At 71.8% G+C, this 57,118-nt stretch carries 46 protein-coding genes and 1 pseudogene (2 of these 47 only partly in view); 21 read left to right on the top strand and 26 right to left on the bottom strand.

Annotation, left to right across the window (positions count from 1 at the left end; all coding sequences use genetic code 11):
* The 3 genes in view from ACFS27_RS28685 to ACFS27_RS28695 are tightly spaced (at most 49 nt apart) and all read right to left on the bottom strand, a layout consistent with a single transcriptional unit that may run on beyond the window.
* Window positions 1-848, bottom strand: partial view of an ABC transporter substrate-binding protein gene (locus tag ACFS27_RS28685; RefSeq protein ID WP_377190688.1) — the 5' portion only. The gene continues 499 nt to the left of window position 1, outside the view; only the first 848 of its 1,347 coding nucleotides appear in the window; its start codon is at window positions 846-848; its stop codon lies off the left edge, out of view.
* 49 nt (window positions 849-897) lie between these two features.
* Window positions 898-1,851 carry a carbohydrate ABC transporter permease gene (locus ACFS27_RS28690; protein ID WP_377190690.1) on the bottom strand — a complete coding sequence of 318 codons (954 nt, stop codon included), beginning with the start codon at window positions 1,849-1,851 and terminating at the stop codon, window positions 898-900.
* The gene (locus ACFS27_RS28695) at window positions 1,844-2,767 is read right to left on the bottom strand and encodes a carbohydrate ABC transporter permease (protein WP_377190692.1); all 924 of its coding nucleotides are present in this window, start codon (window positions 2,765-2,767) and stop codon (window positions 1,844-1,846) included. Before ACFS27_RS28695 ends, ACFS27_RS28690 begins: the two co-directional genes overlap by 8 nt.
* A 270-nt stretch (window positions 2,768-3,037) precedes the next feature.
* On the opposite strand from ACFS27_RS28695, the gene ACFS27_RS28700 reads away from it, so the two are divergent.
* The 4 genes from ACFS27_RS28700 to ACFS27_RS28715 all read left to right on the top strand — a co-directional run bounded on the left by ACFS27_RS28700 (window position 3,038) and on the right by ACFS27_RS28715 (window position 9,081).
* Window positions 3,038-5,104, top strand: coding sequence for a DUF6807 family protein (locus ACFS27_RS28700; RefSeq protein ID WP_377190694.1), 2,067 nt, complete (start codon window positions 3,038-3,040; stop codon window positions 5,102-5,104).
* Window positions 5,101-6,288, top strand: a complete 1,188-nt coding sequence (locus ACFS27_RS28705; RefSeq protein WP_377190696.1) for a Gfo/Idh/MocA family protein — start codon at window positions 5,101-5,103, stop codon at window positions 6,286-6,288. Before ACFS27_RS28700 ends, ACFS27_RS28705 begins: the two co-directional genes overlap by 4 nt.
* A gap of 57 nt (window positions 6,289-6,345) precedes the next feature.
* Window positions 6,346-7,413: an AEC family transporter gene (locus tag ACFS27_RS28710; RefSeq protein WP_377190698.1), complete on the top strand. Its 1,068-nt coding sequence runs from the start codon at window positions 6,346-6,348 to the stop codon at window positions 7,411-7,413.
* Between the two features lie 108 nt (window positions 7,414-7,521).
* A complete protein-coding gene (locus tag ACFS27_RS28715) occupies window positions 7,522-9,081 on the top strand; it encodes a pectate lyase family protein (protein ID WP_377190700.1) in 1,560 nt (519 codons plus the stop codon).
* A 163-nt stretch (window positions 9,082-9,244) separates the two neighbouring features.
* Here ACFS27_RS28715 and ACFS27_RS28720 read toward each other — a convergent pair whose 3' ends face one another.
* The 3 genes from ACFS27_RS28720 to ACFS27_RS28730 form a co-directional block, all read right to left on the bottom strand.
* Window positions 9,245-10,657: a Gfo/Idh/MocA family protein gene (locus tag ACFS27_RS28720; RefSeq protein WP_377190702.1), complete on the bottom strand. Its 1,413-nt coding sequence runs from the start codon at window positions 10,655-10,657 to the stop codon at window positions 9,245-9,247.
* A 145-nt stretch (window positions 10,658-10,802) separates the two neighbouring features.
* The gene (locus ACFS27_RS28725) at window positions 10,803-11,843 is read right to left on the bottom strand and encodes a 3-oxoacyl-[acyl-carrier-protein] synthase III C-terminal domain-containing protein (protein WP_377190704.1); all 1,041 of its coding nucleotides are present in this window, start codon (window positions 11,841-11,843) and stop codon (window positions 10,803-10,805) included.
* Between the two features lie 4 nt (window positions 11,844-11,847).
* Window positions 11,848-12,462 (bottom strand): SprT-like domain-containing protein, encoded by a 615-nt coding sequence (locus ACFS27_RS28730; protein WP_377190706.1) that lies wholly within the window; start codon window positions 12,460-12,462, stop codon window positions 11,848-11,850.
* 144 nt (window positions 12,463-12,606) lie between these two features.
* Between ACFS27_RS28730 and ACFS27_RS28735 the strand changes: the two genes are divergently transcribed.
* Window positions 12,607-13,479, top strand: coding sequence for a DUF1963 domain-containing protein (locus ACFS27_RS28735; protein ID WP_377190708.1), 873 nt, complete (start codon window positions 12,607-12,609; stop codon window positions 13,477-13,479).
* 53 nt (window positions 13,480-13,532) lie between these two features.
* Here the strand turns inward: ACFS27_RS28735 and ACFS27_RS28740 are convergent, their stop codons facing one another.
* Window positions 13,533-15,824 carry an LLM class flavin-dependent oxidoreductase gene (locus ACFS27_RS28740; RefSeq protein WP_377190709.1) on the bottom strand — a complete coding sequence of 764 codons (2,292 nt, stop codon included), beginning with the start codon at window positions 15,822-15,824 and terminating at the stop codon, window positions 13,533-13,535.
* 102 nt (window positions 15,825-15,926) lie between these two features.
* Here ACFS27_RS28740 and ACFS27_RS28745 point away from each other — a divergent pair, with 102 nt between their 5' ends.
* Window positions 15,927-16,427 (top strand): MarR family winged helix-turn-helix transcriptional regulator, encoded by a 501-nt coding sequence (locus tag ACFS27_RS28745; protein ID WP_377190711.1) that lies wholly within the window; start codon window positions 15,927-15,929, stop codon window positions 16,425-16,427.
* Between the two features lie 126 nt (window positions 16,428-16,553).
* On the opposite strand, the gene ACFS27_RS28750 is transcribed toward ACFS27_RS28745, so the two are convergent.
* Complete coding sequence (locus tag ACFS27_RS28750; RefSeq protein ID WP_377190713.1) at window positions 16,554-17,261, bottom strand: FadR/GntR family transcriptional regulator; 708 nt, start codon at window positions 17,259-17,261, stop codon at window positions 16,554-16,556.
* A 62-nt stretch (window positions 17,262-17,323) separates the two neighbouring features.
* Here ACFS27_RS28750 and ACFS27_RS28755 point away from each other — a divergent pair, with 62 nt between their 5' ends.
* Genes ACFS27_RS28755 through ACFS27_RS28765 form a run of 3 tightly spaced genes read left to right on the top strand, consistent with a single transcriptional unit; the run spans window position 17,324 to window position 20,390 of the window.
* The gene (locus ACFS27_RS28755; protein ID WP_377190715.1) at window positions 17,324-18,148 is read left to right on the top strand and encodes a (Fe-S)-binding protein; all 825 of its coding nucleotides are present in this window, start codon (window positions 17,324-17,326) and stop codon (window positions 18,146-18,148) included.
* Window positions 18,145-19,665, top strand: coding sequence for a LutB/LldF family L-lactate oxidation iron-sulfur protein (locus ACFS27_RS28760; protein ID WP_377190717.1), 1,521 nt, complete (start codon window positions 18,145-18,147; stop codon window positions 19,663-19,665). The genes ACFS27_RS28755 and ACFS27_RS28760 overlap by 4 nt, the downstream gene beginning before the upstream one ends.
* Entirely contained in the window at window positions 19,662-20,390 is a 729-nt protein-coding gene (locus tag ACFS27_RS28765) for a LutC/YkgG family protein (protein ID WP_377190719.1), read from the top strand. The genes ACFS27_RS28760 and ACFS27_RS28765 overlap by 4 nt, the downstream gene beginning before the upstream one ends.
* A gap of 4 nt (window positions 20,391-20,394) precedes the next feature.
* Here ACFS27_RS28765 and ACFS27_RS28770 read toward each other — a convergent pair whose 3' ends face one another.
* Window positions 20,395-20,808, bottom strand: coding sequence for a DUF2000 family protein (locus ACFS27_RS28770; protein ID WP_377190721.1), 414 nt, complete (start codon window positions 20,806-20,808; stop codon window positions 20,395-20,397).
* A 50-nt stretch (window positions 20,809-20,858) separates the two neighbouring features.
* On the opposite strand from ACFS27_RS28770, the gene ACFS27_RS28775 reads away from it, so the two are divergent.
* From ACFS27_RS28775 to ACFS27_RS28805, 7 genes are all read left to right on the top strand, one after another.
* Window positions 20,859-21,707 carry a helix-turn-helix domain-containing protein gene (locus ACFS27_RS28775; RefSeq protein WP_377190723.1) on the top strand — a complete coding sequence of 283 codons (849 nt, stop codon included), beginning with the start codon at window positions 20,859-20,861 and terminating at the stop codon, window positions 21,705-21,707.
* A 40-nt stretch (window positions 21,708-21,747) separates the two neighbouring features.
* Window positions 21,748-22,404, top strand: coding sequence for a uridine kinase family protein (locus tag ACFS27_RS28780; protein ID WP_377190725.1), 657 nt, complete (start codon window positions 21,748-21,750; stop codon window positions 22,402-22,404).
* Window positions 22,405-22,474: 70 nt separating this feature from the next.
* The gene (locus tag ACFS27_RS28785; protein WP_377190727.1) at window positions 22,475-23,680 is read left to right on the top strand and encodes a glycosyltransferase; all 1,206 of its coding nucleotides are present in this window, start codon (window positions 22,475-22,477) and stop codon (window positions 23,678-23,680) included.
* Window positions 23,681-23,811: 131 nt separating this feature from the next.
* Window positions 23,812-24,921: a LacI family DNA-binding transcriptional regulator gene (locus tag ACFS27_RS28790; RefSeq protein ID WP_377190729.1), complete on the top strand. Its 1,110-nt coding sequence runs from the start codon at window positions 23,812-23,814 to the stop codon at window positions 24,919-24,921.
* A gap of 160 nt (window positions 24,922-25,081) precedes the next feature.
* Complete coding sequence (locus ACFS27_RS28795) at window positions 25,082-26,212, top strand: Gfo/Idh/MocA family protein (protein WP_377191219.1); 1,131 nt, start codon at window positions 25,082-25,084, stop codon at window positions 26,210-26,212.
* On the top strand, window positions 26,209-27,438 hold the full coding sequence (locus ACFS27_RS28800; protein WP_377190731.1) for a dihydrodipicolinate synthase family protein: 1,230 nt from the start codon (window positions 26,209-26,211) through the stop codon (window positions 27,436-27,438). The genes ACFS27_RS28795 and ACFS27_RS28800 overlap by 4 nt, the downstream gene beginning before the upstream one ends.
* Window positions 27,435-28,295, top strand: coding sequence for a sugar phosphate isomerase/epimerase family protein (locus tag ACFS27_RS28805; protein ID WP_377190733.1), 861 nt, complete (start codon window positions 27,435-27,437; stop codon window positions 28,293-28,295). Before ACFS27_RS28800 ends, ACFS27_RS28805 begins: the two co-directional genes overlap by 4 nt.
* A gap of 114 nt (window positions 28,296-28,409) precedes the next feature.
* On the opposite strand, the gene ACFS27_RS28810 is transcribed toward ACFS27_RS28805, so the two are convergent.
* The 6 genes from ACFS27_RS28810 to ACFS27_RS28835 all read right to left on the bottom strand — a co-directional run bounded on the left by ACFS27_RS28810 (window position 28,410) and on the right by ACFS27_RS28835 (window position 35,327).
* Entirely contained in the window at window positions 28,410-29,129 is a 720-nt protein-coding gene (locus tag ACFS27_RS28810; protein ID WP_377190735.1) for a ferredoxin-NADPH reductase, read from the bottom strand.
* Window positions 29,126-29,965: a carbohydrate ABC transporter permease gene (locus ACFS27_RS28815; RefSeq protein ID WP_377190737.1), complete on the bottom strand. Its 840-nt coding sequence runs from the start codon at window positions 29,963-29,965 to the stop codon at window positions 29,126-29,128. The genes ACFS27_RS28810 and ACFS27_RS28815 overlap by 4 nt, the downstream gene beginning before the upstream one ends.
* Window positions 29,965-30,918 carry a carbohydrate ABC transporter permease gene (locus ACFS27_RS28820; RefSeq protein WP_377190739.1) on the bottom strand — a complete coding sequence of 318 codons (954 nt, stop codon included), beginning with the start codon at window positions 30,916-30,918 and terminating at the stop codon, window positions 29,965-29,967. Before ACFS27_RS28820 ends, ACFS27_RS28815 begins: the two co-directional genes overlap by 1 nt.
* A gap of 124 nt (window positions 30,919-31,042) precedes the next feature.
* On the bottom strand, window positions 31,043-32,338 hold the full coding sequence (locus ACFS27_RS28825) for an ABC transporter substrate-binding protein (protein ID WP_377190741.1): 1,296 nt from the start codon (window positions 32,336-32,338) through the stop codon (window positions 31,043-31,045).
* 68 nt (window positions 32,339-32,406) lie between these two features.
* A complete protein-coding gene (locus tag ACFS27_RS28830; RefSeq protein ID WP_377190743.1) occupies window positions 32,407-34,308 on the bottom strand; it encodes a DUF2264 domain-containing protein in 1,902 nt (633 codons plus the stop codon).
* On the bottom strand, window positions 34,305-35,327 hold the full coding sequence (locus ACFS27_RS28835) for a hydroxyacid dehydrogenase (protein ID WP_377190745.1): 1,023 nt from the start codon (window positions 35,325-35,327) through the stop codon (window positions 34,305-34,307). The genes ACFS27_RS28830 and ACFS27_RS28835 overlap by 4 nt, the downstream gene beginning before the upstream one ends.
* Window positions 35,328-35,501: 174 nt before the next feature.
* Here ACFS27_RS28835 and ACFS27_RS28840 point away from each other — a divergent pair, with 174 nt between their 5' ends.
* Both ACFS27_RS28840 and ACFS27_RS28845 read left to right on the top strand, forming a co-directional pair.
* Window positions 35,502-37,385 (top strand): heparinase II/III domain-containing protein, encoded by a 1,884-nt coding sequence (locus ACFS27_RS28840; RefSeq protein WP_377190747.1) that lies wholly within the window; start codon window positions 35,502-35,504, stop codon window positions 37,383-37,385.
* Window positions 37,382-38,371, top strand: a pseudogene (locus ACFS27_RS28845) (substrate-binding domain-containing protein); the annotation flags it as partial. The gene ACFS27_RS28840 and the pseudogene ACFS27_RS28845, both read left to right, overlap by 4 nt.
* 175 nt (window positions 38,372-38,546) lie before the next feature.
* On the opposite strand, the gene ACFS27_RS28850 reads toward ACFS27_RS28845, so the two are convergent.
* From ACFS27_RS28850 to ACFS27_RS28890, 9 genes are all read right to left on the bottom strand, one after another.
* Window positions 38,547-40,019: a rhamnulokinase gene (locus ACFS27_RS28850; RefSeq protein ID WP_377190749.1), complete on the bottom strand. Its 1,473-nt coding sequence runs from the start codon at window positions 40,017-40,019 to the stop codon at window positions 38,547-38,549.
* On the bottom strand, window positions 40,016-42,112 hold the full coding sequence (locus tag ACFS27_RS28855; protein ID WP_377190751.1) for a bifunctional aldolase/short-chain dehydrogenase: 2,097 nt from the start codon (window positions 42,110-42,112) through the stop codon (window positions 40,016-40,018). The genes ACFS27_RS28850 and ACFS27_RS28855 overlap by 4 nt, the downstream gene beginning before the upstream one ends.
* Window positions 42,109-43,008, bottom strand: coding sequence for an alpha/beta hydrolase (locus tag ACFS27_RS28860; protein WP_377190753.1), 900 nt, complete (start codon window positions 43,006-43,008; stop codon window positions 42,109-42,111). Before ACFS27_RS28860 ends, ACFS27_RS28855 begins: the two co-directional genes overlap by 4 nt.
* Window positions 43,005-44,180: an L-rhamnose isomerase gene (gene rhaI, locus ACFS27_RS28865; protein ID WP_377190755.1), complete on the bottom strand. Its 1,176-nt coding sequence runs from the start codon at window positions 44,178-44,180 to the stop codon at window positions 43,005-43,007. Before rhaI ends, ACFS27_RS28860 begins: the two co-directional genes overlap by 4 nt.
* A 193-nt stretch (window positions 44,181-44,373) precedes the next feature.
* A complete protein-coding gene (locus tag ACFS27_RS28870; protein WP_377190757.1) occupies window positions 44,374-46,341 on the bottom strand; it encodes an N-acetylmuramoyl-L-alanine amidase in 1,968 nt (655 codons plus the stop codon).
* Window positions 46,342-46,619: 278 nt separating this feature from the next.
* Window positions 46,620-47,639 (bottom strand): rhamnose ABC transporter substrate-binding protein, encoded by a 1,020-nt coding sequence (gene rhaS / locus ACFS27_RS28875; RefSeq protein ID WP_377190759.1) that lies wholly within the window; start codon window positions 47,637-47,639, stop codon window positions 46,620-46,622.
* Window positions 47,640-47,650: 11 nt separating this feature from the next.
* A complete protein-coding gene (locus ACFS27_RS28880) occupies window positions 47,651-48,646 on the bottom strand; it encodes an ABC transporter permease (RefSeq protein ID WP_377190761.1) in 996 nt (331 codons plus the stop codon).
* Window positions 48,643-49,716 (bottom strand): ABC transporter permease, encoded by a 1,074-nt coding sequence (locus ACFS27_RS28885; protein ID WP_377190763.1) that lies wholly within the window; start codon window positions 49,714-49,716, stop codon window positions 48,643-48,645. The genes ACFS27_RS28880 and ACFS27_RS28885 overlap by 4 nt, the downstream gene beginning before the upstream one ends.
* Complete coding sequence (locus ACFS27_RS28890) at window positions 49,713-51,242, bottom strand: sugar ABC transporter ATP-binding protein (RefSeq protein WP_377190765.1); 1,530 nt, start codon at window positions 51,240-51,242, stop codon at window positions 49,713-49,715. The genes ACFS27_RS28885 and ACFS27_RS28890 overlap by 4 nt, the downstream gene beginning before the upstream one ends.
* A gap of 242 nt (window positions 51,243-51,484) precedes the next feature.
* On the opposite strand from ACFS27_RS28890, the gene ACFS27_RS28895 reads away from it, so the two are divergent.
* Window positions 51,485-52,924: an APC family permease gene (locus ACFS27_RS28895; protein WP_377190767.1), complete on the top strand. Its 1,440-nt coding sequence runs from the start codon at window positions 51,485-51,487 to the stop codon at window positions 52,922-52,924.
* Between the two features lie 133 nt (window positions 52,925-53,057).
* On the opposite strand, the gene ACFS27_RS28900 is transcribed toward ACFS27_RS28895, so the two are convergent.
* Window positions 53,058-53,420 carry an L-rhamnose mutarotase gene (locus ACFS27_RS28900; RefSeq protein ID WP_377190769.1) on the bottom strand — a complete coding sequence of 121 codons (363 nt, stop codon included), beginning with the start codon at window positions 53,418-53,420 and terminating at the stop codon, window positions 53,058-53,060.
* 87 nt (window positions 53,421-53,507) lie between these two features.
* On the opposite strand from ACFS27_RS28900, the gene ACFS27_RS28905 reads away from it, so the two are divergent.
* The gene (locus ACFS27_RS28905; protein ID WP_377190771.1) at window positions 53,508-54,533 is read left to right on the top strand and encodes a LacI family DNA-binding transcriptional regulator; all 1,026 of its coding nucleotides are present in this window, start codon (window positions 53,508-53,510) and stop codon (window positions 54,531-54,533) included.
* 147 nt (window positions 54,534-54,680) lie between these two features.
* Complete coding sequence (locus ACFS27_RS28910) at window positions 54,681-55,940, top strand: glucuronyl esterase domain-containing protein (protein ID WP_377190773.1); 1,260 nt, start codon at window positions 54,681-54,683, stop codon at window positions 55,938-55,940.
* A gap of 57 nt (window positions 55,941-55,997) precedes the next feature.
* Here ACFS27_RS28910 and ACFS27_RS28915 read toward each other — a convergent pair whose 3' ends face one another.
* On the bottom strand, window positions 55,998-57,118 hold the 3' end of the coding sequence (locus ACFS27_RS28915) for a rhamnogalacturonan lyase (RefSeq protein WP_377190775.1). 1,252 nt of this gene lie beyond the right edge of the window; only the last 1,121 of its 2,373 coding nucleotides appear in the window; the start codon falls outside the window, past its right edge; its stop codon occupies window positions 55,998-56,000.

A 57,118-nucleotide genomic window follows, 5' to 3' on the forward strand; every position in this document is an offset into this window, starting at 1 on the left:
CCGAGCAGTCCACCCTCCGGGCCGGCGGCCTGGTACTCGACGGTACGGGCGGCGTCAGGCTGCCCGCCACCCTCCATCAGGTCGAGCGAGATCTGGAAGAAGTCCGCGACGGTCTGCTCGGAGACCCCGAGCTCTCCTTCCGGCGTGAACAGCGTCTCGCCGCGCTGGCGCGCCATCACGTTGAGGCCCGCCTCGTTGAAGCCGTAGTCCTGCGTGCCCCACACGCCGTCGCCGGCGCCCTCCGAGACGGCGTTCGCCGTGGTGACGTAGTCGTCCCACGTCCAGGTGGTGTCGTCAGGCAGCTCGACACCGGCGTCGGCGAAGAGCGCCGGGTCGGCGACGAACGCGTAGGCGTTGATGCCGGTCGGGATGCCGTACTGCGCGCCTTCGATCTGACCGCCGGCCAGGACGCCGTCGTCGACCTTTGACGTGTCGACGTCGAGCTGGCTCAGGTCCGCGAGCACGTTCTTCGTGGCGTAGTCGGAGATGTAGCGCTCCTCCTGGGTGATGACGTCAGGCGTGTCGCCTGCGGCCACCGAGGTGGCGAGCTTGTCCCAGTAGCCGTCCCAGTCGGTGAAGTCGGGGACCACGGTGATGTCGGGGTTCTCCGCCTGGAACGCGTCGATGATCTGCTGCGTGGACTCGTGGCGGGTGTCGGATCCCCACCACGAGAACCGGATCTCGCAGGGGCACTCCTCTGCGGCAGCGGGCTCGTCGCCGCCTCCGCCGACGCCCGAGTCGCCGCCCCCGCACCCTGCGAGGGTCAGTGCCACGGCTGCGATGCCCGCGGCCGAGGCGGCGAGCCGCTTGCCGCGCCTCGTAGGTAGTCCGTTGCCGGTGGTGCTCATGTGTTTCTCCTTCGGTGACGTTGACGTCGTTGTCGCAGCGCGGGTGGAGCTATTTGATTCCAGTGGTCGCGATTCCCTTGACCAGGTACTTCTGCCCGAACAGGAAGGCGATGAAGACGGGGATCAGGGACACGATCGACATGGCGAACAGCGAGCCCCACGAGCTCTCGCCCGTGGAGTCGACAAACGTGCGCAGTGCGATCGGCACGGTGTACATCTCCGGCCGGGTCAGGAAGATCAGCTGGCTGAAGAAGTCGTTCCAGGTCCAGATGAACGTGAAGATCGCCGTGGTGGCGAGGGCCGGCATCGACAGCGGCAGCATGATCTGCAGGTAGATGCGCAGGTGGTTGGCGCCGTCGAGGGTCGCTGCCTCGTCCAGCTCGCGCGGGATCCCGCGGAAGAACTGGACCATGAGGAAGATGAAGAACGCGTCGGTGGCAAGAAGCTTCGGCACGATCAACGGCAGGAACGTGTTGATCCATTCGAGCTGGGAGAACAGCACGTACTGGGGCACGATCACCACGTGGATCGGCAGCATGATCGACATCAGCATGACCGCGAACCACAGCCGCTTGCCCTTGAACTCGAGCCGCGCGAACGCGTAGGCCGCGAGGGAGCAGGAGAGCAGGTTGCCGAGCAGCGACCCGAGCACGACGATCGCCGAGTTGATCAGGTAGTGGCTGAACGGGTGCAGCAGCGCGTTCCACCCGTCCGTGTAGTTGGACAGGTCGATGTCTGTGGGGATGAGCCCCGGCTCGCGGAAGATCAGCGCGTTCGGCTTGAACGAGCTGGCCAGCATCCAGAGCAGCGGGTACAGCATCACGAAGCCGAAGGCGATCAGGCCAGCGTGCTTGAGCACGCTGCTCACCCGTGCGCGCAGCTGTCGGCCCCGGGGCCGGACGGTCGGACGGCGGTCCTCGGTGCCGGGCGGTATGGCGCCGTCGGACGGCGGCAGCACGGCCGTCGCCGTAGCGGTCTGTGTGGGCGTGGAGGCGTCAGTCATCGTAGAAGACCCAGTACTTGGAGGCGAGGAAGTTGACTGCGGTCATGCCGCCGATGATCAGCAGCAGGAACCAGGCCATCGCCGACGCGTAGCCCATGTCGAGGGATCCGAACCCCTTGAGGTAGAGGTACAGCGTGTAGAGCAGCGTCGAGTCGGACGGGCCGCCGTTGCCACCGCTCACCACGAACGCCCTCGTGAAGGACTGGAACGCCTCGATGAGCTGCAGCACGAGGTTGAAGAAGATGATCGGCGTCAGCAGCGGCAGCGTGACCGACCGGAACTGGCGGAACTTGCTCGCCCCGTCGATCGAGGCGGCCTCGTAGTACATCTGCGGGATCTGCCGCAGGCCGGCCAGGAAGATCACCATGGGAGCGCCGAACGTCCAGACGTTGAGCGCCATGAGGGTGCCGAGCGCGTAGTCCGGGTGCGAGACCCAGCCCTGACCCTGTATGCCGAAGATCGCCAGCACCTGGTTGACCAGGCCGTCCGCGCCGAAGATCTGGCGCCACAGGATCGCGATGGCGACCGAGCCGCCGAGCAGGGAGGGCAGGTAGTACACGGAGCGGTACAGGGCGAGCCCGCGCATCCCCCGGTCGAGCAGCAGCGCCAGGCCGAGGGCCGCGGCGAGCTGCAGCGGCACCGAGACGAACACGTACATGAACGTGACGCCGAGGGAGTTGAGGAACCGTGGGTCCTCGAACATCCGCGTGAAGTTCTCGACGCCCACCCACTGCGGCGGCGAGAGCAGGTCGTAGTCCGTGAAGGACAGGTACAGCGAGGCGCCCATGGGCCCGGCTGTGATGAGCACGAGCCCGACGAACCAGGGCGCGAGGAAGAAGAGCGCCCAGCGTCCGTCGCCCTTCTTTCGTGGGCTGACGCTCTGTTTGCTGCGGGAGAGCTCCTGGATCACTGACATGGGTTCACCCCCGCACTGGCAGGCGGGGGCTCGGACCGCCAAGGTCCGGGCTCGCGGTTCAGGTGGCGCATCGCGTTGTCCTCCGGATCGTCGTCGATCCCCGGTCGCATCGGTGAGAAACCGGTCTCTGGTGGAGGAACGTACCACACGAGCAACCGGTTTCCCATGGTGTACCGTCACATCGGGAAACCGGCAGCGAGGGGGCCGCGCCAAGGATGGCTCGGAGCTCCCCCGCCCGCCGGTCGGACGACGTTGACGGACGGAGAGCAGATGGTCAGCGACAGCGCACGGGGCGCAGGTCAGCGCGCAGGTCAGCGCCGTGTCATGGCCACGATCGGGGATGTCGCGACGGCGGCCGGGGTGTCGCGGGCGACCGTCTCCCGCGTCATGAACGGGCGGAGCACCGTCGACGCAACCATCGCGGAACGGGTGCGGGAGGCCGCCGCAGGGCTGAGCTACCGGCCCAGCAACGCCGCGCGGAGCCTCGCGCTCGGCCGCACCCAGACCGTGGCGCTCGTGGTGCCCGACCTGGGCAATCCCGTGTTCCAGCAGATCCTGCGCGGCGTCATGGACGGCGCGGCGGAAGACGGCTACCGCGTGCTCGTCGCGGACACGGTGGAGGACGACCAGCAGGAGGGCGCGATCGCGCTCGAGGCGCGGATGCGCTGTGACGCCCTGGTCCTCGTGTCGCCGCGGATCGGGGACGCAGAGCTCAGCGCGCTCATCGCCGACGTCGAGCCGGTGGTCCTGGTCAACCGGGAGACCGGCGGAGCAGCGCCCAGCCTGGTCGTGGACTACGAGGACGCCGCGCTCCAGGTGGTCGAGCACCTCGTCTCGCTCGGCCATCGCCGCATGGTCTACCTCGGTGGTCCCGTACGCAGCGCGTCCGACGAGCTGCGCCGTGCCGGCCTCGCCACCGCCCGGAAGCGGCACGCCGACCTGGAGATCCTCGACCTGCCCGCCGGACCCGACATCCAGGCAGGTCACGCCGCAGCACCCGCCGTGCTCGCCACCCGCGCCACGGCAGCGGTCGCCTTCAACGACCTGGTCGCGTTCGGCCTGCTCGCCGGTTTGAACGAGGCCGGAGTGGCCGTGCCCGCCGACATCTCGGTGGCCGGCTTCGACGACATCGAGCTGTCCCGTTACGCCACACCCGCGCTGACGACTGTCGCGGTACCGCAGGCCGAGCTCGGCCGCCACGCCTGGAGGGAGCTGCACGCCGTGATCGACGACGACGCCCACCCCGCAAGCTCTGCTCGATTCACGCCGAGCCTGGAGGTGCGCGGCAGTACCGGGCCCGTACCCCAGGGTCCGGAACGCGTGCACGTCACCGACGACGACGGCGTCGTCGTCGCCGTGCAGCACGAGGAGATCCCGACCGTGCCGCCCACGGCAGCACCCACCTGGTCCGTACCCGCGGACCCCGACACCGAAGCCGTGGTGCTGACGTGCGGCGACGGGCTGGAGCTGGTGCGCAGGGACGCGGGCGGCCGCATGCCCAAGGTCCACGCGCGGCGCCCGTACCTGCACCCGGTGCACACCCTGGGGGGCGTGCCGCTCACCGACGTGAGCCCGGTCGACCACCGCCATCACTACGGCGTCGGCATCGCGGTTCCCGACGTGAACGGCACCAGCCACTGGGGTGGCCGCACCTTCATCGAGGACGTCGGACCGACGCTCCTGAAGAACCACGGCCGGCAGACGTCGGAAGACGTCCGCGTCGAGGCCGCGCCCACCACGCGGGCGGCCGGCGCAGGAGCCGAAGCGGGCGAGGCCCTGGTCGAGGAGGTGCTGTGGTCCGACGAGCACGGCGACCCGCAGCTCCGCGAGGAGCGCCGCATCACGGCCCGCCTGCTGCCCCAGCCCCCCGGCTCTGCCGCCGCGCCCGGGTGGGTGCTCGACTGGCGCTCGACGCTGCACGCCGACCACGGCCCCCTGGAGATCCGTTCGCCCGCGACCAACGGTCGTCCGGGCGCCGGCTACGGCGGCCTGTTCTGGCGCCTGCCGATCGCCGAGAGCACCAAGGTCCTGTCGGCGGCGGGCACGGGCGAGAACCGGGCGCACGGCAGCACGTCACCGTGGGTGGCGTTCGTGCAGCAGCAGGGTGGCCGGTCCACGACGCTCGTGCTGGTGCAGCCGAGCCAGGTCCGCCCGTGGTTCCTGCGCTCGGCGGAGTACCCGGGGGCCTGCCCGGCGCTCGCGTGGGACGCGCCGCTGCTCGTGCCGGAGGGCGGCTCCGTACAGCTCGACCTCGTCGCAGTGCTGCTCGACACCGCGCTCACGAGCCCTGCCGCCGCTGCACTCGCCGCCGACCTCACCGACGGCGGCCGGCGGTGAGCCTGCCGAAGGTCGCGGTCGTCGGCGTCCACGGCCACGGCGGCTCGCACCTGCGGACGGTCGCGGACCTCGAGACCAGGGGCCTGGCGCGGCTGAGTGCCGTCGTCGACCCGCGGGAGCCCGACGACGCCCCCGCGCCGTGGTTCGCGAGCCTGGGTGACCTGCTGTCGGCGGACACCGGCACGCTGCCCGACGTCGTGGTGCTCTCCACCCCCATCCACACCCACCTGCCGCTCGCGCGCGCCGCGATGGAGGCGGGCATCGACGTGCTGCTCGAGAAGCCGACCACCGCGTCGCTCGCCGAGCATGCCGAGCTCGTCGCCGTCGCCGACCGGACGGGGCGCCTGTGCCAGGTCGGGTTCCAGACCTTCGGCTCCCACGCGCTGCCCGCCGTCGCCGACATGATCGCGCGCGGCGAGGTGGGGCAGGTGACCGGGATCGGCGCCGTCGGCACCTGGGTACGGACCGCCGCATACTGGGCCCGCTCGCCGTGGGCGGGCCGGCGGCGCATGGGCGACCGGGCCGTCGTGGACGGCGCGGTGACCAACCCGCTCGCGCACGCCGTGGCGACCGCCCTGTGGGTCGGCGGCGCCAGGGCCAGCACCGACCTCGCCTACGTGAACACCGACCTGTGGCGCGCCAACCCGATCGAGGCCGACGACACGTCGTCCCTGCGGGCCGTCGGCACGGACGGGACGCGCTACGGGTTCGGGCTCACGCTGTGCGCGGCCGAACGCACACCCGCGCGGGTGATCGTGCAGGGCACCGCCGGCGAGATCGAGCTCGAGTACGAGCACGACCTGGTCCGGCTGCGCACCGGACGCGTCGTCGCGGAAAAGCAGTACGGGCGGACCGGCCTGCTGGAGAACCTGCTCCGCGCCCGCACCGGCGAACGGCTCCTGTGCGACGCGCGGGAGACCGGTGCGTTCATGCAGGTGCTCGAGGCCGTTCGGACCGCCGCCGACCCGACGCCGATCGGGGACGCCTTCGTGGACTGGGTGGACGGTATCGACACGGGCCTCCCCAGCGGTGGCGCGTCGGGGAGGATCAGCGGCACGCAGGGCAACCCGGAGGGCGACCCCCGGCACCCGGTGGTGCGCGACGTTGCTGAGTGGTGCGAGCGGGCCGCGCGCGAGCAGCGCACGTTCACGGAGCTGGGCGCCCCATGGACGGTCGAGAAGTAGCGCGACCGACCGTGGGAGGCTGCTCGGGTGTTGTCGGTACTCACTGCCATCGGGTCCATGGCCTGCATCGTCGCGCTGGGCTGGGTGATCCAGCGGCGCGGCCTGCTCGCCGGTAGCGCCCTCCCCCGCGGCGCCGCACGATCGGGCGCTGCGGCGGGCTCCGACAGCGGCGCCGGAGCCCGCCACGTGCTCGCGACGCTCTCGTTCACCATCTGCGCGCCAGCGCTGATGTTCAGCACGCTGGCGGCGACCGACCTCGCGCACGTCGTCTCGCGGGGTGCAGCGGTCACCTGGATCACGACCGCCGCGCTCGCCCTGGTCAGCGCGGCGGTGGCGCGGTGGGTGCTGCGGCTGTCGGCGGGCCCGGTCGCCGTGACGACGCTCGCCGCCGTCTATGTCAACGGCGGCAACATCGGGATCCCGCTCGCCGTCTACCTGTTCGACGACGCCCTCGCCGTGGTGCCGACCCTGCTCTTCCAGCTGCTCGTGCTGGCACCGCTGGCGCTTGCGGTGCTCGACCGGTCCGCGTCGGCGACCGGGACCCCTCGGACGGCCGCCCGGTCGGGCTGGACCTCGGTGGTCCGCGTCCCGCTCGCCGCCGTCCGCAACCCGATCACCGTCGGCACGCTCGCCGGCCTGCTGGTCGCGGTGGTCAGCGAGCTGACCGGCCTGCGGCTGCCCGAGGTCGCCCTGCTGCCCTTCGACCTGATCGGTGCCGCCGCGCCACCGCTCGGCCTGCTGACGTTCGGGATGACCCTCGCGGTGCCGATGCCTGCCCTCACCTCGCAGGCCCCCGCGAGCGAGCCGTCACCGGGCTCGGAAGACGCTCGGTCGCCGTGGTGGGCGGGCCGGGACCGGCTGCTCGTGCGGGCGGTGGTCACGCTCGCCGTCCTGGTGCGCAACGTGCTCCATCCGCTCGCGGCGTGGGGGGTCGGAGCGGCCATGGGCCTCGACGGGCCTGCCCTGACCCTCGTCGTCACGATGGCTGCGCTGCCCACCGCGGTGAACGTCACCACGTACGCGACCCGGTACGGCGTGTTCGATGGAGTCGCGGCGCGCGCGACCGTCTGGACGACGGCGCTCTGCGTGCCCGTCCTGGTCGCCGTCGGCGCCCTCGGGGGTTAGAAGCCCGACCCGGTCGCCAGGGACTTGTGGTGGAGCGGCTGGACTGGCATCGTTGCGAGAAACCGGTTTCCCAGCGTCGGGACGGCCGGTCATGGACAAGGGAGTCACATGCGAACACCACCAGTCCCCCGCCCGCGCCGAGCCATCGGCCCGACGCCCGCGAGCGCCCTCACGCTTCCCGGCGCGCGCCCTGGCACGCGTTCTCTCGCCCTGCCCATAGCGCTTGCCGTCGGCATGGCCGGCGTGCTGGTCGCCGTCGGGCCGACGGCCGTGGCGCGCTCTGCCGAAGGGCCAGCGGCCGCCGTCGGGCACTCGCCGGGCGGGCACTCGCCGGGCGGGCACCGCGGCGACCTCGGCCGCGAGACCATCTCGCCGGACGACGGCTGGGCCGCGTGGTCCGGCCCCACGTTCCCGGAGGGTGTGGAGCGGCAGGCGCGGCCCACCACGGGCGGAGCCGCGGCCACCCGGTCGGAGGTCTACGAGGTCGACACCTGGCACGAGCTCCGCGACGCGCTCGCCGGCCGCGAGGGCGGGAGCCAGAACGACGCCCGGTACAACGACACCCCGCGGATCGTGTACGTCACGGGGGCGATCGATGCGTTCACCGCATCGGACGGGACCCCGCTGACCTGCGAAGACTTCGCCTCCCAGGTGACGGTGGAGGGTACGGGCGAGCCGTTCTCGATGGACGACTACATCGCGCACTACGACCCGGCAGGACCGTGGGGCCGGGCCGACCCGTCCGGTCCGCTGGAGCAGGCGCGCGATGCGGCGGCGCGCCTGCAGGCAGCCCAGACCCAACAGCACGTCGGTTCCAACGTGACGATCGTGGGTGTCGGTGACGACGCCCAGATCTCCGGCGCGAACCTCCGCGTCCGGGACGCGCACAACGTCATCCTGCGAAACCTGCGGTTCTCGGACGGCTACGACTGCTTCCCGCAGTGGGACCCGGGTGACGGCGACGCCGGGAACTGGAACTCCGCCTACGACAACGTCTCCCTGTGGACGTCCACCAGCGTGTGGGTGGACCACTCCACCTTCGACGACGGAGCGCACCCCGCCGACTCCCTCCCCGTCGTCTACGGGCGGCCGTTCGAGGTGCACGACGGCCTGCTCGACATCACCCACGGCTCGGACCTGGTGACCGTGTCGTACAACGAGTTCCTCAGCCACGACAAGACGATGCTGATCGGCTCGTCCGACTCCCGCACCCAGGACCGTGGGCAGCACCGCGTGACCCTGCACCACAACTACTGGGAGGACATCGGCCAGCGCGCACCGCGCGTCCGGTACGGCGACGTCCACGCCTACAACAACTACTACCGGCAGACCGGGACGGGCTCGTTCCAGTACTACTGGGGCTCCGGCAGGGAGTCGAGCCTCGTGGTGGAGAACAACGCGGTCCGGCTGGCCCGCGGGTCCGACCCGGCGAACGTGGTCGGCGCGTACGGCGGCACGATGCTCAGCGAGTCGGGCACCACGCTGAACGGCCGGCGGGCCGACCTCGTGGCGGCCTACAACGCGACGGCGTCGACGCCGCTGGCCGACGAGGCCCGCTGGGCGCCGTCGGACGCGTACCGGTACCGGCTGCTGCCCACGGCGGCGGTCCCGTGGGTAGTCATGGCCCGCGCGGGTACGGGCGAGCTGAGGTCGGTGCTGCCGAGGTAGCTGCGATCGCGTCGAGGTCCCTGGCGACGCGGGCACGGGCCAGCGCGGTTCAGGGAGAACCACGCGGCGACCTCGGCCGGCTCAGGCCGGCCGAGGAACGCAGGCCGCGCCGATCTCCAGGTGGCCGGTGAAGTCGAGCTCGTCGATCGTCGGACCACCCGGGTCAGATACCGAGGGCGAGGTCCTCGATCCGGACCGGGTCTCCCGTCTCCAGCGAGCGGTTGCCCGCGTAGCCGACAGAGGAGGCGCGGACGCCGTCGACGTAGCCGGCCGCGCGGCCGAGCGGGTCCGGCTCGCCCGTCGGCGCGAACACGCTGGCCAGCAGCAGGGCGTCACCACCGCCGTGCCCGCCGCCGCCGCGCACGATGGTCCGCTCCTCGGCGCGCTCCCAGTGCCGCTGCACCACGAGCCGCTCCCCGACGGGCCGCACCGGGTCCGCGGCGAACACCTCGGTGGCGCTCGGGTCGAGGATCGCCGCGCCGTCCTCACCGAACTCGACCGAGCCGCGCTCCGTGACCTCCAGCTCCGCGCGACCGCGCGTACCGTTCACCACCACGCGGTAGCCCTCCCACGGCGCGTGCGCGGTGAGCGAGTAGGTCAGCAGCGCGCCGCCCTCGTACTCGACGACGAGCCCCAGCGTGTCCTCCGTGGTGATCCCCTCGTCGAACACCGACCGGTTGCGCACGTAGCCGTCCACCGCCTGGGCCTCGGGCCCGTAGAGCGTGGACAGCCACGCGTTCTTCTCGACGGAGAGCTGCCACGGGTCGACACCGCGCTCGTTCAGCGCACGCTCGGTCTCGGTGGGCTCGTAGCCGGACTCGTGGGCGCCGTCGTCGCCGTAGAAGCGTCGGCCGCCGGTGGCGAAGACGCGCTGTGGCACGCCGTCGATCCACCAGTTGACCAGGTCGAAGTGGTGGCTCGACTTGTGGACCAGCAGACCGCCGTTGTTCACCTTCTCGCGGTGCCAGCGACGGAAGTAGTCGGCCCCGTGCACGGTGTCGAGGGCCCAGTCGAAGTGGACCGACAGCACGCGGCCGATCTCGCCGCCAGCGATCACCTCGCGCAGCGCGCTGTTGCGCGGCGAGTAGCGGTAGTTGAACGTCGTGACGAGGTCGCGCCCGGTCTCCGCGACCGCGTCCACGATCTCCCGTGCCTGGTCGGCGTGCGCGGCGATGGGCTTCTCGACGACGACGTCGGCGCCGGCCCGCAGCGCGCGAGCGACGAGGTCACCGTGGGTGCGGTCGACCGAGGTGACGATCACGCGGTCCACGGACTGCTCCGCGATCGCCTTCTCGAGGTCGTCCGGCTCGTACACGGGGCGGATACCCCCGAGCGCGGCCGCCACCCGCGCCTCGTACGCAGCCGCGCGCACCGGGTTGGGCTCGACCCACGCGACGATCTCGCCGTCCGGCGCGTGCGTGCCGATCAGGGCGTCGATGTACATGGACGCGCGGTGCCCGGTGCCGACCACCGCGTAGCGGCGGCGGCCCTCGGGCAGCGGGCCCGACGGCGGCGCGGGGTCTCGGGTCGGACCGGTGATCGGCTCGGTGGTCGGCTCGGGGGTCGGCTCAGGCATCGGTGGAGAGCTCCTTCGGTCGTCGTCGACGTCGGGTGGATGGGACTGAAACGATACGGGGGTTGGAAAGCGCTGTCCATGATCGGCGTGCGAGAGGGCGGTGTGCCGGCCCGGCGGTACCGGCCCGAGATCGCCGCCCCTCGGCTCACCGCTCGGGCGTGATGACCACCTGGCCGGCCCAGGCGAACCCGCCACCGAACCCGAACAGGAGCGCCGGCACACCCGCCGGGATCTTGCCGGCGTGCCACCACTTGGACAGCCCCATGGGGATCGACGCCGCCGACGTGTTGCCCGACTCCGTGATGTCCGTGACCACCACCTTGCCCTCCAGCCCGAGAGCCTTGGCGAGCGGCTCGATGATCCGCAGGTTCGCCTGGTGCGCGACGAGCACCTCGATGTCGTCGATGCCCAGCCCGGCCCGCGCCACGACGTCGCGCGCCCGGTCGGCGGCCCGGGTGATGGCCCACTTGAACACCGCCCGGCCGTCCTGCTGGAACTTCACCTCTGGCACCTCGATCCGCACCGCCGGCGTGAGCTCGGGCTCCGTACCCCAGACCACCGGCCCGACGGCGGGGACGTCCGCTGCCTGCAGCACCGCAGCACCGGCGCCGTCGGCCGTGAGGATGCAGGTCGAGCGGTCGGTCCAGTCGGTGAACGCGGTGAGCTTCTCCGCACCGATCACCAGGGCCGTGCGCGCCGACCCGGTGCGGATCGCCTGGTCGGCCAGCCCGACCGCGTGCGCGAACCCCGAGCACGCCACATTGAGGTCCATCGCCGCCGGGCCCACCACGTTGCGCAGGTCCGGCGCCTCCTCGCCCTCGGGTGTCGAGGCGCCGGGCTGGACGCCGGTGCGCAGCGCGTACGCGACGCGCCCGGCCGTGTTCGGCGAGCGGTCGTCGTTGGTGGCGGTCGCGACGATCACCAGGTCGACGGCGTCAGCGGCCACGCGCGCGTCGGCGAGCGCGTGCTCGGAAGCGGCGGTCGCCATGTCGGCCACCGTGATGTCGTCGGCCGCTACGTGGCGGGTGACGATGCCGGTGCGCGACCGGATCCACTCGTCGTTGGTCTCGACGAGCTCGGCGATGTCCTCGTTGGAGAGGGTCTTCGGCGGCTGGTGGTGCCCCAGGCCGATGATGCGGGAGCCGGCAGCGCCGGGCGGGAGCTCGAGTGCGGGCGACGTAGCCATGAGGTCAACGTAGCGCGCTCAGGTCGAACGGCTCGACGGTCAGGCCGGGGACCCGCTCCTTGGCAGCCCGCACGATGCGCTCCTCCGCCCCCGGCCCGGTTTCCGGCACCTCGCCCACCTCACGGAGCGCCCCGCGTACCTGAGCGTCGTACCGCTCCCCCATCGCCGCGTTGCGACCCTTGTACGTCCACGCGACGAGGTTGGCCAGGTCGAACCGCTGCCCGCACGAACGGCAGGACATGATGCCCGGTGGCCGCCGGAACCGCGTGGTCCGGTGGCCCACCGGGCACGCCCCGACCCACGGCCCGTCGATCGACGGCGCGGACGGGTCGACGCACCGCTGGCCCGAGCACCCGATCCGCACCGCCACCTCACGCCACGCCGGCCCGTGCTTGGCCTTCGGGCCGGCGAGCGCGTGCGCCACCTCGTGCAGGATCGTGTCCCGCACCTCCCGCTCCTCGTGGATCCGGGTGAGCGGCGCGGAGAGGCTGATGCGCCTCTTGCCGTAGCTGCACATCCCGGCGCGCCGGACGGCGTCGTCGAACTCGAACGTCCAGGCCTTCAGGCCGTGCTGGTCCATCAGCTCGCGCGCCAGGCGCGATGCGGCGACAAGGTTCATGCGTACCCCTGCGGTGATCGTGAGCGAAGCGTCCGGCCCTCCCGGACGCGATCGAACCTACGGGGCTCCACTGACACCCGCGCAAGGTTATCCACAGCCTCGTACCGCACACCGTCGACATGAACCGTGGCACCATTCCGGCCCATGGGTTATCGGGAGCAGTTTCGTCGCGCGGCGCTCGGCCTGGACGTCCCGGAAGACGAGGTCAGCAGGTTCATCGGGCACCTCCGGTGGGCGATCAGGCTGGAAGGCGCCGCCGGCTCCGGTGGGGTTCCCGTCGGACGGTTCGGCGGGTCGCCCCGGCTACCGGTGGGGACGAGCTGGCCGGACAACGGGCAAGGGGACCTGCCGTTCGTCTTCTCGGTCGACTGTGCGGCGCTGCCACGGGTCGACGGATTCGACCTGCCCCTGGACGGCTCGCTCCTGTTCTTCCTGGACCACCGGTACGACCATGAGGAGTGCCATGCCGAGCACCGGGGGTACGCGCGGGTCATGCACGTACCGGCAGGCGCTGAGACCGCGGTAGCAGAACCTCCGCACTCCGAACTGGTCGCCGACGAGCAGTACGACGTCAGCGCCGCGGTCGTCGCGTGGCTGCCCGACTGCCTCGACATGGACGAGGACGAGATGCTGCCCTTCCACGAGCAGATGGCCCACGAGCTCAGGAGCTCCATGCCGCACCTGGACGAGCTCGAAGCCCTGGCCGACGAGCTCTGGCCTCCCAGCGACGGGCTTTCAAGCGGCTTTCTCGGCGGGTACGCCGACGACGAGGTGCTCGAGATGCTGGCGAACCAGATCCTCCGGGAACGCGAGAAGAGCGACGGGACCACCATTCCGCGGGAGGAATGGTTCGACCGCATGGCGGACGAACAGCGCAGGCTGATGAACGAGTGGGTGTCGCTCGCCAGCTTTCTCCCGTTTGCCGAGCTCTACTACGGTCGTATGTCGATCCACCGCGACGACCTGGCCGCCGGCCGTCTGGACAGGATGCTCTCCATGACCGACTTCACCGAGTAGAAGAGCTCGCGGAGCGCCGCCTCGCCCCACCGGGAGCTGCCGGCACCGCTGCATCACCCGAGGGGCGACCCGGCCGGCGGGATCGGGAAGTTGGTCCGGAACAGGTTCGACGGGTCGTACGTGGCCTTCACCGTCCGCAGCCGGGCGAGCGTCGGCTCAGGGAACGCCTCCAGCAGCCGCTCGGGCCGGTGGTCGGTGTCGAACGACAGGTACGAGCCGTCCATCACCGGCCCGATCTCCGCGTCCCACGCCTGGTTGAGCCGGTCCTGGTTGGTGCCGAGCGCCGTGAGCGCGAAGTTCTGGTGCCGGTGCGCGTACGCAGTTGCGTCGGGCGCGACGTCGTTCCCGGCCCCGCCCGTCGCACGGAGCTGGACGAAGTACGGCTCCCCTGTGCCCTGCAGCCGCTCGATCGCCCTGCTCGTGCCCTGGTCGAGATGGGTCAGCAGACCTCCCCGCGCGGACGGGTCGCCGCCGCCCGCGTGGTGGGCCTCCTCCGTGCGCACCACACCGGAGTACGGCAGCAGCTGCGCCTGGTGGCCGAGCAGCGGTCCGGCGTCGGCCAGCAGCTCCAGCTGGGCGATGGCCTCGTCCGGGTCGACGTCGGCGCCCTCCGCCGCGATCACCGTCATGAGCTGCGCCATCGGTCCCTGGCCGCCGCGTCCGCGGCCCAGGACCATGAACGACGTGAGCCCGCGCGGCGCCGCCTCGACGGCGGCTCCCCACTTCTCCAGGAGCCCCACGGTGTCGGCCGCGTCGAGCGTCATCTGGGAGAAGACCACGTCGCCGACCACGCCGGCCTCGAGCTCCAGCCAGGTCACCACGCCCATGTTCCCGCCGGCGCCGCGCAGCGCCCAGAACAGGTCCGGGTGCTCGTCGCGGGAGGCGTGCAGCACCCGGCCGTCGGCGGTGACGACCTCTGCGGCGACCACGTGGTCGATCGTCAGCCCCTGCAGCCGGCCAAGGTAGCCGATGCCTCCGGTGGTCCCGAGCCCGCCGACGCCCACGCCGCCGTAGTCACCCGACGTGATGGCCCAGCCGCGCGGCGCGAGCGTCTCCGCCACCTCGCCCCAGGTCGCGCCGGCCCCGATCCGCACGCGCCGCGTGGCCTCGTCGACCACCTCGACCGACCGCATGCCGCTCATGCTCAGCACCACACCGCCGTCGTTCGTGGACCGGCCGGAGATGCCGTGCCCTGCCGAGCGGACGGCGAGCTCGACGTCCTGCTTCTGCACCCAGGCCAGCCCGGAGGCGACCTCTTCGGCGCCCTGCGGCCGCAGCACCAGGCCCGGAGCCCCGGTCCGCAGGTAGTTGTGCCGCACGGACCCGTACTCACGGTCGCCGGGCTCCACGGCCCGGGCGGCCAGCTCGGGCGGGAGCGAGTCGTAGTCGATGCCCTGCCGCCGGGCGGCGAGCGCCGTCGCACCACGGCGGGCCGACGCCGGCGTCGTGCCGGCACGGCGCCGTTCGGCGGCGACCGCCTCCCGGACGGCCGGAACGACCTCCTCCGCGAACGCCCGGATCTGGTCCGGGTCGTCGCTGATCTCGATGAACGTGCTGACGCCGTCCTCGAGCGCCATCCGGGTGAGCTCCTCGACCCACTGGTCGGCGGGCCCCTGCAGCGGACCCGACGAGCGGTCGGTGATCGCCCCGCCCACGTTGAGCAGACGGCGGATCTCGCTCGGCGAGCGCCCGGCGGCCAGCGCCGCCTCGTCGATCGTGGCGTTGCCGCGGGCCAGGTCGCCGTCCTTCAGGTAGGGCAGAGAGGGCAGCCAGCCGTCGGCCTTCGCGCCGATGAGGCGGAGCATGCGCGGCTTGAGCGCACCGAGCCAGATCGGGATGTCGTGCGCAGGGGCCGGGCCGCGCTTGGCGCCGTCGACCTGGTGGAACTTTCCGGCGACACGCAGCGGGGTGCGGTTGGACGCGTCCCAGATACCGCGCATGATCTCGATGCCCTCCTCGAGGGCACTGACGGCCTCGCCGGGCGTGCGGCGCGGGCCGCCCATGGCCGCGATCGCGTCCCAGAACCCGCCGGCGCCCACGCCCATCTCGAACCGCCCGCCGCTCAGGAGGTCGAGGCTCGCGGCCGAGCGCGCCACGACCGCGGGCTGGCGCATGCCCAGGTTGAGGACGTTCCCGGAGATGTGGATGCGCTCCGTCTGAGCGGCCACCCAGGACATGAGCGTCCAGGTGTCAAGGAACGACGGCTGGTACGGGTGGTCCTGGAACGTGACCAGGTCGAGGCCCAGCTGCTCCGAGAGCTGGGCCAGCCGGACAGGGCCCTGCGGATCGGCGTGGGTCGGGGTGATGAACGTACCGAAGAGCAGATCGTGCCCGTAGTCAGTCATGTGCCTTCTGTCCTGTCCGGTGTCATGGGTAATCGTCTGTCTAGCAGATGATATTACTCGCAACTCTTCTGAATCTCTGCACATTCCCGTAGGATGACGAGCATGAGCACCGCGCCCGCCGAGACCCGCACGGGTCAGCACTCCCTGTTCGGCTGGTCCCTCGCCGCGCTCCTGCGCGAGTGGAGCGCGCGGGTCGACGCCGCCGCCGACGACGTGCCCCAGGGGACGCGCGGCTACCAGCTGCTCACGGCGGTGGTGCACGGGAACCTGCCGAGCCAGGCGGCGCTCGCCTCGACGCTCGGCATCGACCGCACCGTCATGACCTACCTGCTCGACGCCTTCGAGGAGTGCGGGCTCGTCGAGCGGCAGCAGGACCCTGCCGACCGGCGCGCGCGCCGCATCGTCGCCACGGACAAGGGCCTGGAGGTGCTCGCGGGGATGGACGCCCGCGTCGCCGCGGCGGAGGACGAGCTGCTCGCGGGACTCGAGCCGGAGCAGCGCGCGCTGCTCCGGGAGCTGCTGGAACGCGCAGCCACCGGCACCGGGCCCGACGACGACCCGTGCCGCACGGTGGTCCAGGCCACCGGCCGACAGGCCGGGTAGACACATCGCGAGTCAGGCACGTTGCTCCGGGTAGACGTTGTCAACCCTCGGCAACACGCCCCGCCGAACATCAGTTTCCCCGCCCGGCCGAGGCGCCCCGCCGGGCTCAGCGCTCGCCTGCCTGGCTCAGCGCTCGCCCAGCCCCGTCTCGCGGTAGAAGCCCTCGATGTGCTCACGCGTCAGGCGCTCGGCCTCCGCGCCGTCGTGCCGCGCCACGGCATCGAGGATCCCGCGGTGCTCGGCGCAGAGGCGCGCCGCGGTCCTCGGCCACTCCTCGAGCCGCTCGGCGCCCGTCACGACGTAGGAGCCGACAGCGGCGCGCATCCCGCTCAGGATGGCCTCCACCAGCTGGTTCCCGCCGAGCCGGGCCAGCTCGATGTGGAAGTCCTGGTCGTGCTCGACGAACGCGGCGACGTCGAGGTCGGGGTCGGCCATCGCCTCGACGTGCTCGCGCACGCTCGCCAGCGCGGCGTCGTCGGTCACCCGGGCGGCGGCGTCCTGCACGGCACCTGCCTCGAGCAGCACGCGCGTCCGGACGACGTCGGACACGGGCAGCGTGCCGGACGCCACGTGCAGCCGCACGGCCGCGCCCAGGCCCGCCGCGGGCCGGTCGATCACGGTGGCGCCCGCGCTCGGGCCGGAGCCGACGGCGGTGCGCACGATGCCCATCGCCTCGAGGATGCGGATGGCCTCCCGCACCGACGGGCGGGACACCCCCAGCTCCTCCGCGAGCGCCCGCTCGGCCGGGAGCCGCTCGCCGATGGACCACTTGCCCGCGGTCAGGCCCGACTCGATCTGGGCCAGGACACGCTCGTGGGTTCTCACTCGCGTCATGCTACTTCAGTGGTCTGTCCACAGTGGGCTATGGTGAGGACTGACCTCGAAGGAGAGTGCACATGCGCATAGCCCTTGCTGCTACCTGCATCGCCGACGCCATGTTCCCGCAGGCCCCGAGGGCCGTCGTCACGCTACTGGAGCGCCTGGGCCACGAGGTCGTGTTCCCGGCCGGGCAGGCGTGCTGCGGCCAGATGCACGTGAACACCGGCTACCTCGCCGAGGCAGTTCCGGTGGTCCAGAACCATGTGCGCACGTTCGCGCCGGTGACCGACGGCGAGTGGGACGCCGTCGTCGTGCCGTCCGGTTCGTGCACGGGATCGATCCGGCACCAGCAGGCGATGGTCCTGGACCGCGCAGGTCTGGCGGCCGAGGCGCGCACGGCCGCCGCCGTCGCCGAACGCACCTACGAGCTCTCCGAGCTGCTCGTCGACGTGCTGGGCGTGACCGACGTCGGCGCCTGGTTCCCCCACCGGGTCACCTACCACCCCACCTGCCACTCGCTGCGGATGCTCGGCGTCGGCGACAAGCCCGAGCGCCTGCTGCAGGCCGTCGAGGGTCTGGAGCTCGTTCCGCTCGCGGAGGCGGAGGGCTGCTGCGGCTTCGGCGGGACGTTCGCCCTGAAGAACTCGGACACGTCCACGGCGATGCTGCAGGACAAGGTCGCCACCGTCGTCGACACGGGGGCCGAGGTGCTCACCGCAGGCGACTGGTCGTGCCTGATGCACATCAGCGGCGGCCTCTCGCGGGGCGGCACGGGCGTGCGGCCCATGCACCTGGGGGAGATCCTCGCCTCCACGCGGGAGGCACCGACCGCGCCGAGCGGGCCGGGTGCCGTCCGGTCCGCCGCCGGCCGCGCCGCGGCGGACCCGGGGGTGGCCCGATGAGCACCTTCCTCGGCATGCCCTCAACCCGCGACCGCCGCGGCCCGAGCCCGCAGGCCGCCCCGGGGACCCTCTCCGGCGTAGGCCGCCCCGAGGACCCGCTGCACTGGGGCGCCTCCTTCCCCGACGCCGCGAAGGCAGCCCTCGACAACGACCAGCTGCGCCGCAACCTGGGCAAGGCGACGTCGACCATCCGGACCAAGCGAGCCCGTGTGGTCGACGAGGTACCCGACTGGGAGGCCCTGCGCGACGCCGGGTCGGCCGTGAAGACCGACGTCATGGCCCGTCTGCCGGAGCTGCTCGAGGAGCTGGAGCGCAACGTCACGGCGCGCGGTGGGGTGGTGCACTGGGCGCGGGACGCCGCAGAGGCCAACCGGATCGTCGCTTCGCTGGTCCGGGAGAAGGAGACCGACGAGGTCGTCAAGGTCAAGTCCATGGCGACCCAGGAGATCGGTCTCAACGAGGCGCTCGCCGAGGAGGGCATCGCCGCGGTCGAGACGGACCTGGCGGAGCTCATCGTGCAGCTCGCCGACGACATGCCGTCACACATCCTGGTGCCGGCGATCCACCGCAACCGCACCGAGATCCGAGACATCTTCCTCGAGCGCATGGCCGACGCCCCGCCCGACCTGACGGACGTCCCGCGTGAGCTCGCGATGGCGGCCCGCGCGCACCTCCGGCGCAAGTTCCTGTCGGCGAAGGTGGCGATCAGCGGCGCCAACTTCGCCGTCGCGGACACCGGGACGCTCGCCGTGGTGGAGTCGGAGGGCAACGGCCGCATGTGCCTGACGCTGCCCGAGACCCTGATCACCGTCATGGGCATCGAGAAGCTGGTCCCGACCTTCGACGACCTCGAGGTGTTCCTCCAGCTCCTGCCGCGGTCCTCGACCGGGGAGCGGATGAACCCGTACACCTCCATGTGGACCGGAGTGACCCCTGGGGACGGGCCGCAGGAGTTCCACCTGGTGCTCCTCGACAACGGCCGCACCAAGGTGCTCGCCGACGAGGCGGGCCGTTCGGCACTGCACTGCATCCGCTGCTCCGCGTGCCTCAACGTCTGCCCCGTGTACGAGCGGGTGGGCGGCCACGCGTACGGCTCGGTCTATCCCGGCCCGATCGGCGCGATCCTTACCCCGCAGCTCACCGGCGAGAAGTCGGACCTGCCGTACGCCTCCACGCTCTGCGGCGCGTGCTACGAGGTGTGCCCGGTCAAGATCGACATCCCGTCGATCCTCGTCGAGCTACGGGCCCGCGAGGTGTCCCTGACCGCAGGCTCGTCGGGAGACACCGCCGACCGGGTCTGGAGCGCAGCCATGAAGGCGGCGTCCTTCGCGATGGCCGACGGCGCCCGCTTCCGCCGAGCCGCCCGGGTACCGCGACTGCTGCGCGCGATCTCGCGCAACGGGGTCATCAGGAAGCTGCCGTTCCCCGGCTCGCTCTGGACGCGCTCCCGGGACCTGATGGAGCCACCGAAGCAGACGTTCCGCGACTGGTGGGCGGGGCGGGAGGAGCGACCATGACCGACGCGAAGGCAGAGATCCTGTCCCGCATCCGCGCGGCCCTTGGCTCGGACGGCGGTTCCGTGGCAACACCCGCAGTGCCCCGCGGGTACCGGTCGGCCGGCGAGCACTCGCCGGGTTCCGACGCGGTGCTGGACCTTCTGATCGACCGGCTGGAGGACTACAAGGCGCACGTCCACCGGGCGACCCCCGCGGAGATCCCGGCACTGCTCGCGCGGCTGATCGACGAGAGGTCGGCAGAACGTCAGGAGGTCGGCAGCCCGGGCGACCGATCACCTGACGTTCTACCGACCACCCCGGGCGGGCGGAGGCGCCGCTCCGTCGTGGTGCCGGACGGGGTGGACCCCGCGTGGCTCGCCGCCGCGCCGGACGTGGACGTGCACACCGACTCGCACGACGCTCCCCTGTCGGCGACCGAGCTGGACGCGGTCGACGTCGTCGTGACGGCGTCGCGCGTTGCCGTCGCCGAGACCGGCACCATCGTCCTGGACGGCAGCCCCGACCAGGGCCGGCGCGCGATCTCCCTGGTGCCCGACGTGCACGTGTGCGTGGTCCGGACCGACCAGGTCGTGCAGACGGTCCCTGAGGGGGTGCGCCTGCTCGGCACGGACCCCGGCCGGCCCCTGACCTGGATCAGCGGGCCGAGCGCGACGAGCGACATCGAGCTGGACCGCGTGGAGGGCGTGCACGGGCCAAGGACGCTGCACGTCGTGCTCGTGTCCTGACCCGTCAGGGGTGCAGCCTGGCCCCCTTGACCACCTTGTCAACGACCCGCCGCTCACCCGCGGCCGCCACCCCGACCAGGTCGAGCTTCTCGGTGGCGACGCTCGCGACGGCGGCCCGGTTGTCGACGTCGTTCCCCGTGGCGAACAGGTCGGCCGTGTAGACACCGATGCGCAGGCCCCGCGCGCCGGCGCGCTCGCGGATCGAGGCAAGCCGGTCGCCGTCGGCCACCATGACCATCACGGGCGTGCCCAGCATCGCGAGGTACTCGCGCCCGTCGGCGTCCAGGTAGGGCTCCCCGACCAGCTCGGGGTACGCGGCGGTCACGGCGCTGGCCAGGAACGCTGTCACGTTCCCCTCCTGCCAGCCCAGCAGGTCGTCCCGCAGGACGATCACGATCTTGGCCTGTTCGAAAGTCATACCGCTCACAGTGCGGCCTCGAGCGGACCCGAATCTTGTACGTTCTTGACATGGGTTCGCTCGGATCGGCCGCGGAGACGGCACCGGACGCGGTGCACGCCTGGCGGCCGGGGATCGCCGGCGTCGCCGAGGTGCTGCACGCCGCCTGGCACGAGCACGCCTACCCCGCCCACACGCACGACACCTGGACCGTGCTGATCGTCGACAGCGGGCTGATCGGCTACGGCCTGGACGGCCACGAGCACGCGGCGCAGCACACCGGGGTGACCGTCCTGCCGCCCGGCGTCGTGCACGACGGCCGGTCGGTGACCGCTGCAGGCTTCCGCAAGCGCGTCGTCTACCTGGAACCCGCGGTGCTCGACGACGGCCTGGTCGGCCGGGCCGTCGATGCGCCCCTCGTCCTCGACGACACGCTCCGCGCCCGCTTCGCCGGCCTCGACCGGGCGCTCACCGTGCGCGAGGACCTCGCGGCAGAGAGCCTGCTCGCCCTGGTCACGGAGGGTCTGGCGTGGCACCTCTCCGGCCGCCCGACGCCGCCGCGCGAGCCGGCCGCCACCTCGACCGCCCGCCGGGCCCGCGACCTGCTCGACACCGACCCGGCACGTCCCGTCCGGCTGGCGGAGGTCGCCGCCGCGCTCGACGTCACGGTGCCGCACCTGGTCCGGGCGTTCACCCGCGAGGTCGGTCTCCCGCCGCACCGGTACCTCGTGGGACGGCGCCTGGACCTGGCCCGGCGCCGGCTGCTGGCCGGCGAGCCCGCCGCAGAGGTCGCCGTCGCCACGGGGTTCCACGACCAGGCCCACCTCACCCGACACTTCCGCCGCCTGCTGCGCACGACACCGGGCCGCTACCAGCGGGGGTCCCGAAGGGAACATCTCACGCCTGCGGGGACGAGCTAACAGCGTGCGGCACGCCCGCCGTCCGGAAGAATGGCCTCTCGTGACCGACCCTGCGCCCGAGCCCACCCTCTTCGACCTCCCGCCGGGTACCCGGCGTCCCCGGGCACGGGTCGTGCTGCTGACCGGGCCGTCGGGCTCTGGCAAGACGTCGCTCACGCAGCGGCTCGGCCTGCCCGTCGTGCAGCTCGACGACTTCTACCTCGACATCGACCACCCGGGCCTCCCGCAGCGCTACGGCAGCGTGGACTGGGACAGCCCGGCGACCTGGGACGCCAAGGGCGCGCTCGCCGCGCTGCACGACCTGGCCACCGAGGGGCGCGCCGACGTTCCCGTGTACGACATCCCGACGTCGCGCCGGACCGGCATGCGCAGGCTCGACATCGGCGACTCGCCCCTCATCCTGGCCGAGGGCATCTTCGCGGCGCACCTCGTCGACGAGTGCCGCGCCGAGGGCCTGCTCGCCGACGCGATCTGCCTGTCCCGTCCGCGGCTGGTCACCTTCTGGTTCCGGTTCCTCCGGGACGTCGCGGAGGCGCGCAAACCGATCATCACGTTGCTGCGTCGCGGGACCTCGCTCCTGCGCGCGGAGCCTGCGATGATCGAGCGGTGGGTCGCGCTGGGCTGCCGTGAAACTTCACCCGCCCAGGCGGAGAAGGACATCCGCGGGCTGCTTGTTCAAAAGTCCTCGAACGCGTAATCCACGTGTAACCGGATTGCCATGTAGCCCACACGCGTGGGGCTCACTCTGGGCACTGGAGGTGGTGTCTGTGATCCAGCGCAACGGTTTGCGTGTGCTCTCGCTGTACGAGGGCTTTTTCAGCGGTGGGGCTCGTGTCCTGCACTCGACAGTGGTCGCCGGTCTGCATCAGGGCGGCCGTCAGCAGCATTCCGTGCTGAGCCTGCACCACGAGGTCCGGCGAGAGGCCACCCTCCAGCGGATGGAGGACGACCCCCGCTACCGTGCCCTCCGCGCGGCCGGCGTCCGCATCGGTTCCCTGGGCCGGAGCACCGACGCGGGCCACGACCCCCGCGTCTTCACCGAGGCGGAGCTCCGGACCGCGGTTCGCCAGGCCGCCGGCTCGCACGTGGTGCTCTCGCTCAAGGAGCAGCCGCTCCGGCTCGTGAACCAGGACGCGTTCCCGGACCGCCCGGTGATCGCGTGCCTGCACCGGTCCGACCCCGAGCACCAGGGCGACGCCCTCGGTGACCTCCTGACCGCTGCGCAGCGCGGCCGGCTCGCCGCCGTCGTCTGCTGTGCGGAGTCCACGCGGGACGCCTACCGTGAGGCCGGCGTACCCGCCGACCTGCTCCGGGTGGTGCCGAACGGCATCAACCTCGCCCGGTTCCGGCCGGTCCAGGGCGCGCGCCGGCTCGCCCTGCGCGGCGCGGCCGGAGTGCCGAGCGACGCCACGGTGGTGGTCTACGCCGCGCGGTACGACGAGATGAAGAACCCCGAGCTCTTCCTCCAGTCGGCCCGCACGTTCCTCGAGCTCGATCCAAAGGGCCACGTGCTGATGTGCGGCGCCGGGATGAGCTCGGCGAACCCCGACCTGCGGAACGACCTCGTCCGCATCTTCGGCGACCGCCCCGACCTGCTCGAACGCCTGAACCTGCTGGGGGTGCGGCACGACATGGAGCTGGTCTACGCGACGGCCGACGTCGTCGCGCTCACCTCGACGTTCGGCGAGGCAGCGCCGCTGTGCCTCATCGAGGGCTCGATGTGCGGGGCGGTGCCGGTCACCACCCCCGTCGGCGACGCGACGTCGATCGTGGAGCGCATCGGGTTCGTGACGTCGTTCGAGCCGACCGAGATCGCCGCGACCTGGATCGAGGCAGCGGCCCGGCGCGAGGAGCTGGAGTCCGCGCGGACCGCCGTCCGGCCCCGGTTCAGCCACGTCCGGATGATCGCCGGCTACTCGAGCATCATCGAGCGCACGCACCGCGAGGCGGCACTGAAGCCGGCCCGCGTCTGACGTCGCCGACCGCGCCACGAGCGGTCGGCAGCAGGTCACGTGGCCGGCATTCGGTGTTCCGACCACGTGACCTTCTGCCGATCACCCGGCGTGGTGCCCCGCCGACCGCCCGGACACGGCAAGATGACCTCATGTCCGACGCCCCCGTCACCCTGAGTCAGGTCGCCCGCGAGGCAGGCGTCTCGCTCGCCACGGCGTCGCGCGCCATCAACGGGAGCGCCACGCGCAGCGTCCGCCAGGACCTGCGCGAGCGCGTCCTGGAGACGGCGCGCCGCCTCGACTACTCACCGGACCCGAGCGCACAGGCCATGGCTCGCGGCCGGACGTCGGCCCTCGGGCTCGTGGTGCACGACATCGCCGACCCGTACTTCTCGACCATCGCGGCAGGCGTGACGCGTGCCGCCGAGCGCGAGGGCCTCATCGTCACCCTGGCGTCCACCGAGCAGCGGCGGGACCGCGAGGTCGCCTTCGTCGAGCTCGCGCGGCGCCAGCGGTCGCGCGCGATCATCCTTGCGGGCAGCCGGCTCGTGCCGCCGGAGGACCTGCCAGGGACCATCCCTGCGGAGGCTGTCACCCAGATGGAGAGCGACGCGAAGGCCCTCGAGTCCGCGCTGACCTCCTTCCGGGAGGGCGGCGGCGGCGTGGCGACGATCGGCCAGGGCGTCGGCGACCTGCCCGTCGTGGAGATCGACAACGCGAGCGGCGCCGGAGCCCTCGCGCGAGCGCTCCACGATCTCGGGTACCGCCGGTTCGGGGTGCTCACCGGTCCGCTCGGCCTGCGCACGGCCGCCGACCGCACCACGGGGTTTCTCGACACGCTCGGCGCGCTGGGCTGCCCCGCGCTGGATCGCGACGTCGTGCACGGGAACTTCACGCGCGACGGCGGGTACGCCGCGATGACGGACCTGCTCACGCGCACCGGGACCGCGACGGCCGAGCCTCGGCCGGACCGGCCGGAGGTGGTGTTCGCCGTCAACGACGTCATGGCGGTGGGCGCGATGGCGGCGGTCCGCGACGCGGGTCTCCGGGTCCCCGACGACGTCGCGGTGGCCGGGTTCGACGACATCCACACCCTGCGCGACGTGTCCCCCGGCCTCACGACCGTGCGGATCCCGCTGGACGAGGTCAGCGAGGCGGCGACCATGCTGGCACTCGGCGCCGAGGCGTCCGGCACCGTGGTGCAGGGTGAGGTCGTCCTGCGTGACTCCACCCCGCGTCGGCAGTCTCCCGCGAGGTCGTGACCTTGCTTCGAGGTCGGCACAGGCCTGTGCCGACCTCGAGGCGAAGCCACGACCTCGCCGCGGGCATTTCCCACTGTCCCGGGGTGCGGTAGGGTACTTCGGAAAGCGCATTCCCAGTTACGACGATGGAGTCTCGCCCGTGACCACACTTCGCATCGCCATGAACGGCGTCACCGGCCGCATGGGTTACCGCCAGCACCTCGTGCGCTCGATCCTGCCGATCCGGGACCAGGGCGGCGTCACGCTCCCCGACGGTTCCCGGGTCCAGGTCGAGCCCGTGCTGGTGGGCCGCAACGCGGACAAGCTCAAGGAGCTCGCCGAGCTGCACGACGTCGAGCACTGGACCACGGACGTCGACGCCGCCATCGCGGGCGCCGACATCGTGTTCGACGCCGCCATGACCAACCTGCGGCCCGCGACGCTCGCCAAGGCGATGCGCCAGGGCAAGCACGTCTACACCGAGAAGCCGACGGCGGAGACCCTCACCGAGGCCATCGAGCTCGCACGGCTCCAGGCCGAGACCGGGGTGACCGTCGGCGTCGTGCACGACAAGCTGTACCTGCCGGGCCTCGTGAAGCTGCGCCGCCTCGTGGACGAGGGCTTCTTCGGCCGCATCCTCTCGCTGCGCGGCGAGTTCGGCTACTGGGTGTTCGAGGGCGACTCGCAGGCCGCCCAGCGGCCCTCCTGGAACTACCGCAAGGAAGACGGCGGTGGCATGACCACCGACATGTTCTGCCACTGGAACTACGTGCTCGAGGGCATCCTCGGGCAGGTCAAGACGGTGACCGCCAAGACGGTCACGCACATCCCGACCCGCTGGGACGAGTCCGGCAAGGAGTACGCCGCTACCGCCGACGACGCCGCGTACGGCATCTTCGACATCACCACCCCGGGCGGGGACGACGTCGTCGCGCAGATCAACTCGTCCTGGGCCGTGCGCGTGTTCCGCGACGAGCTCGTCGAGTTCCAGGTGGACGGCACCCACGGCTCCGCCGTCGCGGGCCTGCGCGAGTGCCGCGCCCAGCACCGCTCGCACACGCCCAAGCCCGTGTGGAACCCGGACCTGCCGGTCACCGAGCCGTTCCGCGACCAGTGGCTCGACGTCCCGGCGAACGCCGACCTCGACAACGGCTTCAAGCTGCAGTGGGAGGAGTTCCTGACCGACGTCGTCGCCGGTCGGCCGCACCGGTACGACCTGCTGTCGGCCGCGCGCGGTGTGCAGCTCGCCGAGCTGGGGCTGCAGTCGTCGGCGGAGGGTCGCCGGCTCGACGTCCCGGAGATCGCGCTGTGAGCGGGGCAGCAGTCGCATTTCCCGTGTTCGACGGCGACGGCCGGGTCACCGGTTCGGAGACCGTCGAGCTGAGGGCCCCCGGGCCCTGGACGACGCCGTCGCGGCCCATCGAGTCCCGCGTCGCCTTCGCGGCGGCCCACGTGGTGCCGCAGATCGGGGCGGAGAACGTCCCGGGTGCGCCCGCCGTCGTCGACTGGGACTCGACCCTCGCCTACCGGCACCGGATCTGGGAGCACGGGCTCGGCGTCGCCGACGCGATGGACACGGCCCAGCGCGGCATGGGGCTCGACTGGGCTGCGACCCAGGAGCTCGTGCGGCGCTCCGCCGCCGAGGCGGCGTCCGTGCACGCGCGCGTCGCCTGCGGCGCGGGTACCGACCAGCTCGCGCCCGACGTCGTCGCCGGGCTGGAGCCGGGCAACGCCGGACTGGCCACGGTGGCCGACGCGTACCGCGAGCAGGTGCACCTCGTGCAGGACGCCGGGGCGCAGGTCATCGTCATGGCCTCGCGCGCGCTGGCGAAGGTCGCTCGCGGGCCCGAGGACTACGCCCGCGTGTACGACGCCGTCCTCGCCGATGCCGAGCAGCCGGTGATCCTGCACTGGCTGGGCACCATGTTCGACCCGGCGCTGGCCGGCTACTGGGGCTCGGACTCCGTGGACGACGCCACCGCGACGTTCCTCGACCTGGTCCGCGCCCACCAGCCCCGCATCGACGGCGTCAAGGTGTCGCTGCTCGACGCCGCCCACGAGGTGGGCCTGCGGCGGTCGCTGGCGGCGCTGCCGCCGTCGGACACGGGGACGAGGCCCAGGCTGTACACCGGGGACGACTTCAACTACCCGGAGCTCATCGCCGGCGACGCGCAGGGCCACTCGGATGCGCTGCTCGGCATCTTCGCGGCGGTCTACCCGGCCGCCTCGACGGCGCTCCAGGCGTTCGACGCCGGGGACGCCGAGGGCGGGCACAAGATCCTGGCCTCGACCGAGGCGCTGGGCCGGCACATCTTCGCCGCGCCCACGTACTACTACAAGACAGGCATCGCGTTCCTGTCCTGGCTCAACGGGTTCCAGCCCGGGTTCTCGCTCGTGGGCGGGCTGCACTCCGGCCGGTCGCTGCGCCACCTGGTCGAGCTGGCCCGGCTGGCCGACGGCTGCGGGATGCTGCTCGACCCGCCCCTGGCCGCCGCCCGGCTGCAGGCGTTCCTGACGACGAACGGGGTGACCGCATGAGCAGGGCCTCCCTGAACACCGCTACGGTCAAGCACGCTTCGCTCGCCGAGGCGTGCCAGGCGGCGGCCGCAGCCGGTTTCGGTGCTGTCGGGCCGTGGCGTGACGTCGTGCAGGCGGTCGGCGCACCGCAGGCGGCGCGCATCATCGCCGACGCCGGGCTCCGCGCGTCGTCGCTGTGCCGCGGCGGGTTCCTCACCGCGGCCGACGACGCCGGGATCCGCGCCGCGCTCGACGACAACAAGCTGGCGATCGAGGAGGCGGCGACGATCGGCACCACGGAACTGGTCTTCGTCGTCGGGGGGCTGGTGGGTTCGACGCCGGGCGGCGCACCGACGTCGGCCGTGGACCGCGACCTGGTCTCCACGCGTGGCCGGGTGGCCGACCGGATCGCCGACCTGGTGCCGTTCGCGGCCGAGCACGGGGTGCGGATCGTGCTCGAGCCGCTGCACCCGATCTTCGCCGCCGACCGGGCGGTGATCTCCACGCTCGCGCAGGCGCTTGACCTGGCGGCGCCGTTCGCGGCGTCCGAGGTGGGGGTCGTGGTCGACACCTACCACGTGTGGTGGGACCCCTCGCTGCGCAGGTCCATCGCACGCGCCGGACGGGAGGACCGCATCGCGTCGTACCAGGTGTGCGACTGGGCGCTGCCGCTCGCGGCCGAGCCCTTGAACTCGCGCGGCCACGTGGGCGACGGGTACATCGACTTCGCGACCATCACCGGCTGGGTGCGCGACGCGGGGTACGTCGGCGACATCGAGACGGAGATCTTCAACGAGGAGATCTGGGCCCGCCCGACGCAGGAGACCGCGGCGACCGTGCTGGACAGGTACGAGAGCCACGTGGCCCCGCACCTGTAGCTCGTCGCACGCGACGCGAACGTCGCGAACGCAGATGGTCGGTAAAAGGTCAGGTGTTCGGCACCCCCGGGGTGCCGAACACCTGACCTTTTACCGATCACTCGGGCGTCGGAGCTAGCTCGCCGGGCGCAGGACGAACCTGCAGATGCCCCAGACCGCGTACAGCAGCGGGGCGGCCGCGAACCCCAGGCCCACCACCGGGCGGGCCGCCAGGAGCGACACCAGAAGGCCGAGCACGACCAGGGCCCCGGCAGAGAGATACCAGCGCCGCACCCCGAGCACGAGGGCCGCGAGCAGCACGTCGCGCAGGCGCGCGCCCGGCATCTCGGGCACGGCGGCCAGGGCGAGCACCGCGGTCAGCACAGCCACGACGCCGAGCGTCACCAGCACCGGGATCGCTACCGCGCCGGCGGTGCGGCCCCAGAAGAACGCCACGTCCACGGCCGCAACGACGACCGCCCCCGTCGCGAGCGCGCCGATCGCCAGGCCGCGGCGCAGGTGCCGGCGCCACGCGAGGGCGAAGGTGCGTACCACCCCCGTCGACCCGTCAGCGCTGAAGGCGCCGAACACCGCGAAGGCCGCGACGAGGGCAGGGCCAAGCAGCGGCGCTGCCAGGGCGAGGTACGGCCAGGTCGCCGCGGGATCCGTCAGCGCGACGAGCACGACGAGGGGCAGGCACGCGACCGCCAGGAGCAGGTTCGTCATCAGGCCCGTGTACACGGTCCCGAACACCAGCTCGTAGGTCTCGGGCCCGATCAGGGGCCGACGCCGCGGCGCGGTGTCGGCGGCGGCAGCCCCCGACCCCGCGCCGCCGGCGACGCCTGCGGAACTCATCCCTTCACGCCCGTCGTCGCGATGCCCTGGATGAAGTAGCGCTGACCGAACAGGAAGATGAGCGCGATCGGCAGCACCGACAGCACGGAGCCCGCCATGATCAGCGCGTGCTCCGCGTTGTACTCGCCGACGAACGACTGCAGGCCGAGCTGGATGGTCCACAACGGGCGCTCGCGCAGGTAGATGAGGGGACCGAGGTAGTCGTTCCAGGTCTGGACGAACGTGATGATCGTCAGTGACGCCAGCGCCGGGACCGACAGCGGCATGATGATGCGCCACCAGATCCCGTACTCCGACAGCCCGTCGATACGCGCTGCCTCCGACAGGGATGCAGGGATGGACTCGTAGTACTGCTTCATCAGGAACACGCCGAACGCGCCGAACGCCTGCAGCAGCATGATCGCCCAGAGGGTGTTGTTCAGCCCCCAGCCGGAGAGCATCTGGAACTGCGGGATCATGTAGGACTGCCACGGCACCGCGATGGTCCCGATGTACAGCAGGAACAGCGCGTCCCGGCCGGGGAAACGCATCTTGGCGAAGCCGTAGGCGGCGAAGCTGCCGGTCAGCACCTGCAGAAAGGTCACGGCCACGGACACGACGAGGGTGTTGCGCACCCAGGTGACCATGTCGGCCTTGACCCAGATGTCGACGTAGTTGCGCCACTGCACAGGATCCGGGATCCACTGGACCGGCGCCGTGAACACCTGGTTGTTGAGCTTCAGTGACGAGATCACCATCCAGGCGAACGGCAGCATGATTCCCGCCGCCGCGACGATCATGGTCACGTAGAGCAGGACCCGGCCGGACTTCCGGAGCGCGGACGTACGGGCGGCCATCACGCATCCCTCCGCTTGTTGTACAGGAACTGCACCACGGTCACGAGGATGCAGATGAGGAACAGGACGACGGCGATCGCCGAGGCGTACCCGAACTGGAACTGCTCGAAGCCCTTCTGGAAGATGTACTGGCTGAGCACGAGGGTCGCCTGCCCCGGACCGCCGTCGGTCATGACGAGGATCAGGTCGAAGACCTTCAGGCTCTGGATCGTGACCATGACGGTCACGAAGAACATGGTGGGGCGCAGGCAGGGCAGGGTGACGTTCCAGAACCGCTGCCAGGCGCCGGCGCCGTCGATCCGGGCGGCCTCGTGCAGCTCGGTCGGCACGGTCTGCAGGCCGGCCAGGAACAGGAGCATGTAGTAGCCCATGTCCTTCCAGGTGCCCACGATGATCACTGCGGGCATGGCCCAGTCCTTTGAGACCGTCCAGCCGGGTACCTCACCGCTGGTGAACAGGCCCAGGAACTGGTTGATCGGCCCGAACTCGGGGCTGAACAGCATGTTCCACACCACGGCGACCGCGACGATCGACGTGATGTACGGGAAGAAGGCCACCGTGCGGAAGAACGCGGCACCGCGCAGCTTCTGGTTGAGCAGCAGCGCGAGGCTCAGGGACACCACGATGGTGATCGGAATGTGCAGCGCGGCATAGTAGAACGTGTTGCCGAGCGCTATGTGGAAGCTCTTGTCGCCCACCAGCCGCGTGAAGTTGTCGAGGCCTACCCACGTGGCGGTCCCGAAGATGTTCCAGTCCGTCAGGGACATGTAGAACAGCGTGAAGACCGGCACGAGGGTGAGCACCGCGAAGCCGAGGAAGTTCGGCAGGATGAAGGTCCAGCCGATCAGCGCGTTGCGCAGCTTGAGCGACGTACGTGGGGTCCTGAGCGGCGGCGGTTGCGCGGGCTGCGTGAACCCGAGGGTCCGCTGGTTGCCGACGACCGGTGTCGTCATGGGGTGTGTCTCCTCTTGGGTACGTGATGGTTCCGTGGCCCGCGCGGGCCAGCTCTTGGTTGTGGGCGCGACCGTTGCGACCATGCGTCCAGGCGCGACGATCGCGCCCACAACCAAACGAGGGTCAGCCGACCTCGTTGGCTACGCGCTCCTCGGCCTCGGTGATCGCCTCGTCCACCGGGGTGGACTCCGACATGACCGCCGAGTGCATCTCGCCCAGGATGGTCTGGATGGATGCCGTGTTCTGACCGACCGGGTTCTCCGGCAGGGTCTCGTGCGTGGTGTAGGAGAACCGGGACAGCTCGTCCTGCGGCACACCCTCCAGCGAGAAGATCGCGTCGGCCACGGCGTCGTCGATCAGGGCGGGCGTGATGCCGATCTCGGCGAGCGCGGCGGCACCCTCGGGGCCGGCGGCGAACCGCAGGAAGTCCTTGGCGGTCTCGATCTTCGACTCGTCGATCCCCGCGTTGATGCCCATCGTCGTCGGGTCGCCGAAGGTGACCGGGGTGTTCTCCGTGCCGGTCGTCGACTCGTCGAGCTGCGGGATCGGTGCGATGCCCCACTCGAACTTCTCGGCCGCGCCAGACTCCTGCTCCGCGACCAGCGTGCCGATGTACCACGAGCCCATGGGCATCATCGCGGCCTTCTGGGTGCCGAACTGCGCCTGGTAGGTCAGCTCGTTCGTGGTGACCGTCGCGAAGGACGGCTGTGCGCCGTCGCCCTGGGTCGCGAGCTCACGCTCGTAGTAGGGCGCGAGGAACGAGAAGTCCCCGCCGTCCAGCGCGGCGCCTTCGGTCTGCGCGAGCGCGAAGCCCTGCACGGTGGACTGCCAGCTGTGCAGGTAGGTACCGGTGACCTGCTTCTCGTCGATGCCCTTGGTCAGCTCCTCCGCGGCGGCGGCGTAGTCGTCCCAGGTCCAGGACCCGTCGGGCAGGTCGACGCCGGCCTGCTCGAACAGCGCCTTGTTGTAGTACAGCAGCCACGAGTCCTGGCGGTAGGGCACCGCGTAGGTCACGCCGTCGACCGACATCGGCTCCAGGCCGCCCGTCGCGGGGTCGAGCTCCGCGGCGACGTCCGAGATGTCGAGCAGCGTGCCACCCTCGGTGAAGGTGACGTAGTTCTTCAGGTTCTTGACGATGAAGACGTCCGGCGCCGCACCGGCGGACAGGTCGGCGGTGAGGGCGGTGTCGTAGTCGTCGCCCGCGGGGTACTCCTTGAGCTCAACCGTGACGTCCGGGTTGGCCTCGTGGTACGCGTCTGCGAGCGTCTGGAACTCCGGCGTGGACGCGAAGTCCCAGCCGGCCAGGCTGATGGTGACGGGACCTTCTGCGGCCTCCGGCTCGGACTCTCCGCCGCACCCCGTCAGGGCCAGCGACGCAGCGGCGGCAATGCCGACCGCGCTCATGATCTTGCGGTTCATCTCTACTCTCCTTCGAGTGATTTCGTTCCTACGACGCCCCGATGGTGACCACCGGGAGCGTGTGGTGGTCAGGGCAGGGTTGCCGTGGTCTGTTCCCCGTCCGGCCAGGTCACGGCGGCCTGTCCGGCGGTGAGCTCGAGGCGCGGTTGCCCGATGGCGGGCGTGCGCGCCAGGTGGATGCCGACGGCGGTCCAGCCGTCGGGGACCGGCGCGTACCGCGACCAGGGGGTGGTCGTCGGGCCGGCCAGCAGCGTGGTGTCGTCGGACGTCGTCTCGCCGCACACCGGCGCGACGTCGCCAAGGAGGGGGACCAGGGTCGAGACGAGCCCCGGACCGGCGGCCCAGCCACCGACGCGCAGCGCGACGGCGTCGGCCGAGCTCTCCGAGACCCGCACCAGACGCACCTCCCAGGGACCGCGGACGAGGGACACGGTGGTGATCCGTCCCGCGGACGTGGACTCCCCCGCTCGGCCGGAGCCGTGGTCCGGGGCGGTGAGATCGGCCTCGATCCAGTGCGCGTCGGCAGCGGAGGCGAGTGCGACCCCTACCCCGCTCGTCGAGAGTGGTTCGAAGCCGGTGCGGTGCGTCGCCCGGCCGGCGTCGTCGAGCAGCACCACCGACTGGTCCAGGGGCGAGGTCCAGGCCTCGGCGTCGAGCAGCGGCGCGGTCGCCGTCGAGTAGGCGAGCCGCGCGTACAGGGGCGAGTCACCGCCGTCGGACCCAGGGATCGCGTGGTCGGTGCCGTGGTTGATCACGCGCGCGATCCCGTCGTCCCGCGTGGTGCTGATCACCCAGCCGGGCGCGCCTGCGACGGTGAGCACGTCGCCGATGTCGGCGGGGAGCGGCTCGGGCGCGGCCGTCCACACCTCGTGCGACGCCGGGAGCGCGAGGCCCAGCAGGCCCTTGCTCGCCCAGTAGGGCGATCCGGGGCCGCTGTACCGCTGCGCGATGGGGCGCCACGGGTGGTGCCAGCCGAGGGTGAGGAGGCCGTCCGGCCCGGGTACGTCGTTGTCGGCGAAGTGCCGCACGATGCGCGTCGCCGCCTCCCGGAGCTGACCCGGCCGGCCGACGCCGGCGAGGGCGCCGGCCCAGAAGGGCGCAGCGGCCGCGAACCGGTAGGTGAGGCTGCGGCCCTGGATCAGCGGGGCGCCGTCGGACCCGACGAGGGCCAGCGCGTCCTCGAGGTAGCGCTCCAGGTGCTCACGGTCGCTCGCGGACCGGACCGCCAGGTCGTCGCCGGCTGCCGCAGCGACCTCTGCCGCGCCGGACATCCGCGCCCACAGGGCCGGGTACAGGTGCAGCGCCCAGCCCGCGTAGTGGTCGAAGCTCCGCTCGGGGCCGTCGGCGAACCAGCCGCCCGGGCGGCGGAACCGGTCGTGCGCGGCGAGGTCGTGCACCACGTCGTCGGCCGAGAACGGGCCGCCGACCGACCGCAGGAAGGTCTCCACCACGATCCGGAACCAGACCCAGTTGTTGTCCGGGTAGTCGGGGTCGCCCACCACGGAGGCGAGGTAGTCGACCGTGCGCTCCTGCACGTCGGGTGTGAGGCGGTCCCAGATCCAGGGGCGCGTCAGGTCGAGGATCAGGGCGAGGGAGGCGGCTTCGACCTTGGCCTGGCCGTGCTCCTCCGGCCGAGTCCAGCGCTCCGGGTGCGCGGAGTCGGTGCCGGCGGCCAGGCCTGCCGCGTACCGCTCGGCGAGACCCGTCGGGTCAGCGCCGTCCTCCCCCGCGAGCCGGAAACCGGCCAGCAGGAACGTGCGCGCGAACCCCTCGAGGCCGTCGACGGCGGTGCCGTACCCGCCGGGCGTGCCGGGCAGGGTGATGAGCGAGCCGCTCGGCGAGGCGTAGGGCCGGACCCCGGCCAGGAGCCGGTCGGCATACCCCCCGAGCCAGGCGCGGGCCTCTGGCCCGCTCGCCCCTGACCTGTCCGGCGCCGGGGTGACCGGTGTTTCTGATCCGTGGCGGCTCATGCGACGAACTCCATGTCCGCGCGGGTCACGGCGCTCCGCGGCGCATCGCCCCGCGCATACCGCTCGAGCTCGTCGAGCGCGGCGGCGGTCATGCGCCGCGTCTCCGTGCCGAGCGACCCGGCGATGTGCGGCGTGATCATGACGTTCGGCAGGTCGTACAGCACGGACGACGCAGGCAGCGGCTCCGGCTCGGTGACGTCGAGCATCGCGTAGATGCGACCGGTCGCGCACTCGCGCTCCAGCGCGGCGGTGTCCACGACGGCACCGCGCGCGGTGTTGATCAGGGTGGCGCCGTCGGGCATGAGGGCCAGCTCGCGCGCGCCGATCAGCTTGCGCGTCGAGGGCAACTCCGGGGCGTGCAGGGAGACGATGTCGGACGCCGTCAGCAGCTCGTCGAGCGGCACCAGGCGGGCACCGGCCGCCGCAACGGCGGCGGGGTCGGCGAACGGGTCGGCGACGAGGATCTCGCGGGTCTCGGGTCCGGAGCCCGGCACGGTCAGGCGGGCGACCACCTGCCGCCCGGTCCGGGAGAAGCCGATGATCCCGACGACCTGGTCGCGGTTGGAGAGCACGCCGTGCTCACCCAGGTACGACCAGTCGTCGCGCCGGGTGCGGGCGAGGCTCGCGAGGAACGGTGCCTTCTTGCCCGCCATGAAGATCGCGGCCACCGTGAACTCCGCGACCGGCAGCGCGTTCTCCGCGACGGCGTTGGTGACCAGCAGCCCGCGCTCCCACACGGCATCGGACACGAGCGGCCGGACGGTGCCTGCGCAGTGCAGCACGGCGCGCAGGTTCGGTGCGAGGTCGAGCACGTCCGAGGTGACCCGTGGGGCGCCCCACGACGTGAGGAGCACCTCGACGTCAGCCAGCCGCTCCTTCGCCTCGGGCGTGTCGTAGGCGGTGACGCGCACCGGCTCGCCGAGCAGCGCGAGCTCACGCAGCCGGGTGTCCTCCTCCGGACCGAACTGCATACGCCGCGCTCGGTCATCCATGACGAGCAGGACCTCAGGTCGCCGCACCACCGCTCTCCTCTCCATCGAGTATCACGTTCACCTGAACCATCAGACGAACAGTTCCGATCAACTACGATCGAACGATGGCCCATTGAAGCCCACGCTGCACACACTTGGCAAGCCCCTGGCCCTTTTCGATGAGTTCCTATACGATCATTTTCGATCACTGGAGGACAGCACATGACAGCAGCGTCGCTGCCTGCTCCCGACGTCGCCGACCGGAGCTTCTGGGCGTCCTGCCGCGTCGTCGAGACCCTCGTGCCAACGCTCGCGACGGCCGACACCGAGCGCGCGACCCCTTGGCCGCAGACCCTCGCCTCGCAGTACGCCCGGTTCTTCCGCGACGGCGACCGCACCGTCTACGAGGCCCAGGTCGCCGCCCGGCACGCGCGCCTCACCCGCGCCACGCTGGCCGCACTGCTCGATCCGAGCGCAGAGCGTGTCGACGAGGTGGTCGACGGCGTGCTGCTGCTGTGCGAGCAGTCGACCTGGTGCTGGGCCGCGCACGACGACACGTTCGGCCGCTTCGGCCGGGTCACTCCCACCGTCACCGAGCCCTACCTCGACCTCGGGGCCGGCGAGGTGGCCGCGCAGCTCGCGTGGGTCGACCACCTGCTCGGTCCGGCGCTCGACGAGCGCGCGCCCGGCATCCGGTGGCGCGTCCGGCACGAGACGCAGGCACGGGTGCTGCGACCGTTCGCCGACCGGCGCGACTGGTGGTGGCTCGGCGTCGACCATCCGATCATGAACTGGAGCCCGTGGATCCAGGGCAACGTGCTCGCCGCCAACCTCGCGCTCGAGGAGGACCCGAGCCGGCGTCGGGCCGTCACCGCGCTCGTCGCGGAAGGGATCGCCGCCTACTGGGCCTCGCTGCCCGCCGACGGCGGGGTGGACGAGGGTTACCACTACTGGTGGCAGGGCGCCGCCCGCGCACTGGAGGCGCAGGATCTGCTCGGGTTCGCCGGGATCGAGCCGGAGCAGGCGGCGCTGGACCGCATCCGGGCGACCGTCGCCTTCCCGCACTCCATGCACCTCGGCGGCGACTGGTACGTCAATGTCGCCGACGGCGCCGCGCGGCCGCTCGCGACCTGGCCGTGGAACGTGCTGCACGCGTGGGCGCTGCGCGTGGGCGACGACGCCGCGGCACGGCACGCAGCCGCCCGTCGAGGGCTGCCGGGTGGCCTGTTCGACGAGCGCGCCTCCCTCCCCCGGGCGGTCCGGATGCTCTCCGACGCCGCATGGACCGAGGCACCGGCAGCCGCGCCGCCGCTGGTCGGGCGGGCGCTGTTCCCCTCGACCGGGGTCGCCGTGGCTCGCTCGGCGCCCGGGTCCGCACGCGGCGTCGCGGTGTCGGTCAAGGGCGGGCACAACGGCGAGAACCACAACCATGTGGACGTGGGCTCGGTCATCGTGGCGCTCGACGGCGTGCCCGTCGTGGTCGACGCCGGCAAGCCCACGTACCGCGCAGGGACCTTCGGGCCGGACCGGTACGAGCTGTGGGCGGTCCGGGGCGACTGGCACAACGTCCCGCGGGTGCGCGGCGCGGAGCAGGCGCCGGGCGAGCGGTTCGGCGCGCGTGGCTTCGAGGTGTCGGACGGCGAGGCGGACTCCCACCCCTGGCGCGCCCGGCTGGATCTCGCGGGGGCCTACCCCGTCGACGGGCTCGAGCACTGGTGGCGCGAGACCACGCTGGACCCGGACGCCGAGACGGTGACCGTCGAGGACTCCTGGACCTTCGCGGACGCGGGCGCCCCTGCGTCCGCCGACGGCCCGACGGCGTGGCACTGGCTCCTGGCCGGCGACGTCACGCTCACGCGGGGCGGTGCACTGGTCCGGTTCACCCCGGACGGCGGCCCGACGCCGGCCCGCACACTCGCCCTGACCTGGGATGCTGAGGCCGCCGACGCCGAGGTCGACCTGCGCGAGCTGGACGACCCGGAGCTGGCCGCCGTCTGGGGCGAGCACCTCACGAGGTTGCGGCTGACGGCGCGCGCAGAGGCGCCGTCCGGCACGTTCCGAGTAACCATGAGACCCACCGGGTCCGGACCGCAGGAGGTTGCATGACTGAGGAAGCGCCGCTCCCCAGCGAGCGTCGGGCGCGCCTCATCGCGCGGGTACGGGAGACCGGATCGGCGCGCGTGAGCGACCTGTCACGCGTGCTCGGCGTCACCCCTGTGACCGTGCGGCGTGACCTGGCCCTGCTCGTCGCCGACGGCACGCTGGAGAAGGTGCACGGCGGTGCCCGGATCCCGGCCCGCAGCACGGGCCTCGGTGCTCGCACCGGTGCCAGCACGGGTATTCCCCAACCCGGTGCGGCGTCGTCCGCCGGCGTCGACCAGCTGACGATCGGCATGGTCGTGCCCTCGATCGACTACTACTGGCCCGAGGTGATCCGCGGTGCCCGAGGTGCCGCGGACGGGGTCGCGCGGCTGATCCTGCGGGGCGCGTCGTACGACGTCGACCAGGTGCGGCGGCAGGTCGCGGCGCTCGTCGGGGACGAGGGCAGCCCGGGGGTCGACGGCCTGCTCGTCGCGCCGCCCGTCGAAGGGCCCGAGGCGACGGAGCTCGGCGAGTGGCTGGCTGGGCTCGACCTGCCGGTGGTGCTGATGGAGCGGCGGCTGGCGGCCGGACCGTACCGCGAGCCGCTGGAGTCGGTGGCCACCGACCACGCGCTCGGCTCCGGGACCGCCGCGCGCCACGTCGCGGAGCGTGGGCACCGGCGGGTGGGGCTGGTGACGTCGCGGACCAGTCCGCACTCGACCGCCGTCCGGCGCGGGTTTCTCGCAGTTGCCGACGAGCTGGGGCTCGCCGTCGTTCTCGACCTCGAGACGGTCCCGGTGTCCGACACCGGCTGGGCCGGCGAGGCCGCTGCCGTCCTGGACAAGTGCGCGGAGTCCGGCGCCACCGCGCTCCTGGTCCACTCCGACCGAGAGGCGATCTCCCTGGTGGAGCAGGCGCAGGAGCGCGGCGTGCGGATCCCGGCGGACCTCGCGCTCGTCGCCTACGACGACGAGGTGGCCGGCCTCGCAGATCCTCCGCTCACCGCGATGCGGCCCCCCCAGGGCAGCGATCGGGGCGGGCGCGGTGGAGCTCCTGACGCGCCGGCTGGGAATCGGCGAGGACCAGCCGGTGCGCCGGATCGAGCTGAGCCCTCGGCTCATGGTGCGCTCCTCGACGTAGGCCGGTGCGCCCGTACCCGAGAGCCCCGATCCTGTCCGCTCGGTTCTAGAACGTGCGCAGTTCCGTGCTCTCGCGGACCACGGTCCGCAGGCCCGCGAGCGTGCGTGGCCCGACGCCGGACGCACGCGCCTGGACCAGGATGTTGCCGAGCGCCGTCGCCTCGGCCGGTCCGACGACGACGGGGAGGCCGGTCGCCTCCGCCGTGAGCCGGTTGAGCAGCTCGTTCTGCGAGCCGCCACCGACCACGTGCACGGCCCGGATCTCGGTCCCGGCCAGCTCGCCTGCCTGCCGGACCACCCGGGCATACGCGTCCGCGAGGCTGTCCAGCACCACCCGTGCCAGTGCCGCCCGGGTCTCCGGTACCTCGGCGCCGGCGCGCCGGATCGCGGCGCGCACCCGGGCCGGCATGTCGCCGGGGGCCAGGAACTCGTCGCCGTCCACGGCGAGGAGGCACCGGCCGCCCGGCTCGGCCGCAGCCTCGCCGAGCAGCACGCCGAGGTCGACCGGAGGGCCCTCGTCCCGCAAAGCGTCCACCGACCACTCCCGGACGCACTCGTCGAGGACCCACAGGCCCATGACGTTGCGCAGGTACCTGACGGTGCCGTCGACACCGAGCTCGTTGGTGAAGTTCGTCTCCCGGCTCGCGTCGGTGAGCACGGGCGCCGGCAGCTCCACCCCGACCAGGGACCAGGTCCCCGAGGAGATGTAGGCGGCGGCCCCGTCCTCCGGCAGCGGCGTCCCGACCACCGCTGACGCGGTGTCGTGGGAGGCCACGGCGAACACCGGGACCCTGCCGAGGCCCGTCGTCTCGCGCACGGCGTCCGTCAGGGGACCGACCACCGTCCCCGGCTCCACGAGGTCCGGAAGCAGCTCGCCCAGCCCGGCGAGCCCGGGATACTCGGCGGCCAGCCGGTCCAGCAGGCCGGTCGCCCAGGTCCGCGATCTCGCGTCCAGCAACCCGGTGGTGGAGGCGTTCGTGACCTCCGCGACCTGCCGCCCCGTCAGCCGGTAGGTGATCAGGTCGGGCACGAGCAGCAGCCGGGAGGCGCGGGCCAGCTCGGCCGAGCCCGGGCCGCCGTCGGCTCCCGCGACGAGCTGGAACTCCGTGGTGAACGGCAGGTGCTGCAGGCCGTTGACGGCGTAGTGCCCGGCGAAGGAGATCCGCTCGTAGACCCGGTCCGCCACCCCCTCGGTCCGGGCGTCCCGGTAGCACCACGGGTCCCCCACCAGCCCGCCGTCCGGACCGAGCAGCCCGTGGTCGATCGCCCACGAGTCCACCCCGACGCCGCGGACCTCGACCCCGGTCCGCTCCGCCAGGGTGCCCGCTGCACGCAGCCCGTCGAGGATCCCCGCCCACAGGTCCTCGACGTCCCAGCGCAGGCCGTCGCCGGAGTCCACTGGGCCGTTGGAGAACCGGCCGCACTCGACCAGCTCGACCCGCCCGCCGTCGAGCACGCCGAGCATGACCCGGCCGCTGGTCGCACCCAGGTCGATCGCGACGAACCCCGACGCGCTCACCGCAGGAACGCCGCGGCCACGCCCGCGTCGACGGGCACGTGCAGACCGGTCGTGTGCGAGAAGTCCGAGGTGCACAGCGCGAACACCGCGGCCGCGACGTTCTCGGGCAGCACCTCGCGCTTGAGCAGGGTGCGCTGCGCGTAGAACTCGCCGAGCTTCTCCTCCGGAACCCCGTACACGGCGGCCCGGTTGGCGCCCCAGCCGGACGCGAAGATGCCGGAGCCGCGCACGACGCCGTCCGGGTTCACACCGTTCACCCGGATGCCGTGCTCGCCCAGCTCCGCGGCCAGCAGGCGCACCTGGTGCGCCTGGTCGGCCTTGGTCGCGGAGTAGGCGATGTTGTTCGGCCCCGCGAACACGGAGTTCTTCGAGGAGATGTAGACGATGTCGCCGCCGAGGCCCTGGTCCACGAGCACCCGCGCCGCTTCACGCGAGACCAGGAACGAGCCCTTGGCCATGACGCTGTGCTGCAGATCCCAGTCGGCCTCGGTGGTGTCGAACAGGGACCGGGACAGGGACAGGCCTGCGTTGTTCACCACGAGGTCGACACCGCCGAACGCCAGCACCGCCTCTCGGATCCCCGCCTGTACGGCCACCTCGGACGACACGTCCATGGCCACGCCGATGGCGACGTCCGCGGAACCCAGCTCGGCCGCTGCTGCGGTGGCCTTCGCGGTGTCCAGGTCCGCCACGACCACGCAGGCGCCCTCTGCGGCGAGCCGCTGCGCGATCGCCTTGCCGATGCCCGACGCCGCCCCGGTCACCAGGGCGACCCGGGTCGCCAGCGGCTTGGGCGCCGGCATGCGCTGCAGCTTGGCCTCCTCGAGCGCCCAGTACTCGATGCGGAACTTCTCCTCCTCCGCGATGGGCGCGTACGTCGAGATGGTCTCCGCGCCGCGCATCACGTTGATCGCGTTGACGTAGAACTCGCCGGCCACCCGTGCGGTCTGCTTGTTGCGTCCGTACGAGAACATGCCGACGCCGGGGACCAGGACGATCGCCGGGTCGGCGCCACGCATCGCCGGCGGCTCCTCGCCGCGCGCCCGCGCCGCCTCGGCGCCCCGCTCGTAGTAGGCGGCGTAGTCCGCGCGATACGCGGCGTGCGCAGCGCGCAGGGCGGTCACCGTCTCCTCAACGGTCGCCGACGTCGGGACGTCCACGACGAGCGGCTTCACCTTGGTGCGCAGGAAGTGGTCGGGGCACGACGTGCCGAGCTCCGCGAGCGGCAGCAGCCGCTCCCGCGCCAGGAAGTCGAGCACGACGTCGGAGTCCGTGAAGTGGCCGACCTGCGGCGCGTCCGCCGACGCGATGCCGCGGACCACCGGGGCGAGCGCCGCCGCACGGGCGCGCCGCTCGGCGTCGGGCAGCGGCTCGTAGCCTGGACGGGCCGGACCGAACGGGTGCACGCCGTCGGCCGCGAGGGCCGCCGTCCGCGACTCGATGAACGCCTCGGCACGCCGGATGATGTCCAGCGACCGCGCCTCGCACTCCTCGCTCGTGTCGCCCCAGGCGGTGATGCCGTGCCCGCCCAGGATGCAGCCGATGGCCTGCGGGTTCTCCGCCTTGATCGCGGCGATGTCGAGGCCGAGCTGGAAGCCCGGGCGGCGCCACGGCACCCACACGACATCTGAGCCGAAGATCGCCCGGGTGAGCGCCTCGCCGTCGGCAGCGGCGGCCACGGCGATGCCGGAGTCGGGGTGCAGGTGGTCCACGTGGGCGGCGTCGACGAGGCCGTGCATGGCGGTGTCGATCGACGGCGCCGCGCCGCCCTTGCCGTGCAGGCAGTAGTCGAACGCTGCGACCATCTCGTCCTCGCGGTCCAGGCCCGGGTACACGTCGACGAGCGCGCGCATCCGGTCCAGCCGCAGCACCGCGAGGCCCTGGGGCCGGAGCATGCCGAGGTCGCCGCCGGAGCCCTTGACCCACAGCAGCTCGACGGGCTCGCCCGTCACGGGGTCGGTGGCCGACCCCTTCGCGGACGTGTTGCCGCCCGCGTAGTTCGTGTTCCTCGGGTCGGCGCCCAGCCGGTTCGAACGGGCGACGAGCGAGGTCACCGTCGGGTTGTCTGTCGCGCCGGCAGTCTGGTTCGTCATCGGGCTGCTGCTTCCGTCTCGGGTCGGTCGTGGGGAGCTTCGTGAGGCGTGCCGACGAGCGCGTCGACGGTGAGCCACGTGCTGATGCGCGCGATGCTGCGCACCGCGCCGGGGGTCTCGGGATGATTGAGGTGGCCGTGCTCCGTGCCGTCCTCCCGGACGAGCAGCACGTCGACGCCGGCGGCGGCCAGCTCGGCGGCGTACGCCTCGCCCGAGGCGCGCAGACCGTCGTGGTCGGAGTTGAGGACGAACGTGGGCGGCAGACCCCGCAGGTCCTGGCCGCCGGGAAAGGCGTACGGCGACGTCGGCGGGCCGTCGTGCCCCAGGTAGTTGGCGTTCATCGACGCGAGGGAACCGGGGCTGCGCCAGTCCGGCGTCATCTTCTCGAACAGCTCCGCGCTCGGCGCCGGGAGCTCGAAGTGCGCCACGGGGTAGGCGAGCACGATGCTGCGCGGCGGCGTACCGCCGGCGTCCCTGAGACGCAGCGACGCGCCGCTCGCCAGGTTCCCGCCGGCGCTCGCCCCGCCGAGCGACCATCGTTCGGGTCCGACGCCGAGCCCGGCGTCCTGCGCCCAGCCGTGGGCGAACGACACCTCCTCCGAGGCCACCGGGAACCGCACGCCCGGCGGTTGCCCGTCCGGGCCCGACCACGGTCCGGCCGGGTCGGACGCGGGCGCGAGCTGGTAGTCGACGCTCACGACGACGACGCCTGCGTCCGCCAGGCTCCGGGCTACCCAGTCGGCCTCCAGCATGTCGAGGCTGCCACGGATGAACGCGCCCCCGTGCGCCCAGACGAGCCCGGCAACCCGCTCGACGTCCGCAGCGGGCTCGTAGACCCGCACCCGGAGGTCGCCGTGCGGGCCCGGCAGCACCCGGTCGCCGACGGCGACGCTCACGCGCCCCACCCGGCCTGGGCGCCTCCGACACGCTCGGCAGCGATCTTCTCCGCGTAGCCGGACGCCGCGAACGCGGCGGTCGGGTTCGGGTCCAGGCCCATCTCCTCGCGCAGCTCGGCCACCAGCGGCCGGACGTCGGTGTCGTACGCGTCCATGAGGACAGCGTGCGCGCCGAGCACGTCACCCGACAGCTGGGCCGCTGTGAGCGCCTCGACGTCGACGAGCAGCGCCTTCGCCGTCGCTTCCTGGACGTTCATGACCGACCGGATCTGCGCGGGGATCTTCGGCTCGATGTTGTGGCACTGGTCGAGCATGAAGTTGACCCCGCTGTCCGGTGCGTGGGCACCGGCGGACACGATCTCGTGCATGATCCGGAAGAGCTGGAACGGGTCCGCCGCGCCGACCATGAGGTCGTCGTCGGCGTAGAAGCGGCTGTTGAAGTCGAAGGCACCGAGGCGGCCCTGGCGCAGCAGCTGCGCCACGATGAACTCGATGTTGGTGCCGGGGGCGTGGTGGCCGGTGTCGAGCACCACCTTGGCCCGGTCGCCCAGGGCCATGACGTGCAGCAGGGACGTGCCCCAGTCCGGCACGTCGGTGATGTAGAACGCGGGCTCGAAGAACTTGTACTCGAGCACCATGTGCTGGTCGTCGTCGAGCGCCGCGTAGATCTGGCTCAGCGACTCGGCGATCCGGTCCTGGCGGGCCCGGATCGAGTCCTGGCCGGGGTAGTTGAGGCCGTCGGAGAGCCAGACCTTGAGGTCCTTCGAGCCCGTTGCCCGCATGACGTCGATGCACTGCTTGTGGTGGTCGACGGCCTTCGCCCGGACCCGGGGGTCGGGGTGGGCGAGCGAGCCGAGCATGAAGTCGTCGTCCTGGAAGACGTTCGAGTTGATCATGCCGATCTGCACGCCCAGGTCCTCGGCGTGCCGGGCAAGCACGCCGAAGTCGTCGACCAGGTCCCAGGGGATGTGCAGGCTGACCCGCGGTGCGACGCCGGTGTACCGGTGCACCTGCGCGGCGTCGGCCAGCTTCTCGAACGGGTCCCGCGGCACGCCGGCCTGACCGAAGACCTTGAACCTCGTGCCCGAGTTCCCGAACGCCCACGAGGGCAGCTCGATCGTCTGCTGCCGTAGCGCTGCTTTGGCCACCTGGGTCCGTACGGATGCCGCCATGGCGTCCTCCCTCTCCGCGCACATCCTCGTACGCACCTTGAAACGATTCACTGAAAGCCTATTCCGGCGACGCCGGGTGGTCAAGCGTGGGTCGGTCAGCGCACCCGTCCGACCGACGACGACAGGTGGCCGGCAGCTTGGCTGCCGACCACCTGTGTCCTTGCCGATCATCCGCCCTGCGGCGGCCGTGCGCTCAGTACCGCGAGTCCGCGAGGTCGAGGTACCGCTGGGTGACGAGGATCGCCCGCCGCAACGTCGCCTCGTCCTTGCCCGTGTTGCTGGTCAGCGTGTCGACCCAGAACGTCGTGGTGCTGTCGCTCGGGGTCTCGTTCAGGTAGTGCTCGTAGGTGGCGACCACCCGCACCTGCACCGCCGAGCGGTTGCGCCAGAGGGCGTCGACGACGCCCGCCCGGCCCAGCGTGGACAGCCGCGACACCCAGTGGTCGAGCTGGCTCGCCGTGGGCGTCCGGTGCAGCATGTGCTGGTACAGCGCGGTGATGTACGCGCGGTCGGTACCACCCACGTGGCCGTAGTACGTCGAGGTTCCCATGAGGAACGGCTCGGCCTCGTCGATCGTCCGCGTCCCGTTCCGCACGCCGGCGATGTGGCTGTCCACCTGGGCGTCCGACGGCGTGTAGCCCAGCGTGGCCTCGAACGCGGCGATGATCCGCGCGGTCCGGTAGTTGTTCGACGTCGCCATGGCGTCGGCCAGCACGCCCTGGCCGTTCACCGACACGCGGTACTCCCAGCCCTCGATCTCGGCCGTGGTGGCCTCGCGGCCGAGGCTGTCCTTGTAGACCGCCTGGACGAAGTTCGTGTACTGCTCCGCGACCTCCGTGTACTCCTGGGCGTAGGCGGCAGCCGCGTTCCGGATGCTCGCGAGCTGCGGGTAGCCCATGTCGCCGGGGCACTCGGTCTGGTGCGTGTCACGGTGCCCGAACACGCGCGGCAGCACTACCTGCTCGCTGGCCGCGTAGCGACCGCCCGAGGTGAGGCCCGCCGAGGTGAAGGTCGCGCTCTCGGCCGGGTTCGCCCCGTACTGCGAGAGCCGGTAGCCGGCGATCTGCGCGACGCCGTCCTTCTGCGCAGCGGACGGCGCCACGTTCGTGTAGGTACCGACCATGGACACACCGACGGTCCGGGTGTTGAACCCGCCTGCGTGCGCACCGATGATCGGGTCCTCGATGCTGCCCTGGGCGCCCTCGTAGATGTTGCCCCACTTGTCGACCAGGAAGTTGTAGCCGATGTCGCACCAGCCGTGGCTGTTCTGGTGGTACGCCTGGTCGTTGCGGATGAGCTGCATCGCCGCGGCGACCGTCGCGTAGTCGTTGGGGTTCACCGTGTGGTGCACGACGGCGCCGTCGAGGCGGTCCGCCGCGCCCCAGGTGGTGCCAGGCACGCCGTCCCCGCCGGCCGGCGGGCAGTCGTCGATGGGGCGCGGCGGTGCGGCGCCCCACTCGGCGCGCGTCACGATCGTCGGCCCGTTGGTGGCGGCCGACGCCTCCACTGCGCCCGACGTCGTCGCGGCGACCGTCTGCACCTGCTCCGACGTCACGAGGGTGAGCTTGATGCCCTCGGGGACGGACGCCGCCTTGTCGACGGTGGCCACCTGGACCGCCACTGCCTCACCCACGTGCACCGGTGCGGACAGGAACTCCGTCTGCTCACCGTCCGGCACGTCGCTGGACTTCTCCAGGTGGGTCCACTGTCCCCAGGTACCGTCCTCTGCCTGGGCCCGGACCTGCAGCTCCGGCACCTGGGCGTCGATCGCGGCGGGCCAGCTGGCACCGACGGTCTGGAACCCCGCAGGGGCCGCGACCTCGCCGGCGATGCGCCCGGCGTCGTCGGTCGTGTCGAGCACGATCTCGCCGTCGGCCACGGTGCTGCGCTCCGCGGCCGCGGCACGGGCCGCCGGGGCCGCCTTGGTCACGTCAGCGACCCGCTCGGTCTTGGCGGCGGGAGCCGCGGCGACCGCGATGGTCTCGACCGTCGCCTCTGTCGTCCCGGCGTCCGGGAGGGCGGAGTCCTCCGGGGACACGGGGGCCGAGCGACCCTCGGGCTCGAAGGACGGCTCCAGCGTCTGCGCCGCTGCCGACGGCGCGAGTGCGCCGCCGAGCATGATCGCCGGCGCCGCGCCGAGGATGATTGCCTTTCCCACCACGCTGCGGGCGACCGAAGCCGTCAGCTTCGATCTGGATGTTGATGCCGCCACATGCCGAGCCACAGTTGTCCTCCTCGTATTGAGCGTGGATCGCACCAGCGCGAACCACGCAAATAACACAGGGACACTAGCGGCGACCGCCCCGAGCTGCCCCCAAATTTCACCCACCCGCAGGGGGTGAAGTTTCGTACGCCAGCGTGTTCGGTAGAACGTCAGGTGGTCGGCACCCCCGGGGTGCCGACCACCTGACGTTCTACCGACTGTCTCGCGGGACTACCTCAGAAATCGAAGTCCGCGATGTTGCTCTCGTCGAACACGTACGGCTCGCCCAGGAGGACCTCGCCGTCGGCTCCTACCGTGAACTCGCCAAGGCGGCCCGCCTCGAACGTGTCGCCCTCCTCGCCCGTGATGTCGCCGGCGGCCAGGGCCGCGGCGGCCTGGGTCGCCAGGTAGCCCAGGTCGGTCGGGTTCCAGAGCGCGAACGCCTCGACCGTCCCGTCCTCGACGTACTCCCGCATCTGGTTGGGCGTACCGAGGCCGGTGACAGCCACCTTGCCCTTGGCGTCCGACGTCGACACGTAGCGCGCCGCCGCCGCGATACCGACGGTGGTCGGCGAGACGATCCCCTTGAGGTCCGGGTGCGACTGGAGCAGCGCGGCCGTCTTGTCGAACGAGGTCTGGTCGTCGTCGTCGCCGTAGACGGTCTCGACCAGCTCGATGTCCGGGTAGTCGGAGGCGAGCTTCTCCTCCATGAGCGCGATCCACGCGTTCTGGTTGGTCGCGTTGGCCGACGCGGACAGGATCGCGATCTCGCCCTCGCCCCCGATCTGGTCCGCCACGAGCTCGAGCTGCTTGTCCGCGATGCCCTCCGCGGAGGCCTGGTTGATGAACAGGTCGCGGAACTGCGGCTCGGTGTCCGAGTCGAAGGTGACCACCTTGGTCCCCGCCGACCGCGCCTCCTCCAGCGCGTCACCGATCGCCGTCGGGTCGTTCGCCGACACCACCAGCGCGCCGACGCCCTGCTGTGCGGCGGTGTTGATGAACGGCACCTGGGCGTCGGGCGACGCGGTGTCCGGCCCGACCTCCTCCACGGTGGCGCCCAGCTCCTCGCCGGCCTCCTCGGCGCCCGCCGTCGACGCCTCGAAGTACGGGTTGCCCAGGTTCTTCGGCAGCACGGTGATCGTGACGTCACCGTCACCACCACCGGCGTCCCCGCTGCCCCCGCCGGAACCGCACGCGGTCAGCCCAAGGGCCAGCACAGCGGCCGTGCCGGCCGCGAGCACAGATGTGAACTTCATCGTCCGTCTCCCTACGTTCGCTGCCCGGCGGCAGCTCGCCGCCGGACTCTCAGGCCGCCCGCGATACGCGGGGCGACCACGGAAACAACCAGTGCCGTGCCGATCACGATGTTGATGACGTTGACCGTGACGCCCTCAAGGCGGAGCGCGCTGCCGAGCACACCGATGAGCAGGACGCCCGCGACCACGCCGTGGATCGCCCCACGCCCGCCGAAGATGGAGACCCCGCCCAGCAGCACGGCGGCGACCACCTGGAGCTCCATGCCGGTCGCGTTGTCGCCGCGCGCGCTGCCGTAGCGGAGCGTGTAGTAGACGCCTGCGAGCGCCGACACCGCCCCGGACAGCACGAACAGGATCAGCAGCGTCCGCTTGACGTCGACGCCGGAGAACCGGGCGGCCTCCTTGCTGCGACCGATGTCGAGCACGTTCCGGCCGAACGGCGTCGCGTGCAGCAGCACGGCGAACACCGCGATCAGCGCGAGGAGCCCGAGGGTGATGGCCGGGTAGGGCGACTCGCCGAGGTTCTCCGTCGCGCCGTCGGTCCAGGTCTCGGGGAAGCCGGTGACCGCCGTCGTGCCGAGCAGGCCGACGGCGAGGCCGCGGTACAGGGCGAGCGAGCCGATGGTGACCGCGAGCGACGGCAGGCCTCCGTACGCGACGAGCGCGCCGTTGACCGCCCCGCACACCGCGCCGATCAGCACGGACACCAGCAGGGCCGGCCAGAGGCCGAGGCCTGCCTGGTACAGCAGCCCGAAGGTCACGCTGGAGAGTCCCACCACCGAGGCGACCGACAGGTCGATCTCCCCCGTCGCGATGATCAGGGTCATGGGCAGGGCGATGAGGAGCACCGGTGCGACGTCGAGCACCAGGTAGGTGATGGTGAGCGGGCCGTCGAAGCCCTGCACCACCGAGGCGGCGACGATCCAGGCCACGACCAGGATCAGGATGGTCAGCATCTCCCGGGTGAGCAGCGCACGCTGCCACCACGGACGGGCGTGGGTCCTCATGTGGTCACCTCCTCGCGGTCGTTCGGGCCGGCACCGGGCGGCGCGGTGCCGCCGGGTGGCGTGCCGCTGTCGGGTGGGGAGGCGGACGGCGGGTCTGCGTCGCGTGCGGCGGCCAGGCGGCGCGAGCGGCGGTTCGCGAGCACGCGGTCCAGCGCGATCGCGCCGATGATGAGCACGCCGACGACGGCGCGCTGCCAGAAGTCGGGGATGCCCACGACGGGCAGCGCCCTGTTGATGGTGAGCAGCAGCATCGCGCCGAGCGCTGCGCCCGCGACGGTGCCGCTGCCCCCGAAGATCGCCACGCCGCCCACCACCACGGCGCCGACGACCTGGAGCTCCATGCCGGTTCCCGCACCCGAGGACACCGTCCCGTACCGGGCCGCGAACATGACCCCGGCGAGCCCGGCGAGGGCGCCGCCCAGGGCGAACGCTCCCAGGAGCCGACGGCGGACGGGCAGGCCCTGCAGCGCGGCGGCGTCGGGGTCGGACCCGATGGCGTACAGCTGCCGTCCGCCGCGCGAGGTGTGCAGGTAGTAGGCGACGGCTGCGAGCACGATCGCGGCGACGATGGTCAGCACGGGCACGCCCAGCACCTGCTGGGTGCCGAGGCCGAGGAAGGTGCGCGGCATGTCGCCCGCGTCGATCCGGTCGCTGCCTGCCCACGTCAGGGTCACGCCTCGGTAGACGTAGAGGGTGCCGAGCGTGATGACGAGGGCCGGCACTCTGGCGAACGCCACGATGGAGCCGTTGATCAGGCCGAGCAGCGCACCGGCAGCGACCGCGACCAGGGCCACCACGACGATCGGCAGGTCCGGCGCCGCGATGAACAGCCGGCCCGTCAGGTACGCCGTGAGCCCCAGGACCGAGCCGACCGACAGGTCCACGTTGCGCGTGATGACCACAACGGCCTGGCCGACGGCGAGCACCACGAGGATCGCGGGCGTGAGCAGCAGGTCGCGCCAGCCCACCCCGCTGAGCAGGAACCCGGGCTGCACGGCGGTGGTCACGCCGATCACGGCCAGGAGGGCGAGGGCGATGCCTGCCTCGCGACGGCGGAGCACGCTTCTCATGCCGCCCCCTCCGTCTCGGAGCCGGTCTCGGACGCGCCCGGCGTCGCCGCGCGCATCACGGCCTCCGGTGTCGCCTCCGCGCGGCTCAGCTCGGCGGCGATGCGCCCCTCGCGCACCACGAGCACCCGGTCGGCCATCCCCAGTACCTCCGGCAGCTCGGACGAGATCATCAGGACGGCCAGCCCTTCGGCGGCCAGTGTGGACAGCAGCCGGTGCACCTCTGCCTTGGTACCGACGTCGATGCCGCGGGTCGGCTCGTCCACCATGAGCACCTTCGGTCCGGTGGCCAGCCACTTCGCCAGCACCACCTTCTGCTGGTTGCCGCCGCTCATGGTGGTGGCCGGCGCGTCCAGTGCCCCTGCCTTCACCGCGAGGCGCCCGGACCAGTCGCGCGCGAGGCGCGCCTCGGCGTCGGGCAGCAGGATGCCGAGGCGGGCGAGCCTCTTCCGGGCGACGGCGCTCACGTTGCGGACCACCGACGACTCGGTGACGAGACCCTGGAGGCGCCGGTCCTCCGGGACGAGGGCGAGGCCCGCCGCGATGGCCTCCGCCGGGTCGCCCGGCCGCAGGGCGCGCCCGCTGACGGTGACGTGTCCGGCGTCGTACCGGTCGACGCCGAACACCGCCCGCGCGATCTCGCTGCGCCCGGCACCGACCAGCCCGGCCAGACCGACGATCTCGCCCGCCCGGACCTCGAACGACACGTCGTGGAAGGTGCCGGTCGACTCCAGTCCTTCGACGCGCAGCACCACCTCGCCGGGCGTGCTCGCGACCTTGGGGTAGAGCTCGGCCACGTCGCGGCCGACCATGCGGCGGACCAGCTCGTCGGGCGTGACGTCGGCGACGGCGTCCGTCGAGACGTGCGCACCGTCGCGCATGACGGTGACGGTGTCGCAGAGGTCGGCCACCTCGTCGAGCCGGTGGGAGATGAAGACGACGGCCCGGCCTGCGTCGCGCAGCCCGCGGGCGACGGCGAACAGCCTGCGCACCTCGACGGCGCTCAGCGCCGCCGTCGGCTCGTCCATGACCAGGAGCCGGGCATCCAGGGAGATCGCCTTGGCGATCTCGACGATCTGCTGGTCCGCGATGGACAGCCCCTCGGCGGGGCGGTCCGGGTCCAGGTCGACGCCGAGGTCCCGGAACAGGTCGAGGGCGCCCTCGCGCATGGCGCGCCGGTCGATCCGGCGGAACCGGCCGAGGGGCTCGCGGCCGAGAAAGATGTTCTCGGTGACGGTCAGGTCGGGGAAGCTCGCGGGCTCCTGGTGGATGACGGCGACGCCTGCGGCCTTGGCCTCTGCGGGCCCGGCGAAGTCGACGGGCTCACCGTCGAGCTCGACGACGCCGGTGTCCCGGCGGTGCACACCGCCCACGACCTTGACCAGGGTGGACTTGCCCGCCCCGTTCTCACCGACGAGGGCGTGGATACTGCCTGGCTGGACCACGAGGGTGCCCGACCGGAGCGCGGTCACCGGCCCGAAGGACTTGGCGACCCCCTCGAGGCGCAGCGTCGGTGCGGCGTTCGGCATATCTCTCCGTCGAGCTGTGCGGGCGGTCGGCGGTGACCGCAGGTCTGTCTCGCATCCGGGTTGAATCGTTCAAACCGATACTTCGGAAGATAGACCCAGCAGGTCAGAGCGTCAAGAACTTACGGCGAGTCCGTTGCCGTGCGGTGCCGCTTACGCGACTCTTGATCGATCAGGGGTGATCACTGCCCACAGCACTGGGAGGCGGCCCGAGGACGTGCCGCCTCGGACGGAGGTGACCGTAGATGACCCGACCAGCGGCCGAGGAGCACGCGGCGCTCGGCGAGGAACCCACGGAGCTCAAGCGAGTGATGGGGCCGAAGCTGCTCCTGCTCTTCATCGTCGGCGACATTCTCGGCACCGGCGTGTACGCACTCACCGGACAGGTGGCCGCCGAGGTCGGCGGTGCGGCATGGGCGCCGTTCATCGTCGCGTTCCTCATCGCGCTCATCACCGCGTTCTCCTACCTGGAGCTCGTGACCAAGTACCCGCAGGCCGCCGGCGCCGCCCTGTACACGCACAAGGCGTTCGGCATCCACTTCCTCACGTTCATCGTGTGCTTCACGGTGATGTGCTCCGGCATCACCTCTGCCTCCACCGCCGCCCGCGCCGTCGGGTCCAACCTGCTCGTGGGTCTTGGCATCGACGAACCGAGCACCTGGACCGTGGTCGCCGTCGCGCTGGTCTTCATGGCTCTGGTCGCGGCGGTGAACCTGCGCGGCGTCGGCGAGTCCGTGAAGGCCAACATCGTGCTCACGCTCGTCGAGCTCTCCGGCCTGCTGTTCATCATCCTGGTCGGTGTCTTCGCGGCATTCGGCGGACAGGCCGACTTCAGCCGCGTCATGGTGTTCGAGAGCCCCGGCGACAAGAGCGCCTTCCTCGCCGTGACCGCCGCGACGGCGCTGGCGTTCTTCGCGATGGTCGGGTTCGAGGACGCCGTCAACATGGCCGAGGAGACACACGACCCGGTGAAGAACTTCCCGCGCATGATGATCGCGGGCATCGGCATCACCGGCGTCATCTACGTGCTGGTCGCGATCTTCACCGTGGCGATCGTGCCGGTGGGCGAGCTCGGCGCGAGCGACACCCCGCTCACCCTGGTGGTCGAGCGGGCCCTGCCCGGCTTCCCCATCGGCTCCATCTTCCCGTTCATCACGATCTTCGCCGTCGCGAACTCGGCCCTGATCAACATGCTGATGGCGTCGCGCCTCCTGTACGGGATGGCCAAGCAGAAGGTGCTGCCGCCGTTCCTCGGGCGGGTCTCCGCACGGCGGCGGACCCCGACCGCCGCGATCGTGTTCACCACGTTCATCGCGCTGGGGCTCATCGTGCTCGTGACGCTCCAGGAGGAGTCCGGCGTGATCGCCGCGCTCGGTGGCACCACGTCGCTCCTGCTGCTCGCGGTGTTCACGATCGTCAACGTCGCGGTGCTCAAGCTGCGGAACAACATCGTGGACCGGAGACACTTCGTGGCTCCGACCGCCCTGCCCATCCTCGGTGCGCTGCTCTGCGCGTTCTTCGTCGGGCCGTGGACCGGGCGCGACCCGCTCCAGTACCAGATCGCGGGCTGGCTCCTGCTCATCGGCGTGGTCCTGTGGTTCGTCACCTGGGCGTTCAACCGCCCCGAGCCCACCAAGATCACGGACCCCGACGCGCTGAGCGAACGCGAGGGCGGCATCAACTGACCCGCCCCGCCTCACCTTCGAGACCAGGGTTGATTCTCTTTGAGACTACCCAGAGCGGGTCAACCTTGGTCTCGAAAGGAACTCGTGTCGCGACCAGGGACCGACCGCGGACGAGGTGGCGAACGACCGGGGGTCAGCCCGCGTCCTCCAGCGCCGCCAGCTGGGCCTCCAGGTGAAACACCTCGTCCAGCAGCACGAACCCGTCGTCCGGGTTTCCGTCGTCCACGAAGAACCCCGACATCGCCTCCTGCCACCGCGCGTTGACCTCGGTGGCGGCCATCCCGCGCTGCGCCGCCGCGTAGTCGTCGGTCTCCAGGATCCCGACGAGCAGGCCGTCGTCGCGCAGGAACAGGTGGTAGTCACGCCAGCCCGTGTCGCGCAGGGCCACCAGCATCTCGGGCCAGACGGCGGCGTGCGCCGCCCGGTACTCCGGGATTCGGTCTGCCCGCACCCGGGACGTGAAACAGACGCGTGCGCCCGCAGAATTGCTCGACATCTCCGGTCCTCCGGTTCCCGCGCCCACCGAAGGGCGACCCTCGTCATGAAACGGTTCATAATGTAGCCCGAAGCAAGGAGGCGCTCCATGACCCAGCCGGCCGCTCACCGACGAGCATCCATCGCCGACGTCGCCCGTGCCGCCCGTGTCTCCGTCGGCACGGTCTCCAACGTGCTCAACCGGCCCGAACGTGTGCTGCCAGGCACCCGCGAGCGGGTCGAGGCGGCCATCGAGGAGCTGAGCTTCGTGCGCAACGGGTCCGCCCGGCAGCTGCGCGCCGGCACCATCACGACCATCGGTGCCATCGTCCTCGACATCGCCAACCCGTTCTTCACCGACGTCGCACGGGGCATCGAGGAGCGCCTGGACCGGGACGACTTCACGCTCATGGTGGCGTCGTCCGACGACGACCCCGACCGGGAGCAGCGCTACCTGCGCCTGTTCGAGGAGCACGGCGTGCAGGGTGTCATGGTCGTCCCTGCCACCAACGACATCGACCACCTGCTCGCCGTCCGACGGCGCGGTACCGGCGTCGTGCTGCTGGACCGCCCGTCGTCCGACCCGAGCATCTCGTCGGTGGCCGTCGACGACGTCCGCGGCGGCGAGCTCGCCGCCCGGCACCTCCTGGACGAGGGCCACACGCGCATCGTGTTCCTCAACGGCCCGCACACGATCAGGCAGTGTGCCGACCGGCACGAAGGCGTGCTCAAGGCGCTCGTCGCCGCGGGGCTGGATCCGGCGACCGCCCTCCTGGAGGTCACGGTGACCAGCCTCAACGCCGAGGGCGGCGAGGCCGCGATCCGCGGGCTCCTGGAGTCCGGCGACCAGCCCACCGCCGTCTTCTGCGTGAACGACCTGGTGGCGCTGGGCGTGCTGCGCACGCTCCGTACGGAGAACATCTCCGTCCCCGACGACGTGGCGGTGGTGGGGTACGACGACGTCGCGTTCGCCGCCGAGCTGGCCACGCCCCTGACGTCGGTGCGCCAGCCGACGCACGAGCTCGGCGTCCGCGCAGCGGACCTGCTGCTCAGCGGGACCGACGCGGCGGCGGAGCACGTCATGTTCCAGCCCACGCTGGTCATCCGTGGCTCGAGCTCGTCCGAGCGGAGCTAGGGTCCAGCCGGGTTCGACCGAGGCTCCGTAACGTTTAAGGTCGTTGCCGCGCTCCCCCGGCCGCTCGTAGCGTGCGAGCCCCCTCAAGACCTGGAGGCAATGGTGCCCGCACGTCGAAATCGTTTACCACAATCAAGGACCTGGGCCGTGGCACTCGTGGCTGTGACGAGCCTGGCGGTCTCCGCCGCCGGAGCGCAGGCCCTCCCTGCCAGGGCCACGGTGCCGGCCGGGGTCACCAGCCTCGGCGCGGGAGTCACCAGTGGCACCACGGCGAGCGGCGTCAGCGACGAGTTCGACGGCGCCCACTGCGCCGTCGGACCGGGCGGTCCCGGCTCGAACGCCACACTGCCCGACCCGTTCACCAGGAACGACGGCACCCGGGTCACTACAAGGGCGGACTGGGAGTGCCGTCGGGCCGAGATCAAGAAGCACGCGGAGAACACCGTCTACGGCGCCAAGCCGGCCGCTCCGCAGAGCGTCACGGGCACGGTGTCGAGGACCGGGATCACCGTGGACGTGTCGGACCAGGGCCGGTCCGCGAGCTTCTCGGCCTCGGTAGAACTACCGAGCGGCAACGGACCGTTCCCCGCCGTCGTGGTGCTGGGCGGGTTCGGCACGGACACCACCACCATCAAGAACAGCGGCGCGGCCGTGATCCGCTTCGACCCCTACGTCGCCGGTGCCGAGGGCACGGGCCGCACCACCAAGCGGGGCGCGTTCTACGACCTCTACGGGTCGTCGAGCAGCACGGGGCTGCTGGTCGCATGGGGCTGGGGTGTGAGCCGCATCATCGACGTCATCGAACGGTCGGACGGCAGCATCCTGCGCACCGACTCGTTCGGCGTGACAGGGTGCTCGCGCTTCGGCAAGGGCGCATTCGTGACCGGAGCTTTCGACCAGCGCATCGACCTCACGATGCCCGTCGAGTCGGGCACCGCCGGCGCGCCGATCCTGCGCGGCGTCGCCACCGAGTCCGGCGCACAGCCGCTGAGCAGCGGGTACGGCGAGCAGCCGTGGCTCGGCGACGCCTTCGGCTCGTACGTCAACAACCCGGCAGGCCTGCCGGTCGACACCCACTCGGTGATCGGGATGATCGCGCCGCGAGGGCTGTTCCTGATGGAGAACCCGAGCGTCGACTGGCTCGGGGCCCGCTCCGGCAGCGTCGCCGCGCTGGCCGGCCGGGAGATCTACACGGCGCTCGGCGCGACGTCGAACATCTCCTACGTGTCCGACGTCGCGGACGGCACGCACTGCGCCAACCGGTCCGAGTGGCGGGCGCCGATGGAGGCGAGCATCCAGAGGTTCCTGCTGGGGTCGGGCAGCGCGCCGGGGGTGTTCCGCGTGGCGCCGAGCAAGTCCGGCAACCTCGCGGAGTGGAGGAGCTGGACGACGCCGACGCTGAGCTGACGCAGGGTCTCGACAGGCTCGACCAGCGGTGGCCGAGCCTGTCGAGACCCTCTCCGACTAACGGCCCGGAACCGGGACCGCCGGCCAGTTCGTGTCCGAGGCAAGGTAGAAGCCCGGGTACGACGGCTGGTTGTAGGACGTCTGCTGGCGCGCCACCTCGACGCGGTACTGCGGGTCCTGCATGAGGGTGTACATCGCGATGCCGGTCGGCTCGGTCGACAGGAACAGGCGCAGCGCGCTCGAGTCGGTGGTCCGCACGAGCACCTCCTCGCGCCAGTCCCCGAGCACGTCGGCCACGAGCGACGGGTTGCCCTTGGTGCCGTTGTTCGTCAGCGTCCCGTCGAGGGTTGCGACCGTGCCGCGTGTCCAGTCGCGGATGGTCGGCACCGCGTCGCCCGAGCCCTCGATCAGCTGCGTGGTCCCGTCGCCCGCCCAGCGCACGGACTGGTTTGTTCCCGCGGACGACGGCGCCACCTGCTCGCCCGTAGCACTCAGCGTGCCCGAGCCGAGCGTGCCGTCCGGCATGGACGCCCACACCTCGACACCTGGCACGTCCGGCAGCACGTCGCCGATCATGGACCGGCCCGTGTCCCGTCCGGAGTACTGCCCGAACAGCACCGCCCCGTCCTCGGCCGAACGCATCGCGGAGCCGTACGGCGCCCAGGCGCCGCCCTCGTGCGCCGTCCAGATCTCGAGGCCGGGCCGCGCCGGGTCGATGTCGGTCACGTGCATGGCGTCCCCGTGGCCCAGCCCCGCACTCGCCCCGGGGTTCGCGGAGCCTTCTGGCAGGGTGTCGAACGACGAGTACAGCAGCGAGCCGTCGTCGTCGAGCGTCGCCGAGCCGTAGACGATCTCCTGCTTGCCGTCCGCGTCGACGTCGGCCGCCGACAGCGAGTGGAAGCCCTGCGTCGTGAGGCTCCCCCACTCGGGCGAGGTGCCCGGCACCCCGTGCGGGCTGTCGTTGAACGGGTTGCTCATCGGCGTCCAGCCCGAGTCGGCGAGCCAGCGCTTGGTCAGGTTCCTCCCGTCCCAGTCGTAGGCGGCGATCGTGGACCGCGTGTAGTAGCCGCGCGCGAAGATCGCGCTGGGCCGACCCTCGGACAGGTAGGCCACGCCCGACAGGAACCGGTCCACCCGGTTGCCCGGCTCGATGCGCGACATCGCGTAGTCACCCCAGA

It is taken from the genome of Promicromonospora vindobonensis, assembly GCF_042685865.1.
Classification (GTDB): domain Bacteria; phylum Actinomycetota; class Actinomycetes; order Actinomycetales; family Cellulomonadaceae; genus Promicromonospora; species Promicromonospora vindobonensis.

What these genes read in the sequence shown, in the direction of transcription:
- ACFS27_RS28730 (WP_377190706.1), bottom strand. Translation starts at nt 12,462, where the DNA reads ATGAACCTTGTCGCCGCATCGCGCCTGGCGCGCGAGCTGATGGACCAG.
- ACFS27_RS28900 (WP_377190769.1), bottom strand. Translation starts at nt 53,420, where the DNA reads ATGTCGAGCAATTCTGCGGGCGCACGCGTCTGTTTCACGTCCCGGGTG.
- ACFS27_RS28885 (WP_377190763.1), bottom strand. Translation starts at nt 49,716, where the DNA reads ATGAGAAGCGTGCTCCGCCGTCGCGAGGCAGGCATCGCCCTCGCCCTC.
- ACFS27_RS28905 (WP_377190771.1), top strand. Translation starts at nt 53,508, where the DNA reads ATGACCCAGCCGGCCGCTCACCGACGAGCATCCATCGCCGACGTCGCC.
- rhaS (WP_377190759.1), bottom strand. Translation starts at nt 47,639, where the DNA reads ATGAAGTTCACATCTGTGCTCGCGGCCGGCACGGCCGCTGTGCTGGCC.
- ACFS27_RS28855 (WP_377190751.1), bottom strand. Translation starts at nt 42,112, where the DNA reads ATGACGAACCAGACTGCCGGCGCGACAGACAACCCGACGGTGACCTCG.
- ACFS27_RS28795 (WP_377191219.1), top strand. Translation starts at nt 25,082, where the DNA reads ATGAACGGCGTCACCGGCCGCATGGGTTACCGCCAGCACCTCGTGCGC.
- ACFS27_RS28810 (WP_377190735.1), bottom strand. Translation starts at nt 29,129, where the DNA reads ATGAGTTCCGCAGGCGTCGCCGGCGGCGCGGGGTCGGGGGCTGCCGCC.
- ACFS27_RS28765 (WP_377190719.1), top strand. Translation starts at nt 19,662, where the DNA reads ATGACCGACGCGAAGGCAGAGATCCTGTCCCGCATCCGCGCGGCCCTT.
- ACFS27_RS28790 (WP_377190729.1), top strand. Translation starts at nt 23,812, where the DNA reads ATGTCCGACGCCCCCGTCACCCTGAGTCAGGTCGCCCGCGAGGCAGGC.
- ACFS27_RS28775 (WP_377190723.1), top strand. Translation starts at nt 20,859, where the DNA reads ATGGGTTCGCTCGGATCGGCCGCGGAGACGGCACCGGACGCGGTGCAC.
- ACFS27_RS28735 (WP_377190708.1), top strand. Translation starts at nt 12,607, where the DNA reads ATGGGTTATCGGGAGCAGTTTCGTCGCGCGGCGCTCGGCCTGGACGTC.
- ACFS27_RS28805 (WP_377190733.1), top strand. Translation starts at nt 27,435, where the DNA reads ATGAGCAGGGCCTCCCTGAACACCGCTACGGTCAAGCACGCTTCGCTC.
- ACFS27_RS28745 (WP_377190711.1), top strand. Translation starts at nt 15,927, where the DNA reads ATGAGCACCGCGCCCGCCGAGACCCGCACGGGTCAGCACTCCCTGTTC.
- ACFS27_RS28750 (WP_377190713.1), bottom strand. Translation starts at nt 17,261, where the DNA reads ATGACGCGAGTGAGAACCCACGAGCGTGTCCTGGCCCAGATCGAGTCG.
- ACFS27_RS28700 (WP_377190694.1), top strand. Translation starts at nt 3,038, where the DNA reads ATGGTCAGCGACAGCGCACGGGGCGCAGGTCAGCGCGCAGGTCAGCGC.
- ACFS27_RS28710 (WP_377190698.1), top strand. Translation starts at nt 6,346, where the DNA reads ATGGCCTGCATCGTCGCGCTGGGCTGGGTGATCCAGCGGCGCGGCCTG.
- ACFS27_RS28815 (WP_377190737.1), bottom strand. Translation starts at nt 29,965, where the DNA reads ATGGCCGCCCGTACGTCCGCGCTCCGGAAGTCCGGCCGGGTCCTGCTC.
- ACFS27_RS28825 (WP_377190741.1), bottom strand. Translation starts at nt 32,338, where the DNA reads ATGAACCGCAAGATCATGAGCGCGGTCGGCATTGCCGCCGCTGCGTCG.
- ACFS27_RS28720 (WP_377190702.1), bottom strand. Translation starts at nt 10,657, where the DNA reads ATGCCTGAGCCGACCCCCGAGCCGACCACCGAGCCGATCACCGGTCCG.
- ACFS27_RS28840 (WP_377190747.1), top strand. Translation starts at nt 35,502, where the DNA reads ATGACAGCAGCGTCGCTGCCTGCTCCCGACGTCGCCGACCGGAGCTTC.
- ACFS27_RS28830 (WP_377190743.1), bottom strand. Translation starts at nt 34,308, where the DNA reads ATGAGCCGCCACGGATCAGAAACACCGGTCACCCCGGCGCCGGACAGG.
- ACFS27_RS28715 (WP_377190700.1), top strand. Translation starts at nt 7,522, where the DNA reads ATGCGAACACCACCAGTCCCCCGCCCGCGCCGAGCCATCGGCCCGACG.
- ACFS27_RS28820 (WP_377190739.1), bottom strand. Translation starts at nt 30,918, where the DNA reads ATGACGACACCGGTCGTCGGCAACCAGCGGACCCTCGGGTTCACGCAG.
- ACFS27_RS28895 (WP_377190767.1), top strand. Translation starts at nt 51,485, where the DNA reads ATGACCCGACCAGCGGCCGAGGAGCACGCGGCGCTCGGCGAGGAACCC.
- rhaI (WP_377190755.1), bottom strand. Translation starts at nt 44,180, where the DNA reads ATGGCGGCATCCGTACGGACCCAGGTGGCCAAAGCAGCGCTACGGCAG.
- ACFS27_RS28725 (WP_377190704.1), bottom strand. Translation starts at nt 11,843, where the DNA reads ATGGCTACGTCGCCCGCACTCGAGCTCCCGCCCGGCGCTGCCGGCTCC.
- ACFS27_RS28760 (WP_377190717.1), top strand. Translation starts at nt 18,145, where the DNA reads ATGAGCACCTTCCTCGGCATGCCCTCAACCCGCGACCGCCGCGGCCCG.
- ACFS27_RS28755 (WP_377190715.1), top strand. Translation starts at nt 17,324, where the DNA reads ATGCGCATAGCCCTTGCTGCTACCTGCATCGCCGACGCCATGTTCCCG.
- ACFS27_RS28880 (WP_377190761.1), bottom strand. Translation starts at nt 48,646, where the DNA reads ATGAGGACCCACGCCCGTCCGTGGTGGCAGCGTGCGCTGCTCACCCGG.
- ACFS27_RS28770 (WP_377190721.1), bottom strand. Translation starts at nt 20,808, where the DNA reads ATGACTTTCGAACAGGCCAAGATCGTGATCGTCCTGCGGGACGACCTG.
- ACFS27_RS28740 (WP_377190709.1), bottom strand. Translation starts at nt 15,824, where the DNA reads ATGACTGACTACGGGCACGATCTGCTCTTCGGTACGTTCATCACCCCG.
- ACFS27_RS28695 (WP_377190692.1), bottom strand. Translation starts at nt 2,767, where the DNA reads ATGTCAGTGATCCAGGAGCTCTCCCGCAGCAAACAGAGCGTCAGCCCA.
- ACFS27_RS28890 (WP_377190765.1), bottom strand. Translation starts at nt 51,242, where the DNA reads ATGCCGAACGCCGCACCGACGCTGCGCCTCGAGGGGGTCGCCAAGTCC.
- ACFS27_RS28690 (WP_377190690.1), bottom strand. Translation starts at nt 1,851, where the DNA reads ATGACTGACGCCTCCACGCCCACACAGACCGCTACGGCGACGGCCGTG.